This window comes from Dactylosporangium sp. NPDC051484 (genome assembly GCF_040689395.1).
GTDB lineage: Bacteria > Actinomycetota > Actinomycetes > Mycobacteriales > Micromonosporaceae > Dactylosporangium.
This window is the reverse complement of sequence record NZ_JBFAZX010000016.1, coordinates 1-55876: the sequence shown is the minus strand read 5'-3', so window position 1 is coordinate 55876 and position 55876 is coordinate 1. Positions and strand designations below refer to the sequence as shown.

Here is a 55876-nt window from a genome sequence, read left to right as displayed (position 1 = left end):
CGATGCACCCGCGCACCATCCAGGTCCTGCTCGGCGCGTCCACCCGGCGCCGCCCGCTGTTCCTGCAGCTCTACGGGCAGACCGAGACCGGGCCGGTCACGGGCAACGTGTACACCGCACGCTCCGCGCACCACGCCGACGGCCGCTGCGTCGGCTGGCCGTTCCCCCGAGTGATCAACCTGCGGATCGTCGACCAGTTCGGCAAGCGGCTGCCCGCCGGCAAGGTCGGGTTCATCGCGATCAGGAGCCGGACGCTGGCCGTGACGTACCTCGGCGAGGACGCCCGCTTCCAGGGCCAGCTCGTCGACGGCTGGTGGCGCATGGGCGACATGGGCAAGATGGACCGCTGGGGCCGGGTGCACCTGCTGGACCGCGAGATCGACCACGTCGGGGCCATCGACTCCAACCTCGCCGTCGAGGACGAACTGATGTCCGCGCTGCCGGAGCTGCGGGAGATCGTGATCGTGGCCGACGGCGCCGGCCGGCCGCTCCCGGTCGTCTGCACCCGCGACGACGCCGCGCTCGACGGGGCCCGCTGGGCCGCCGCGACCCGCCATCTGCCGGCGCTGGCCACCCCGAGACACGTCCCGTTCGACCGGGTTCCCCGCACCGCCACCTGGAAGGTGCGCCGCCTCGAGCTGGCCCGCGCACTGCGGGAGGGCGCGCTGTGAACGGGCCGGCGCTCACCCCGATCCAGCGCGGGCCGCTGGAGAACCGGATGGGTCTGGTCGTCACCGACGCGAGCCCGCAGCGGGTCAGCGGCTTCCTGCCGGTCGACGGCAACACCCAGCCCTTCGGCGTACTGCACGGCGGCGCCTCGTGCGTGCTCGCCGAGACCCTGGCCTCCGTCGGCGCCTGCCTGCACTTCGCGCCCGGCGGCGGCACCGCGGTCGGCACCGAGATCAACGCCAGCCATCACCGGCCCGCCGGCCAGGGCGTGGTACACGGGGTCGCCACCGCGGTGCACCTGGGCCGCACGCTGGCCACGTACGAGGTCACGATCACCGACGCCGACGGGCGGCGGGTGTGCAGCGCCCGCATGACCTGCGCGCGCGTCGCCGCCTGACAGTCACTCCGGGAGACGCGATGCACCAGCTGTCCCCGTCGGGGCACGCCGACACCTTCGCCCGCGACCAGCTTCCGCCGCTGCCGCAGTGGCCGGTGATGGATCCGGTACCGCACCGGGACCTGCCGGCGCTGCAGTACCCCGAGCGGCTCAACTGCGCCACCGAACTGCTGCGCACCGTGGACGACCGGCCGTGCCTGCGCGGCGGCGACGGCACGGTGTGGTCCTACGCCGAGGTCGCCACGCGGACGGACCGCCTCGCCGCCGCCCTCACCGAGGACTTCGGCCTCGTGCCGGGCAACCGGGTGCTGCTGCGCGGCCCGAACAGCCCCCAGCTGGCCGTGGCGTGGCTCGCGGTGCTCAAGGCCGGCGGCGTGGCGGTGACCACGATGCCGTTGCTGCGCCCGGGCGAGCTGCGCACGACGATCGACACCGCGCGGGTCACGCTGGCGCTGTGCCACCGGGCCCACCTCGACGACCTGCTCGCCGTGGACGCCGCCGGCCTGCGTGTGGTCGCCTACGGCGGCGAGGACGCCGAGCTGGAGTCGCGGGCCGCGGCGCACGCCGGTCCGTTCCCGGCCGCGGACACCGCCGCCGACGACGTGGCGCTGATCGCGTTCACCTCGGGCACGTCGGGCCGGCCCAAGGCCACGATGCACCTGCACCGCGATGTACTGGCGATCGCCGACACATTCGCCGCCCACGTGCTGCGGCCGCGGGCCGGCGACGTATTCGCCGGCAGCCCGCCGCTCGCGTTCACCTTCGGCCTCGGCGGCCTGCTGGTCTTTCCGCTGCGGGCCGGCGCCTCGACGCTGCTGCTGGAGCGGGCCACCCCGGACGAACTGTTCCGGGCCGTAGGCCGGCACGGCGTGACCGTGCTGTTCACCGCGCCGACCGCGTACCGCGCGGCGCTGCCCCGGCTGGCGGAGTACGACCTGCGCACGCTGCGCCGCTGCGTGTCGGCGGGCGAGGCGCTGCCGGCGACGACGTGGCACGCCTTCCACGACGCCACCGGTGTGCGCATCATCGACGGGATCGGCGCCACCGAGATGTTGCACATCTTCATCAGCGCCGCCGACGACGACATCCGGCCCGGCTCCACCGGCCGTCCGGTGCCCGGCTACGAGGCCCGGATCGTCGACGACGAGGGGCGTCCGGTGCCCGACGGGCAGCCCGGCCGGCTCGCGGTGCGCGGCCCGACGGGCTGCCGGTACCTCGACGACCCCCGTCAGGCCAGCTACGTCCAGGACGGCTGGAACCTCACCGGCGACACCTACGTCCGCGACGCCGAGGGCTACTTCTGGTACCAGGCCCGCTCCGACGACATGATCGTCTCGTCCGGGTACAACATCGCCGCGCCCGAGGTCGAGGAGGCGCTGCTGCGCCACCCACTGGTCGCCGAGTGCGCCGTCGTGGGCGCCCCCGACCCGCGGCGCGGCACGATCGTCAAGGCCTACGTGGTGCTGGCGTCGCGGCCTCGGCCCGAGGCCGCGCTCGTCGAGGAACTGCAGAACTTCGTCAAGCAGGAGATCGCGCCGTACAAGTATCCGCGCGCGGTCGAGTTCGTCGCCGCCCTGCCCCGGACCCAGACCGGCAAACTCCAGCGGTCGTTGCTGCCCGAGCGCATGCCGAGCCGGCTGCTCACGACTCTCCAACCCAGCTAGCACCACCAGGAGGTACCTCCAGTGTTGTCCCGAAGGTCCTTGCTCGGGGCCGGGCCGGCCATCGCCGTAGCAGCGACGGTCGCCGCCCCGCCGGTCGCGGCGGCCGCGAGCCGCCCGGGTGGCCGCGTCCCGTGGAGCCGGTTGCAGAACTCGCTCGGCGGCCGGCTGGTCCTGCCCGCCGACGCGGACTACGAGCGGGCGAAGCGCCTCGCGTCCGCCCAGTTCGACGACGTCCGCCCGCAGGCGGTCGCCTACTGCGTATCCGCCGCCGACGTCGCCGCCGCACTGCGCTTCGCCCAGCACTACGCGGTACCGCGCACGGTGCGCAGCGGCGGCCACAACTTCCTCGGCTGGTCGAGCACCGAGGGACTGGTCATCGACGTGTCCCGGATGCATCAGGTCCAGGTCGGCCCGGACCGGGTGCGGCTCGGCCCCGGCGCGCAGGCGGTGGACGTGCTCACCGCGACCGCGCCGCACGGCATCACCGTCCCGAGCGGCTTCTGCCCGACCGTGTGCCCCGGCGGGTTCGTCGCCGGCGGCGGTATGGGGTGGCAGTTCCGCAAGTACGGCCCGGCCAGCGACCGTCTCGTCGCCGCCCGGGTCGTGCTCGCCGACGGCCGCGTGGTCACCGCGTCGGCCGGTGAACACCCTGACCTGTTCTGGGCGCTGCGCGGCGGCGGGGGCGGCAACTTCGGCGTGGTCACCGAGTTCGACCTGAAGCCGACGGTGGAGCCGTCGGTGGTCATGTTCACGCTCAACTGGCCGTGGGACCAGGCGCTCACCGTGTTCAGCCGCTGGCAGCAGTGGGCCGAGCAGACCCCGCCCGACCTCGCCCCCCGGGCCGGGCTGCTGCTCAACGACGCCAAGCCGGGCGCGGTGCCGACGGTCATCGTGACCGGGGTGCATCTGGGCCATCGGGCCGAGGCGGACGCCCTGCTCGACGAACTGGTCGCGCTGGTCGGCTCCGCCCCGAGCAACCGCTCCGTCGCCGAGCTGCCCTACCGGGAGGCGCTGATGCGGCAGTTCGGCTGCGGCACCAGCACGACCGAACAGTGCCACCTCACCGGCACCAACCCGGAAGCGCTCCTGCCGCGGGCCTCATTCGTGCTGCACCGCGGCCGGATGATCGCCGACGCCGTACCCGACGCCGGTCTCGCGGCGATGATCACGGCCTTCGACGCCGACCGGCGGCCCGGGCAGTACCGCTGGCTGGGCTTCACCTCGCTGGGCAAGAACGCGAACCTCGTCCCGCCGGACGCCACCGCGTGGGTGCACCGCGACGCCACCATCTTCGGCCTCTACACCGTCGGCCTGCCGACCCCCGCCCCGGCCGCCGAGGAGCACGCCGCCGCGGTCGCGTGGGCCGGCGGCGGGTTCGCCGCGATGGAGCCGCACAGCTCGCACCGCTCCTACGTCAACTACCCCGACGCGGCGCTCACCGACCCGGCGCTGTCCTACTACGGCCGGAACCTGTCCCGCCTGGCCGCCGTGAAGCGCCGGTACGACCCGCACGACTGCTTCCACCTGCCGCAGGGTGTGCGCGGATGACTCGCGCCGCACCCCGTGTCGAAGGCGACCGCTGGCACACGCCGGCGGGCGTCCTCGTCGCGCGGACCACGCGACCGGCGGGCGGCGCCCTGCGGGCCCAGGCCCGGCTCGAGGCGGCCCTGAACCGGCGGCGGGGGCTGTTGCGGTACCACGGCCACGACCGGGTGATCGGCTACGTCGACCCGCCGGTCGAGCTGGTGGTCCGCGGCGACCGCCTGTCCGTCAACGCCCTCAACCAGCGCGGCCGCGTGCTCCTGCCGGCCCTGCGCCGGCAGCTGTGGGATCTGCTGGACCACCCCCGCGACGGCGACGACGCCTTCCACGGGGTGGCCGCGGCTCGCGTGGAGGGCTTCTGCGAGGAGGAGCGGACCCGCCACGCCGGCGTGTTCCGGGCGATCCGCGGGCTGTGCGGGGCATTGGCCGCACCGCTCGACCCGATCCTGGGACTCTACGGCGCATTCGGCTACGACCTGATCTTCCAGGTCGAGCCGGTCGAGCTGCACCAGCGGCGCCACCCGCAGGACCGCGACCTGGTGCTGCACCTGCCGGACGAGGTGCTGGAGCTGGACCTGCGAGCCGACACGGCCCTCGTGCACAGCTACGAGTTCGCGGTCGACGGCGACTCGACCGGCGGTCTCGCCCGGGACACGCCGGACACCCCGTTCGCCCCGCGGGACCCGGCGGCCGCCCGCGACCACGAGCCCGGGGAGTACGCCGACCTCGTCCGCCGCGCGATGCCGTCGTTCCGGGCCGGGGACCTGTTCGAGGTCGTGCCCGGGCAGGTGCTGCGCCGCCGCTGCCCCGCACCGCCGGCCACCCTGTTCCGCAGCCTCCGCCACGGCAACCCGGCCCCGCACAGCCTGCTGATGAACCTCGGCGAGGGCGAGTACCTCGTCGGCGCATCCCCCGAGATGTTCGTCCACGTGGGCTGGCGCGACGGCCGGCAGCTCGTGCGCTCGTCACCGATCAGCGGCACCATCGCCCGGGGCCGCGACGCGATCGAGGACGCCCGCAACATCCGGGTCCTGCTCGACTCGCGCAAGGACGAGTCGGAGCTGACCATGTGCACGGACGTGGACCGCAACGACAAGGCGCGGGTGTGCGAGGCCGGGACGGTCCGGGTGACCGGACGGCGGCAGATCGAGATGTACTCGGCCCTCATCCACACGGTGGACCGGGTCGAGGGCCTCCTGCGACCCGATCGGGACGCCCTCGACGGGTTCCTGGCCCACCTGTGGGCGGTCACGGTCACCGGCGCGCCGAAGATCGCGGCGGTCGAGTTCTTGGAGCGCCACGAGCGTTCCCCGCGCCGGTGGTACGGCGGGGCGGTCGGCCGGATCGGCTTCGACGGCACCCTGGACACCGTCCTGACGCTGCGCACGATCCAGATCCACGACGGCGTCGCGCACGTGCGGGTCGGCGCCACCCTGCTGCACGACTCCGACCCGGTTGCCGAGGAGCGCGAGACCGAGCTCAAGGCGGCGGCGCTGCTGCGGGTCCTCGACGACCGCGGCGCGCCGGTCCCCTCCGCGGCGCCCCGCCCGCGCGTCGGCGAGGGCCTGCGGGTGCTGCTCGTCGACCACCGCGACTCGTTCGTGCACTGCCTCGCCGACTACGTGCGGCAGACCGGGGCCGAGGTCGTCACCTACCGCAGCGGCCACCACCTGCCCCGGCTGGAGACCGAGCGCCCCGACCTGCTGCTGCTCTCGCCCGGCCCCGGCCGGCCTTCGGACTTCGGCCTCGCCGAGACCCTCGCCGCCGCGGACCGTCTGGGGGTGGGCGTGTTCGGCGTCTGCCTCGGCCTGCAAGGGATCGCCGAATACTTCGGCGGACGCCTGGGCCTGCTCGACGAGCCCGTCCACGGCAAGTCCTCGACCGTCAGGGTGACCGGACCGGACAGCCCGCTGCTGGCCGGGCTGCCGCCCGCCTTCGAGGTCGGGCGCTATCACTCGCTGCACGCCCGCGCCGACACGCTCCCCGCCGACCTGCGAGTCACCGCCACCACAGACGATGGTGTCATCATGGCCCTGGAACATCGCAGCCGGCCGCTCGCGGCCGTCCAGTTCCATCCCGAGTCCATCATGACGGCCGGCGGCGGCGCCGGCCACACCGTGATCGCCAACGCCGTCTCCGCGCTCGCCCGCCGATCGGTCCGCCGATGAACGTCGTGTGCCGGGCCCGGCCGTGCCCCCATGGACCGGCAGCCGGACTGGCCCGACCTCGCCGTGCTGCGTGACGTCACCGACGAGCTGGCGTTGGTGCCTTCGCCGGTGCTCGCCGCCGAGGGCGACCGGTTGCGGGCCCGGCTGGTCGATGCCGCCGCCGGCAACGCCTTCGTCCTGCGGGGCGGCGGCTGCGCCGGAGCCCGTCGACCGGGAAGTGTTCGCTGCGCGAAGCCGTCGTGCGCTACTCCTCAGCGAGCAGCCGGGCGGTCGGCAGCCGGCGCAGCGATCGTACTGGCAGGATCGCCGCCGCCACCGCCAGTAACGCGCCGGCGAGCGCGGCGGTGGCGGCGACCGCGTACGAGACGGCGGTCAGCTCGGAGCTCAGCAGGGCGGCGGTACCGAGCGCGACGCCCACCCCGGTCGTCGCGCCGAGGACGCCGATGGCGAGCGCCTCATAGGCGGCCAGCCGGCCCAGCGGGGCATCCGCCCAGCCGACGGCGCCGAGCAGCGCGAACTCGGCGGCCCGCTCGCGGATGTTGACGTAGAGCACGTCGGCGACCGTGGCCGCGCCGAGCAGGGTGGTGAGGACCGCCGCGATGTAGTCCGTGCTCTGGACCTGCACGGTGATCGCATCGCCGAGGACGGTGCCGGAGACGCTGCCCCGGAAGGTCAGGTTGATGATCACCAGGAGGGTCAGCGAGGCGATGCCGAGGGCGAGGCTCACCGCGCCGAGGATGGTTCGCCCGGGCGCGCGCAGCACGTTGCCCATCGCCAGGCCCGAGACCCGGCGGGGTACTCGGCGGCGGCGGACCAGTACGACCGCCGGACGAACCGCCGCTCCTGGGTCCGCCCGCGTCGCCCGCCAGGCCGGTGGCAGCGCCGCCAGCCCGCTCAGCAGCAGCGCGGCCGGGATCGCGAGCAGGGCGTAGTCGGCGCCGAGGGACACGCCGAGCAGGCGGGACAATGCCAGCGCCAGGATGGTGCCGAGCAGGCCGGCGACCGCGCCGACGGTCACCGACTCGCCGGTGACGAGCGCGAACAGCCGCCAGCGGGCCCAGCCGAGGCAGGCCAGCACGCCGAGCTCGGTGGCCCGGGTCCGCACCGCCGCGCTGGCCGCGTTGCCGACCGCGAGGGCGCACGCGATGAGCACGAGGATCGCCAGCACCAGCGACTTGCGGTCCAGCGCCGACACGATCGTCGTCGCGACCCCCAGCCGGAGCCAGTTCTCCCGGACCGCCAGCGCGGGGCGGCCGAACTGGCCGGCCGGCAGCTGCTCGGCCACGCCGGCCGCCGACGAGCCGCTGACGAGGTCGACCCGCAGGCCGGTGGCCAGGTGGATCTGGTCGGCGATGGCCCGCACCCGCTCCTGGGAGAAGGCGTCGATGCCCACGTCGCCGGCGACCCGGACCCGCACCATCGAGATCGGCGCGTCCTTGTTCACGCCGTGCTCGGCGTCGAGGTTCTCGTACGGGGCGCGCTGGAGCTTGGCCAGGGCCGACAGCGTGGTGAGCAGGTGCGGGCGCTGCCCGAGCGGCCCCGCGAAGTCGGTCGTCGGCTGCAGCGCCCGGTCGCCCAGGACCTTGCGCGCCGCGGCGTCGGCCCCGGTCGCCTCGGCGCCCGCGTAGAGGTCGAAGGGCGGCCGCGACAGCTGCGGCCCGAGCTGGACCTTGGCCGGGTCGTAGACGCCGACACCGCGCAGGAAGGTCCGCGGCTGCTTCGGCTCGTCGACGCCGTGCCGGGCGATGGCCCGGACCGGGTCGTCGGCGAGGCCCATCGGCAGCGGCTTGGCCGCCGGCATGCCGTGGGGGACCTTGCCCCACTCGCTGCCGCTGTAGGGCACCACGTCTGCGGTGCGGCCGGGGCCCGACAGCGTCATCGGGCTGGTCGTCCACCACTCGCCGACGACGGAGGTGCCCTCGTGTGGCACGTACCGGCTGAGGTCGGTGACCGGGTGCGCGATCGCGTCGAGGAGGGCCGGGTACACGTCCTGGGCCGTGTAGGAGCGCGAGGCCAGCGGGGTGGCGGGCATGGTGTCGTAGTAGGGCGCGGCGTTGTCGAGCCGCATCCCGGCGGCGGTCTGCTCGGCCGCGTCGCCGCCGAGGCGCTCGATCTCGATGCGCAGCTGCTGGTCGAGGTCGAGACGGCCGGAGGCGAGGACCGGGATGCCGGCGGACTGGTCGGACTCGGGGAGGTACGCCCCGGAGGTCACCGCCCCGTCGAGCCGGTCGAGCTTCGCCTCCTGCGCGGGGTCGACGGCGGCCAGAAGCAGCGGGATCGGGAAGAGCACCTCGACCTGGGCCCGCTTGACCGTGTTGGCGCTCGACGCCGGGTCGCGCGACCAGCAGTGCGCCTCCGTGCGGTCCTCCGGCGCGAGGGGCTTGACGTTCTCGTAGTAGCCGGTCTGGCCCTCGCACACGGCGGTGATGCCGTTCGGGCCGTGCTCGTGGACCTCGGGCGACTTCGGGATGTCGGCGCCCGTGTACATCTTGCCGTCGACCCATGGTTCGCCGGGCACGTACTCCAGGTTGTTCGGGGTGACGTAGAGGTACTTCGACCCGTCGGGGATGCTGCTCAGCCCGCGGTCGCCGGCGTAGGTCGGCCGCAGCTTCAGCACCTGGCGCCCGCCCTGGTCGGCGTACTCGGTGAGGTCGACCGTGATCACCGCGGTCTGCATCACGTAGCCCGCCATCGCGACCGGCGCCGCCACCGATACGCCCCGGATGTCGAGGATCCGCCGCCACTGTGCCTCGCTGATCCCGCCGTAGGTCGAGCTGACCCGGTCGGTGCTGATCAGCCCGTCCTCGGTGGTGGCGGCGGGCGGGCGGACCAGGATGTCGTACATCGGCCGGAAGTTCTCCTGGACCGTGCCGTTGACCCGCACCTGCGAGCCGCGCGAGGCCGACGCCAGCAGCGTGAAGCTCGCGACGGCTATGGCGACGGCGACGATCGTGGCGACCAGCCGACCGCGCCGGAAGCGCAGCTGCGCGCGGATGAGCGAAATCATCTGACCCTCACCGGGCCGCCAGCCGGCCGTCGAGCAGGTCGACCACCCGCTCGCACTGGGCCGCGATGGCGGCGTCGTGCGTGCTCAGCACGATCGTGACGTGGTGCCGCTCGCGCAGGCCGAGCAGCAGGTCGAGGATCGCGCGGCCGGTGTGCGAGTCGAGGTTGCCGGTCGGCTCGTCGGCCAGCAGCAGGCGCGGGCGGGTGATGAGCGCGCGGGCGATCGCCACCCGCTGCTGCTGCCCGCCTGACAGCCGTGACGGCAGCGCGCTCTCCCGGCCGGCGAGCCCGACCGCGTCGAGCAGGTCGCGGGCCCGTTCGGTGCGGTCGAAGTCCAGGTTGCGGTAGGGCAGCACCGGCACGAGCACATTGTCCAGCGCGGTCAGGGCCGGCAGCAGGTGGAAGCGCTGGAAGACGAAGCCAACCCCCCGCCGGTAGGCGGCCAGCTGGGCACGGCTCGCCGCGGTCAGCTCGCGGCCGTCGACCGCGATCGAGCCCGAGTCGGCCCGCTCGATCGCCCCGATCAGGTGTAGCAGCGTCGACTTGCCGGAGCCCGACGGCCCGGTGAGCGCTGTGAGGCTGCCCGGCTCCAGGGTGAGGCTCACCCCGCCGACGGCGGCGAGGCGCTCCCCGTCGCCGAGGGGGAAGGTCTTCACCACGTCGCGCAGGACGACTCCCGCCCCGTCCGTGCCCGGTGTCACGACGGGTACCCGATCGAGGTGGCCAGGCGGCGCAGGCGGCCGCAGGGCTCGACACCGAGCTCGCGGCTGAGGATCGTTCGGCAGCGCTCGTACGAGGCGATGGCCTCCATCGGCCGCTCCATTCGGATGAGTGCCAGCATGTGCACCGGTACCGCGACGATCCCCGCCGCCAGCCGCTCCTGCCGCCCCGCGAGCTCGGCCGCCTCCTGCGTGCAGGGCCGGCACGTGGTGGAGAAGAAGCCGACGGGGCTACGCCGACCGATGAGGAGCGGCTCCGCCAGCGGCACCTCGGCCCTGACCACCGTTCCTACCCCGACCGCCGCCACCAGCCCGCACAGCGCCGTCTCGGCCATGCCGACCCCATGTACGGGCCCGAACCCGATCGCCCCGACGGCGGCGGCGAGCAGGACGACAGTTCGCCCGACATGCCGGGGCGCCACGCATCGGCGTCGGATCCGAAGCAGTGACAGGTCAGTCCGGGCCGCTTCCGCAGTCCGCGAATCAGCACGAGGGTGAACGCCACCAGCAGCCCGGCCGCCAACGCCGTCCCGATCCAGGTGGGCGCCATCTGCAGCCCGGCGGCGAGGATCTCCAGCCCGATGGTCCCGACCGCGACGACCACCCGGAAGCGGACGGGCACCCCCGCCGAGGTCATGCACCGCGGCGACAAGTCCGGCGAACGCCTCCCGGCACCACACCTTCGCGCCCGCGGAGATCACGAATACCCCGGCGGTGAACATGTGCAGGCAGAGCGCCACGTAACCCACCCGGTCGCCTCCGTCCCGCGCCATGCGCAGGCCACTGCCGATCTCCCGGGCCCCCGCTCCGTGTCTCGACCCTTCATTGATTTCCGTCTTATGTCAAGACTATCGCCGGCGTGGCGACCGCCGCGGCTGTTGCGACGGGCTCGGCCAGTTCCGAGAGAGCGTCGCGCCACGCGCGCTCGGCGCCGGCGCAATCCTGGGCGGCGAGCCAGGACAGGTAGCCGCCGATCGTGTCGGTCGGCGGGCCGTGTAGCCAGGCAGCCGACCGGCAATAGATGTTGCTGGTTCGCTGCTGTCGGCCTCCCGCCGCAACCTCTCGATCGCGCTCGACGTCGCCGTCGTCGCGGTCGGTGCGGTGATGGGCGTGATCTACGGGTTCATCGTCAAGGTGTGGCGCGACGCCGAGGACAACGTGTGGTCCAAGGCCACCCCGGTGGCGATCGCCGTCTGGCTCGCCGTGTTCGTCGCCCGCGCCGCGGTCTACTCGGCCGGTCACGCCGCGGGCGTGCACACCGGCGAGGGACCGCTGCTCTTCTCCTTCGGCGCCGTCCTGCTCACCCGCACGGCCGTGGTGACCTGGCGGGCGAGCCGCCTACGCCCCGGGGCCGCCGTCGCGAGCTGACGATGGCCGCCGAGCACACGTGGACCTCCCGGCCCACCGCCGAAGCGGTGCACCGCTTCGGCGGTGGGCCGCTTCGGCGGAGCACGCGCCCGGAGGCTGGTCCGCCGGCTGCGGATCGGCCTACTAGGTTGGAGTCGTCGCCGCCGTACGTGGCAACGCATGCGCCCCAGGCGACAATGAGACTCATGACCGAGTTCGATGTTGTACTGCGGGGGTACGACCGGCTCGCCGTCGACAGCCTTGTGCAGGCGGTCGACGCGGCTGGGGATGACCAGGACCAGATCGACGCCGCGATCCGGAAGACCGGCCGGCTGCCCGTCGTGTTGCGTGGCTACCACTCGGCGCAGGTCGATGCCTGGCTGGCGCGCCGCCGGGCGGGGGATTCCAGTGTCGGCCCGGAACCGGGCACCCCGGCGGTGGAGTTGTCGGTTGTACTGCGCGGCTATCGCCCCACGGAGACCGACGCGCTGCTCGCCACCGTCGCCGCCGCGCTCGAGGGCAGTGACCCCATTCGCCGGGCCGAGGCGCTGCGAGCGATCACTGAGGTGCAGCTGCCGGTCGGGTTCCGTGGGTACGACCGCAGCCAGATCGACGCCTATCTGAGGCAGGCGGCGCAGGCGTTGCGCGCATCGTAAGCCGCGCCGTGATGGCTCCGTCGAGGCGTGGGCGGCGCTGGACCGGCCACGGCCGCTACGGTCGCCGGTGACGCGCAGGGGTCGCCGCGGGGTTCACCAGGCCGGCGTCGTACGCGGCGATCACCAGCTGCACCCGGTCGCGGGCCGCGAGCTTGCTCAGCAGGTGCGAGACGTGGGTCTTGACGGTCTTGACGGCGATGGTGAGGTGTTCCGCGATCTCGTCGTTCGACAGCCCTTGCCCGATGAGGCCGAGCACCTCGACCTCCCGGGCGGTGAGGCCGTCGAGCCGCGAGGGCCCGGCGGAACCGCCGCCAGCGGTGTGCCGCTTGTAGACGAAGTGCTCGACGAGGCGGGCCAGGATCGACGGGGCGAAGAGCCACTCGCCGCCGTGCGTGCGCCGGATGGCGTCGAGCAGGTCGTCGGGCCGGCTGTCCTTGAGCAGGAAGCCGCTGGCCCCGGCGCGCAGCGCGTGGAAGACGTACTCGTCGAGGTCGAACATGCTCAGGACCAGCACCCGGGTGTGCGCGAGCTCTGGCAGCCGGCAGATGGTCCGGGTCGCCTCGATGCCGTCGACCCGCGGCATGCGGACGTCCATGAGCACCACGTCGGGCGCGGTCCTCCGGGCGACGGTCACCGCCTCGACCCCGTCGCCGGCCTCACCCACCACGGCGAGACCCAGCTCCGCATCGATGATCATGGCCAGACTTCGCCGGAGCAGCGGCTCATCGTCGACGAGGACGACCCGCACGGGCCGGTCGGCTCTGGTCACGCCGCTCCCTCCGGGATGGTGACCTCGAGGCAGAACCCCGCCCGGCCTTCGTGTTCCTCCGCCCGCGGCCCCGCCGTCAGGGTCCCGCCCAGGCTGGCCACCCGTTCCCGCAGCCCGATGAGGCCGTGCCCGGCGCCGGGCCGGACGGCCCAGCCGCGGCTGGGCCCATCGTCGTTGATGATCACGCTGACGGCGGCCCGGGTCCGCGCCAGGCGGACGTCGACGTTGGTCGACCCGGCGTACCGTACGGTGTTGGCCAGCCCTTCGCGGACGATGCGGCAGATCGCCACCTGGGCGCCCTGGGACACCGGCCCGAGCTCCTCGTGGTGCAACTCGACGGCCAGCCCGGCCCGGCGGGCGCCGTCGATGATCTCCGGTAGGGCAGCCAAGGTGTCCGCAGGGTGGCGGGCCGGTTCGTCGTCGGCCTCCCGCAGCGCGTCCAGCATGCGCCGCAACTCGACCGTCGCCGTTCGGCTGATGGCCTCCACGTCCTCGATGGCGGCCAGGAGGGCCCCTTCGTCCGGCTTGCGGGCGTGCAGGTGCGCGGCGCCCGCCGCCCGCACGGTGATCAGGCCGAGGCCGTGGGACACGAGGTCGTGCAGGTCGCGGGCGATGCGCAGCCGCTCGGCGAGCACCGCCTCCGCGGCGTCCCTGCGGGCCATCGCCACCTCGTGCTCGACCCGCTCGACCCGCAGCCGGACGATTGCCCAGACCGAGAGCGCCCCGGAGCCGACCAACAGGATGGTGATGAAGGGCCAGGTCAACCCGAGCGCGAAGACCGCGGTCACCACGACGAGCAGCGCACCGGCGGGCACCAGCCACAACCATGATGAACGGGAGCGACGCCGACTCTCGTTCATGCGCCGAGCCTACCGCTTCTGCTGGCTGCCGCATCGGACCACGGTCTGATGGACCCAGGGCCGACTCGGGCCCCGGGTGCCGACTCCGGACCGATGTCTCGTCGCGATCCGTGTGGTTGCTTGGAGTACGGCGGGCGGCATCCACCTCCCGCCGGTGTCCGGCAGTCGCCAGGGAGGGTCGTTGTACAGGCGTGTGGTAATGGTGGTCGCCGGGGCGTTGTTCGCCCTTCTGGCGCTGGTGGCGGCGATCGTCACCGACCTGCATGACCGGGACTTTCCGCAGGCGATCGGCGCGCAGAGCCGACTGGGCCTGGACTTCGGCGAGTCGCGGCTCAGCGACCAAGAGGCGTTCGCGATGCTGACGCAGGCGGATGCCGACTGGCACCTGGGCCTGGTGAAGATCGCCCCCGACCTGGCCGGCGGTGGCCACGAGCGGGTCTTCGTCGCCCTCAACGACACCGGCCTGCCCGCGACGTTCCGCTGGTTCAGCGGCGCCAGCGCGGGCAGGGTCGTCGGCCGGGACCGGCTGGCCAATTCCCCGCCCGGCGGGTCTTACCTCGTGACCGGCGACGGCGGCCGGCTCAGCGAGCTCGAGACCCGGCTCAGCGGCGCGGGCGTCCGCGTGACCCGCACCGATGCGTCCGTCATCGACAGTCTCCGGTTCACCATGAGGGAGGGCGGCTTCGGCACGGCGGTATTGGCCGCGTTCGCCCTCATCGCAGCGCTCGCCCTGTTCTGGCTGTCGATGAAGGCGCGCAGCCGCGCGCTGCGGGTGCTCGGCGGCTGCCCGGCGCTGCGGATCCAGGCGCAAGACCTGGGCGGGTTCGCCGGCGCGTTGCTGCTCCCGGCGGGCGCCGTCACGCTCGCGGCCGCCGCCTACGTCTGGGTGTCCCACGGCCGGCTATTCGTCGGCCCCCTCCTCAAGGCGCTGTCCGGCCTGGAGTTCGGGGTCATCGCGGTGTCGCTGCTCGTCGCCCTCGCCATGTCGGCGTCCGCGTGGCCGAGCGCCGCCATCCTCGCCACCCGGCAGCCCGCGGTGAAGAGCCTGCGTTCGGCGGCCGCGGTCATCCAGGCGCTGACGTTCCTGCTGGTGGTGGCCACGGCCGGGCCGGCCTGGTCGGCGTATCGAAGCTCGGCGGCCACCGCGGCCGAGATGGCACAGTGGGAGAACCTCGCGGACCAGGTCTCCGTCCAGTTCGGGATGAGCGACGCGGAGATGACCGCTGTCGAGCCCCAGATCGGCGACTTGGTCGAGGACGCCGAGTCGGTCGGTGCGGTCGCGTACTCGTACACCTTCTCGCGGGACGTCTGGAGGGGCGACCTTGGCGACTATTCGGCGGTGACCTTCGTGAACCAGCGCTGGCTCGACCTGATGACGGCGAGGGCTCCCGCGAACGCGCTCGCGCCGGTGCCGTACGACCGCGTCAAAGCTCTGGTCAACCGGGAGTTCGGCGAGACGTTCGCGCTGCTCGCACGGAACCAGGGCCGCCCCAGCGAGGAGACCTTCTCGGGATTCGCCTTCCGGCAGCCGGTCGGCGGATTCCGGCTGCCGGTCGGTGAAGGGGGCGACGGCGGGAGCCTCCGCTTCCTCGGTGACGTCCTCGTCGCCGTCGTGCCCTCCCTGCACCTGACGATCAACGATCGGAACCTGACGTCGATGGTCTCGACCAGGAACCTTGTGTTCACCGGTGTGGCGGCCACGCAGGCGCTGCTCGAACGCCACGGCCTGTCCGCCGGCGCCCTGAGCGGTCCGGGGATCAAGGGCGGGCTGAGCGTCGTCTACGTCGCGGAGGAAGGGCTGCTGCGCGCGCAGTTCATGGCCTACGTCGTCTGGCTGATGAACCTTGCGCTGGCCGCGCTGGTCGTCGCCTTCACGGTCGCGGCTGCGATCAGCGCGCTGATCACCGCCCTGCTGCATGCGAAGCGCGACTTCCCGCTCAGGCTGTCCGGCCGGTCCTGGCCGCAGATCCTGCAGCGTCGGGTGACCAGGGAACTGCTGGCCGGCGCGGTGCTCGTGACCCTCGTCGCGCTGCTGCAGAGACCCGACGCGACAGGCGCCCTGCTGGTCGCCGCGGTGTTCGGGGTTCTCGTTGTACCGCTGAGTCATCTGTGTGCCGCGAACTGGTGTTTCGCCGGCGTGAGCCGGCGCCGAATCTGATGGGAGTTCCAGATGCTGATTGAGGCCGAGGGCGTCGCCGTGGCGATCGGCGGGCGGCCGGTGCTCGACGGCGAGTTCGTGCACTGCGAGCCCGGCACGATGACCGCCCTGGTCGGCCCGAGCGGGTCCGGGAAGACCACGTTGCTGCACTGTCTCGGGCTGCTGCTCCCGGTCGATCGCGGCCGCATCCTGATCGACGGGAAGGATGTCACGAAGTACGGCTCGGCGGCGCGGCGCCGGTTCTGGCGTGACCACGCGGCGTTCGTACTGCAGGACTACGGCATCATGGACGACGAGTCGGTCGCCTTCAACGTCACCATGCAGTCGAGCCCCCTGGGCCGGCGGGCCACCGGTGACAGGAAGCGGCTGGCCCAGGTCCTCGAACAGACCGGGCTGGCGGGACGCCAGGACGAGGCGGCCAGCCACCTCAGCGGCGGTGAGAAGCAGCGGCTCGCCCTGGCCCGGGCCATCTACAAGCGAGCCGCGGTCGTCTTCGTCGACGAGCCCACCGCGTCGCTCGACGCCGCCAACCGGATGAAGGTCATCGACCTGTTCACGGAGTTCGCCGCGAACGGCTGCACGGTCATCGTGTCCACGCACGACTTCCAAATGATCGAGGCCTGCGGCGTCCGGCACGAGATCGGCAGCGGACGAATCAGCAACCCCACCAGAGCGGAGAACTCCCGATGAGGCTGATTTCCAAGATCGTGATTGGTGCCGTCGCGGTGGCCGTCATTGGTACGGGCGCGGCTGCGGCCCTCGGCGGCGTGTTCCCGATGTCGAGCGACACGCACCCGCCCTGCGAGCAGCTGCCGACCGCGGCCGAGGCCAACGCGGCGCTGGCCCGCAACCAGGCCCTCGCCCAGGACATCGAGGCGCTGGGTGGCGGTATCTCCGTGGGGGTGGGCTCGCCGTGCCCCAAGGGGCAGGACCGCGCACTGATCCAGGTGACGTACGAATCGAAGTCCGAGCGCGACGCCATCGGCGGCCTGCTCACGCGCCGCGACGGGTTCGGCGTTCCGGTGTACCTCGTCGAGCGGTAGGCGGCTGACGCACCTGTGGCTCGGCGACCGACGTCGCCGAGCCACAGGGGTCAGACCGCGGTCAGCAGGTGCGGTAGTAGTAGCTGGCCTCGAGACCAGGCGAGTTGATGGTCGAGATCTCGGCGATCGACTTCTGGCCGGAGGCGGTGTCGATGCTCCGCGACCGGCTGGTCTCAGACCCGTCGATGTACCGGATCACCGTCGAACCGTGGCACCGGTTGACCGTGTAGTGGGAACGGACCTTCACGTCCCAGAAACCGTACTGCCAGGTTCCGCCCTCCGACGGGTACTGCGTGTGCGTCCCCACGCTCACCCACGCCTGCGCTGGCTCCGCGACGACGCCCGTCACGGCGGCGGAAAGTGCCACCCCGGCGAGCGCGAGCTTGACCGTTCGTTTCACTGGGATCCCCAATCGTGAAACGACTCGAGGCCGTTCCCCGAGTCCGCAACCAATCCCCGGTGCGAACCGGTGCTGGTTGCCGAACTCAGGAAATCGTATTGACGTCTGACTGTCCCGATCCATTCAGACTGTTTCTGATCTGGCCGTTCCGTCAACCAATCGGGAGTTCTCCTGCCTGAACGGCCAGGTACACCAGGTGGGCGCGGTTGCTCGCCTGGTATCTTGCGCTCATGTTAGAAAGGTGATATTTTACGGCGCTTTCGCTGCGGTGAAGACGTTTGGCGATCTGGCCTACCGTCAGGCCGTCGGCAACGAGCGCCAGAACTCTGCGCTCCTGCTGTGTCAGGCTCGTCTCCGTGTCGCTGGCCTCGGCGGACGGGAGACCCGCACTGGGCCGGGCGAGGAGGTTGAGGAGATGACCGCCGAGCGCTGGACTGAGCCAGCGCCGCCCGCGGTGCACCGCCTTGATGGCGCCACTGAGCTGCGGGGCTTGGTCGTTCGCAGTCACGATCCCATCGACGCCGCGCTGGACGAGATCCCGCAGGACGTCGACGTCAGACAGGTCGTCGGGCGCTAGGGCCACCACCGCGATGTCCGCGAGCGAGTCCTCGGCGCGAGGGCCGAAGAAATCGCGCAGGCTTCCCGCTATCGCAATGTCCACCAGAAGTACGTCCGGCCGCCGAGCCTGCACCTCGCCCACCAAGGCGACCGTACCGACGGAAGTCTCCGACACCGCAAAGCCGGGAAACGGCTTGATCAGCGCGGCGATGCCAGCCCGGAGCACCTCGTTGCAAGCGGCGATGAGGACATATACTAGCCCCGCTTCCCGTTCGAACCTGGTGGGATCTCCTGCGTCAGCGGACATCACCACGCGCGACCCCCTCCGCCGCACCTTCCGGGAGACGGCTGCGGGACATGAGGGGCCAGAGTGGACCTCCGCTTCCACCCGGTCGCCCGACGGCACAATTGACGCCCCGGCGGCCAGGGTCTGCCCACCCGGGCGGCTGGACATGCACGGGAATCGACCACGGTGTCCCTCCTGATCTTTCATATTATTTGCTCCTCTCAATATTATATCGCAACGTAAGGGTAACAATCGGTTCTCCAGGGGATTGCGGACCCGTCGTTGTTTCGATTTGTTCGGTTACGTGATGGAATCGCCGACAAGGCCGGCGATGCAAGGCTGTACCTGCCGATAACGCCATCCGGGCAGCTCAGGCGGCGTGCTCGTATTGGTGAAGGACACCACCGGGGTGGTCACGCCGGTGGATGCCTAGCCGGCGGCTCGGGCGTCGCCGCCGACGGTGGCGGTGTTGGCCTCGAAGCGACCCCGTGGGCCGTCAGTCCTCGCGGTGGCGCAGGTAGTGGCGGGCGGCGCGGGCGCGGTTGCCGCAGGCGGTCGAGCAGAACTCGCGGCGTGGATGGTCCTTGACGAAGATCTGCACGCAGCCGGGCGCCCGGCAGGCGCGCAGGTCGCCGACGACCGCGCCGCCGAGCATCGCGATCGCGTCCTGGGCCAGCGTGGTCAGGGCCGCCGGCTGCGCGGTGCGCTCGGTGTGCCAGACCACCCGGAGTCCGCGGCCGGACCGCACCAGGGCCGGCCAGCTCGGGCCGCCGGCGGAGAGCTGGTTGAGCAGGGCGACGGCGTCCGCGCCGCCCCCGCCGGCCGCCGCGCGCTCGTCGCCGGGGTCCGACATGGCGTCGGCGACGAGCTCACGGATGGCGTCCCGGAGCTCGACGAAGGGGACGACGTCGGCGTCGGCGTCCACGGCCGGCGGCCCGGAGAGGCCGAGCTCCCCGGCGTGCCGGGTGAGCCAGTCCCGCAGGAGCTCGGGTGTGCCGATGCCGTCGCGGGCCTGGCCGCGCACCGCGTAGCGGGTGTTGGCGAACCGTAGCGAGAGGGGCGCGGTCCTGGCCGGGTGCGCGGCCGGGACGATCCCCGGGTCCTCGGCGTCGGCGCTCATGGCGACATCCTATCGGTTTCTCACGGGAGTTGGCGCTTGCAAGCGTTGGAACGCCGTGACATTCTCTAACGGATAGATAGCCAATACAGCGTTAGAACAAACGTGTCGGAGCTGGCAGCCCGGACGGAAAGGGCAGAGATGACCACGGCGAGCACCACGGACTCACCAGTCGCCGAGCCCGAGGACGCCGTCCCCGCCACTCCCGACTCGCTGTGGCACAACGTCGACTTCCTGAAGTTCTGGTTCGGCGAGACCCTGTCGTTGTTCGGCAGCCACGTCACCGTGCTGGCGCTGCCGCTGACCGCCGTCATCGTCTTCAACGCCAGCGACGAGCAGGTCGGCCTGCTGCGCTTCCTGCAGCTGGTGCCGTATCTCGGCCTCGCGCTGCTCCTCGGCCTGTGGGTGGACCGCGTCCGGCGCCGGCCGGTGATGATCGCGGCCAACGTCGTGCGGCTCGTGCTCATCGCGTCGGTGCCGGTGTTGTACTGGCTGGACCTGCTCAACATGGTGACGCTGCTCGTCATCGCATGTCTCGTCGGCGTGGCCTCGGTGGCGTTCGACGTGAGCTGGATGTCGTACGTGCCGGCGCTGGTCAAGGACCCCAAGCACTACGTCGAGGCCAACTCCAAGCTGGGCACGACCTCGTCCGCCGCGGACGTGGCCGGCCCCGGCATCGCGGGCCTGCTGGTCTCCGCGCTCACCGCGCCGGTGGCCATGATCGTCGACGCGTTCTCGTTCCTCGCTTCGGTGGTCTCACTGCTGCTGATCCGCACGCCGGAGGCGCCGCCGAAGCCGGCGACGGAGCGGCGACATCTGCTCCGGGAGCTGCGCGACGGCCTGGTCTGGGTCTTCGGCAACCGGATCCTGCGGCCGCTGGCCCTGGTCGCGCCGTTCTGCAACTTCTCCCTCGTCACCGTGTGGACGATGTTCCTGCTCTTCGCGGTCCGCGATGTCGGGCTCAACCCGGCGACGGTCGGCCTGGTCCTCTCCGCCGCCTCCGTCGGCGGCCTCGCGGGCGCGGCCGCCTCCCGCAAGCTCATCAAGCGGTTCCCGATCGGCCTGGTCTATGCCGTCTCGATGTCCGCGATCTTCGTCAGCCCCCTGCTGATCCCGCTGGCCGCGGGGCCGGCGCCGGTCCAGGTGGGCGTGTTCATCGTCTCGTTCTTCCTGAGCTACGGGGGCCTCGGCGTCGCGGGTGTCGTCATGATCTCCCTGCGGCAGACCTGCACGCCCCCGTCGCTGATGGGCCGGATGAACGCCGCGTTCCGCACCGTCCTGTTCGGCGGCGGCTCGCTGGGCGGCCTCTTCGCCGGCATCCTGGCCGGGGCGTTCGGCCCCCGGGACGCGATCACCGGCGCCGCGATCGGCTCGGCGCTCGTGGTCATCGGGCTGGTCATCTCGCCGGTGAGCCGGCTGAAGGAGATGCCGCCGGCGGCGACCGAGGCCGACCGGACGGGCGCGCCGCCCGAGCCCACTCCGGATGAGCCGGCTCCGGCCGGGACCGCCGCGGCGGAGGCCGGGGCGGCGGGGAGCGGGGCTGACGATGCGCGTTGAGCAACTGTGGCGCTTCCCGGTCAAGTCGATGCGGGGCGAGCAGCTCAGGTCGGCCACCGTGACCAAGGACGGGATCGCCGGCGACCGCCTGATCCACGTGCGCAACCACCACGGCGTGGTGACCGCCCGCACCCGCTCGGGGCTGCTGGGCCTGGCCGCGACGACCGACGAGGACGGCGAGGTCCTGGTCGACGGGCTGCCGTGGAAGGACCCGGCGGTCTCCGCGGCGATCGAGCGGGTGACCGGACCGGGCGTCGAGGCGGTCCAGTATGCCGGCCGCGAGCGCTTCGACGTCATGCCCCTGCTGGTCGCCACCGACGGCGGCATCACCGCGTTCGCCAACAGTGGGCGGCGGCTGCGGCCCAACATCGTCGTGGGGGGCGTGGACGGGCTGGCCGAGCGGGACTGGCCGGGCCGGACGCTGCGCATCGGCGAGGTCGTGATCGGCATGCTGAAGCTGCGGCAGCGCTGCGTCGTCACCACATTCGACCCCGACACCGGCGAGCAGGACCTCGACGTGCTGCGGCGGATCAATCGGGAGTTCGACGGGCGGGTCGCGCTGGACTGCTGGGTGGAGCGGCCCGGCACCATCAGCGTCGGCGACCCGGTCGAGGTCGTCGACGAGCATCTTGAGCCCCCGCCCCGGGGCGGCTGGATCGTCGGCGCCCCGTACACCGTGCCGTGACCGGCGTCCATCCGGCCGATGTCGATGCGTCACCTGTCGCGTCCTGGCAATGGGTGGGTTCCAGTTCATGTTTCGTTTCTGTTTCGGTCCGCCGGGTTGGAATGGAGTGATCGCCGTATCGCCGTAGTGCTCTAAATTGTCGCCGTCACCTGCGACAGGCGCGTCTACCTGCAATTGACCGGACGCGTGTCAAATTGACTCGGCGGACATTACGAAGCTGCTGTTACAAGGTTCGGGCGAAAGTCCAGAGCCTTGGTAACTTGTGCGAAAAATACCTGCCCAAGCACGGTTTGGCCGCCATGCATTGTGAACGGAGATTGTCAACCAGGAGACACGTGTTAAGTGCTCCTGTGTATTGACGATCGGCTACGTCCGGTGCGATATTGATTACGCCGCGGAGTTGTAGATCAGGCAACCGTGCCGGGCTCGTGGATCCGAGCGCTCGGCCGGTGTCCCTTTCTGGGAGAACCCGTGACCATTATCGACAGTCCCTCTCTGGTTACCGCCGGGCGCTACGACGAATTGAACATCGTAGACGAGATCTCGTCGTTTCTCGCATTGCCGGCGGAGCGCGTCGACCAGCTCCTCGCCGCCGATCGGGAACCGATCAAGGCGGCCGTGCGCGCGCTCAACGACAGCGTGCGGTCCGGCGACGCCGGGGCGCTCTACCGCCAGCAACTGCTCCTGAGCCGTATCTACGCGACCATCATGAAGATCCCCGACTCGGCCACCTCGGAGGGGTCGATCATCATCCACGAGGTCACCCGCCTGCTGGAGATCGCGACCATCGCGGCGGAGGATCGATGGATCGAGCCGGGCACGATCGAGGCCGCCCCCGACGGAGGTCCGGCCTACCTGTCCTGGCTCAAGGGCCTCGCCCGGACGCACCCCGTGTTCAAGCACCCGTACTACGCCGAGTTCATCAACCGTCAGGCGAGCCGGGACGACCTGCGCACGTACGTGATCCAGGAGTCGCTGGTCGACGGCCGGTTCGACGACTTCCTCGCCATGATGCAGGTCGGCACTGTCGGCGCGGCGAAGATGGAGATCGCGAACAACTTCTGGGACGAGATGGGCAACGGCGAGCCCGAAGAGGTTCACACCACCCTCTTCAACCAGATATACCAGGTCTTCGACATCGTGGAAGAGGAGCTCGAGGCGGCGATGACCGCCAACGACCTGCTCTCCGGCAACCTGGCCGTGCTGCTGTGCCGCTACCGGCACCTCTACCCGGAGGCCGTCGGCTACCTCGGCATGACGGAGTGGCTCGCCCCGGACCGGTTCCGCAACGTCGTGCGGGCCTGGGAGCGGCTCGGCCTGCCGGATGTGGGCATCGTCTACCACCGGCTGCACGTGACCATCGACTCCCGGCACGCCGCCGGCTGGTTCCACAACGTGGTCGTGCCCGCCAGCACGTCCGAGTACATGCGTCGCGGCATCGCCCGCGGCTCGCTCTGGCGGCTCAACTCCTCCGCCCGGCACCTGGACGAGCGGCTGGCCCAGGCCGTCGCCGGGACCTGATCGAGATCGATGTCGCAACGACCCCGCAGCACGTGCGGAAGAGGAAGGACGCTGTCATGCCATTGAATCCGCAGGGTTACGTGATCATCGATCTACCGCCCATCACGCCGGAGATCCTGGAGAGCTACGAGCGGCTCCCGCTGGACGAGTACATGGGCAACCTCACCCGGTACAAGCGGTTCTCGCAGTACCGCCTGTCCTGGACCGCGGACGACGACTGGCACTTCGAGAAGCTGGCGCATCGCGACTACACCGCCTTCAAGCAGTTCAACCCGGTCGGCGGCGGTATCAAGCGCAAGTACGAGCCGCTCGAGGCCGACTTCACCCCGTTCATCCGGGCCGGCATCGAGGCGCTGCAGCTCGACAACTCGGAGGACTGGCAGATCAACGTCCACCAGAACCGGACGATCGCCACCCCGCAGAAGCCGGGCCAGCTCACCCCGGAGGGCGTGCACCACGACGGCCACGAGTTCGTGCTCATCGGCATCCTGCGCCGGCACAGCGTGTCCGGCGGCGTGACCCGGCTGTGGAACCCGGGCGAGGACAAGCCGTTCTGGGACGGCGTGCTCGAGCCGGGGCAGGCGGTCGTCATCGACGACCGCGCGATCGCCCACGACGTCACCGACGTGCTGCCCGAGAACGGCAACCCGGGCAACCGCGACATCTTCATCACCGCCTTCTCCCGCTGGAAGGAGAAGTGGTACGGCGACGAGCACGACCGGGCGGTGCTCGAGGGGGCCGGCGACAGCCCGTCCTCCATGTGACAACGGAGTTGGAGCAGCAGTGCCGGAATTCTGGAAGTACCACGCGCTCGGCAACGACTACCTCGTGATCGACTCCCGCCAGGTGGCGTGGGAGCCGGCCGGGGACGTCGTCCGGCGGCTCTGCGACCGGCATCTCGGCGTCGGCGCCGACGGGGTCCTCTTCGGCCCCGTCGGCCCGGCCCGGCCCGGCGCGGAGACCGGCCTGCGCATCTTCAACTCCGACGGCAGCGCCTGCGAGCGCAGCGCGAACGGCATACGCATGTTCGCGCTCCACCTCGCCCGCCACCACCTGCCCGGCGAGCGCGCGTTCGTCATCCGCACGGACGCCGGGGTGACCCGCGCCGACATCCCCGACTTCGCGGCCGGCGTGGTCCGGGTGGCCATGGACCCCGCCTCCTTCCGGGCCGCCGACCTGCCGGTGACCGGCCTCACCGGCGCCGCGGTCAACTGGCCGCTGGACGTCGACGGCGAGACCCTGACGGTGACGTCACTGCACAACGGCAACCCGCACACCGTGCTCTTCCTCGAGGCGGACGAGCCCGGGCTCGCCCACCGGCTGGGCCCGCGGATCGCCGGTCACCCCCGCTTCCCGGCCCGGACCAACGTCGAGTTCGTCCGGGTCGCCGACCGCGCCACGCTCGACGTGGAGATCTGGGAGCGGGGCGCCGGCTACACGCTCGCCTCAGGCAGCGGTAGCTGGGCGGCGGCCAGTGCCGCCCGTGTGCTCGGCCTGGTCGACGAGCACGTCACCTGCCGCATGCCCGGCGGCTCCCTCGACCTGGCCTTCAACCCGGATTCGTCCGGCACCATGACCGGGGTCATCGAGGAGGTGGCGAGCGGCGCCTTCTCGGCGGAGCTGCGCGCCCGGCTGCGCCTCGACGAGCCGGTCGCCCTCACCCGGATAGGAGTACAGGCATGACCGCCACCTCGATCTCCTGGACCGGTCCGGGCGGGGCCGGACCCGCGATGTACCCGATGCGCCGGTGGGTCTTCGAGGACTCGCTGGGCCGGTACGACATCGATCTCGGCGACAGCCACGTCAAGTGCGGCACGCTCGACCAGCTGACCAGCGTCGGCGCGCTCGAGCTCAACTACGGCGTCGACCGCGGCAGCGCCCCGCTGGCCGAGCTGATCGCCGCGCGCTACGGCGGGTCGGCCGAGCACGTGCTGGTCACGCACGGCTCGCAGGAGGCGCTCTACCTGCTCTACGCCACGCTGCTGCGCCCCGGCGACCGGGTGATCGCCTTCCGGCCCGGCTGGCAGCAGGCCTGGGACGTGCCCGAGCGCCTCGGCGGTCAGGTCGAGCTGCTCGACCTGACCGAGGACTTCGACCTCGACCTCGACCGGCTCGCCGCGGCCGGCGGCGACGACCTCCGCCTGATCACGGTCAACACCCCGAGCAACCCGACCGGGCGGCGGCTCCGGCCGCACGAGTTCGACGCGCTGCTCGCGCTGGCCGAGCGGTCCGGCGCCTACCTCGTCCTCGACGAGGAGTATGTGCTCGACCTGTCCGAGTCCCGGGCGCTCGGCGCGGACCGGGTCATCTCGGTCTCCAGCGTTTCCAAGGTCTACGGCTTCCCCGGGCTGCGGGTCGGGTGGATGTACGGGCCGCTGGACGTGATCCGGGAGTGCATCGAGTACAAGCACTTCACCTCGATCTCCAACTCGGTGCTGTGCGAGGCCCTCGCCGCCGACGTGCTGGCCCGCCAGGAGCGCTGGGCCCGGGAGTACCATCGGCTCGTCGGCGGCGGCCTCAGCATCCTGACCGGGTGGGCCGCGTCGCACGCGGAACAGGTCCGGCTCGTCCCGCCGGAGGGGACCCCCTTCGCCTGGCTGCACCTGCGTACCGCGGAGTCGTCGCTGAGCTTCGTCCGCCGGGTGCTCGGGCACGGCGTGCTGGTCATGCCGGCCGAGACGTTCGGCACCGTCCGCGGGCTGAGAATCAGTTTTGCCCGGGAGCCGGAGCAGCTGCTGGATGGGCTGCGCCGGGTCAGTCAGTCATTCGCCGAGTCAGAGGACCGAGCCACGTGAACACGAGTGTGCCCCAGGGCGAGCCGGGGGAGTCGCCCGCCGACGTGGAGGCCCTGGGCCTGCCGCTGTCGTTCGGACAGGAACAGCTGTGGTTCCTCGACCAGCTGGCCCCGGGTGAGACGACGTACAACATCCTGCTCGCGTGGCGCCTGCGCGGACCGCTCGACGCCGAGGTGCTGCGGCACAGCGTGAGCTTCGTGATCGGCCGGCACGCCGCCCTGCGCACGACGATCGGCAGCCGCGACGGGCAGCCATTCCAGCGGATCGCCGAACCGTCCGATGTGGACATCACGCTGGTCGACCTGACGGCGCTGCCGGCCGACGGACACGACGCGGCCGTGGACGCCGAGATCGCCGAGCAGACCCGGACGGCGTTCGACCTCGAGGCCGGCCCGCTCTACCGCTTCCGGCTGCTGCGGCTGGCCGGCGACCACCATGTGCTGCTGCAGGCCTACCACCACATCGTGACCGACGGCTGGTCCTCGGGGATCCTCAACGCCGACCTGTCCGCCGCGTACCAGGCATTCCTGGCCGGCGAGCAGCCGACACTGCCCGAGCCCGAGCTGACCTACGCCGAGTTCGCCGGCGGCCAGCGGGAGCGCCTGCAGGGCGACGCGCTGAACGAGGAGCTGACCTTCTGGGCCGACCGGCTCAAGGATCTGCCGGTGCTGGAGCTGCCCACCGACCGGCCGCGCCCGGTCTCGACGTCGCACCACGGCGGCTCGGTGATCCGCGCGCTGCCCCCGCACCTGCTCACGGCGGCCCGGCAGCTCTCCGCCGACAACGGGACCTCGCTGTTCGTGACACTGGCGACCGCGGTCAACGTCGTGCTCAGCCGGTACACCGGCGCCGAGGACATTCCGGTGGGTGTACCGCTCCTCGGCCGCCCCGAGCCGGAGTTGGAGGACATCGTCGGCCTGTTCGTCAACATGGTCGTGCTGCGCTGCGACCTCAGCGGCGACCCGACCTTCACCGAGCTGCTCGAGCGCTCCGCCGACGCCAACCTGGACCTCTACGAGCACCAGGAGGTCCCGTTCCACCAGATCGTCGACCGCATCCAGCCCGAGCGCGACCCGAGCCGCAACCCGCTGTTCCAGGTCTCGATCCAGCTGCTCGGCGGCGCGACCTCCGGCGACAACGTCCACCTGCCCGGCATCTCGGCCGAGTACGTGCTGCTGCCGTCGGTGCGCTCCCGCTTCGACCTCACGCTCAACTTCGTCGAGACCGCCACCACGCTGAGCGCGTCGATCGAGTACTCGGCCGACCTGTTCGACCGGTGGCGGATCGAGGCGCTGCTCGATCACGTCGAGACCGTTCTGGCGGCGGTGAGCGAGGATCCCGGGCTGCGGCTGTCGGAGGTACCGCTGCTGCCGGCCGCGGAGCGCGAGGAGATCCTGGCCTGGGGCCGAGGCGAGGTCGTGCCCTACGCCGAGGGCCCGCTGCACGAGGGCGTCGCCGCGATCGCCCGCGCGACCCCCGATGCGGTCGCGGTGCTCTGCAACGACGTCGAGCTGACCTACGCCGAGCTCGACCGCCGCGCCGACCGGCTCGCCCGGCACCTGCGCGCGCTCGGCCTGCGGGCCGGTCAGGTCGTGGCGGTCGTCATCGACCGCGACCTCGACGCCTACGTCACCATGCTCGGCATCCTCAAGGCCGGCGGCGCGTTCGCGATGCTCGACCCGAAGAACCCGGTCAGCCGGATCGAGTACATGATCCGCGACACGAAGGCGCCAGTCGTCGTCACCCGGTCCGAGTTCGCCGGGCAGGTGCCCGCGTCGGACGATTGGGCCACCGTGCGCATCGACACGGACTGGCCCGCGATCGAGGCGATCCCGGCCGACGAGCCGCTGGCCGAGTGGGCGACCCGGGAGTCGCTGGCCTACATCCTCTACACCTCCGGGTCGACGGGCGCGCCGAAGGGCGTGATGATCGCGCACCGGGCGGTGTCGTACTTCGCGGAGGCGTACCGCCGCAGCTTCGGCTTCGGCCCCCACGACCGCCTGCTGCAGCTGCCCGCGCTCACCTTCGACATGTCGCAGGGCGAGATCTGGACCGCGTTCCTGGTCGGCGCGACGGTCGTCGCGGTGTCGCCGGAGGACGCCCAGTCGCCGGACTCGCTGACCAGCCTCATGCGCAACCAGCGGGTGACCTACGCGGGCCTGCCGCCGGCGATGCAGTCCGTGCTCGACGCCGACTCGTACCCTGACCTGCGGTACGTGATGGGCGGCGCCGAGAAGCTGCCGCCCGAGCTGGTCAACAAGTGGAACCTGCCCGGCCGCACCTACCTCAACCTGTACGGCCCGACCGAGGCGGCCATCGCCTGCACCGAATACGTCTGCGAGCACATCACCTGGACGACGTCGCCGCCGATCGGCCGGCCCCACATCAACCGCCAGGTCTACATCGTCGACCACCACCGCAACCTGCTGCCGAAGGGCATCGCGGGCGAGCTGCTGATCGGCGGGGAGGAGGGCGGACTCGCCCGCGGCTACCTCAACCAGCCGGAGCTGACCGCCGAGAAGTTCGTCCCGGACCCGCTCGACCCCCAGCGCACGGTGTACCGCAGCGGCGACCTGGTCCAGTGGAACCAGGCCGGGCAGCTCGAGATCCTCGGCCGGATCGACAACCAGGTCAAGCTGCGCGGGCTGCGCATCGAGCTCGGCGAGATCGAGGCCGCGTTGCAGGCCCACCCCGCGGTCGACCGGGCGGTGGTGCTGCTGCGCCCCGACCGGCAGGGCGAGGACCGGCTGGTGGGCTACTGGACCACGCCCGCCGGCCAGGCCTCGGCGAGCCCGGCCGACCTCCGCACCCACCTCGGCACCACGCTGCCCGACTACATGGTGCCGGCGGCGTGGGTCGCGCTGCAGGAGTTCCCGCTCAGCGGCGGCTGGAAGATCAACCGCAAGGCGCTCCCGGAGCCGGCCGAGGCCGACGACGCCGGCGAGGAGTTCGTCGGACCGCGCACCCCGACCGAGGAGGCGGTGGCGAAGATATTCGCCGAGGTCCTGTCGGTCCCCCGGATCGGCGCCGACGAGAGCTTCTTCGGCATCGGCGGCAACTCGCTGCAGGCGATGCGGGTCGTCGGCCGGATCAACAAGACGTTCAAGGTGAAGATCAGTATCAGGCTGCTGTACGGCAACGCGACCGTCGCCGCCATCTCGGCGGCCGTCGATGAGAAGCTGTCGTCCAAGCCCGCCGTGGAGGCCTGATGTCCGCCGACCTGGACCGCATCATCCCGCTCGCCGACGAGGGCGAGGGGACCCCGCTTTTCTGCGTGCACGCCGTCTCCGGGTCGGCGTACTCCTACGCCGGCCTGGCCAACCTGCTCAGCGCCGAGCGGCCGGTCCTCGGCTTCGAGGCGCCCGGCTTCGACGACGAGCGCACGCCGCTGCGGTCGCTGCCCGCGCTCTGCGAGGAGTACGCCGACACGCTGCGGGAGTTCCGGCCCGCCGGCGAGATCCTGTTACTGGGCTGGTCGATGGGGGGCGTGATCGCCTTCGACATGGCGCAGCGGCTCACCGCCGCCGGCGTCCGCGTGGCGCGGCTCGTGCTGGTCGACGTCGGCCTGCCCTGGGTCGCGGACCTGCCGCCGGAGAAGGAGATCCAGCGCCGGTTCATGGGCGACATGATGGGCATCGCCGGTGCGCCGCCGGCCGCCCTCGACGCGGTCTTCGCCGGGCTGCCGGACGACGTCGAACCGGAGGTCACCTTCGCCGCCGTCGAGGCCGCGGCCATCCTGCCCGAGGAGATCGACGCTGACATGCTCGGCGACCGGTTCGTGGTCTTCCGTGCCCACATCGAGGCGCTGTTCGCCTTCGAGGTGACGGAGAAGTACCACGGCCCGGTGGTCCACATCATGTCCGCGGACTCGAAGCCCGAGTACATGCGGTGGGACCGGGTCGCGACCGACCTGACCGAGCACATCGTGCCGGGCGACCACCACTCCATCTGGTCCGCGGACAAGCTCCCGGCGCTGGCCGAGCTCGTCCGGGCCGCCCTGGCTGGAGTCTGACCGGGAGGGCTCCGGCCGCGGGTGCGGCCGGAGCCCCCCTGCGCGGACCGGCGGGCGGCGGGATAGCGTGCGAGTCGGGATCGACGGCCGCCAGCACCGCGCGACGGTGGTGTGCTGAAGGGGGCGACCGCTCTCGTTTGCCGGCGCCCGCGATACGACCGTCACGGAGCTGATCTTCGAGCTCCCCGCAGCGCCGTGCTGACCCGCTCGGCGTCGGGCAGGCCCAGATCGGTGTAGACGGTCAGGGCGTGCCGCCACGCGCGCCGGGCGCCGGCCCGGTCGCCAGCCGCAGCGTAGAGGCCTGCCAGGCCCTCGTGGGCGACGGCCTCTTGGAGCCGCTCGCCGGTCTCCGCGGCGAGGGCGAGGGCCTCGGTGTAGCGGTCCCGCGCCGCGTCCGGCTCGCCCGCGGCGGCCAGTGCGGCGCCCAGCCCGTTGAGCGTGTCGATCTCGCCGGCGCGCGCCCCGATCTCGCGGAACAGGCTCAGGGCGCGATGGTGGTGCACGATCGCCTCCCCGGACCGGCCGAGGACGAGCAGCGCGCGGGCCAGGTTGTGCAGCGCGTCGGCCTGTCCGGCGGGGTAGCCGATGTCGGCACAGATCGCGTAGGCCTGCTCGTGACACTCGACGGCCCAGGCGGCGGCGCCGGACTCCTGGCGGAGCAGGCCCAGCGTGTCCAGCGCGTAGGCCTCGCCGTGCCGGGCGCCGAGCTCGCGCAGCAGTATGAGGGCCCGGTCGAGGCCGTCGGCCGCGGCCTCGAGGTCGCCGAACTGCCGGTTGCCGGTGCTGATGTGGACGAGCTGGATCGCCTCGCCGAGCCGGTGGCCGGCCGCCCGGAACGTGTCGAGGGCGGCGTAGTGGTACTTGCGGGCGCTCTCGTAGTCGCCGAGGCGCCATGCGGCGTTGCCGATCAGCTCCTGGCTGCGCCCCTCGCCGGCGGCGTCACCGGCCGCCCGGAACCGTTCCAGCGCCTGGTGGTGCAGCTCGACGGCGTCGGCGAAGCGGCCGAGCCGCAGGTAGGTGACGCCGAGATGGTTCAGCGCCGTGGCCTCGGCGGTGGGGTCGCCGTGCTCCCGGGCGGCCTCGCGGGCCCGGGAGTGCAGGTCCTGCGCCTCGGTGTAGTAGCCCAGGTCGAGGTACCGCTGCAGGGTCCGGGCGATGGCGATCGTCTCGGCGGGCCGGCCGAGCCCGGCGAGCGCGACGGCGTTGGCGCGTTCGCGGTCCAGCCAGGCCCGGGCGGCGGCCACCTGGTCGAACAAGCCGGTCGGGGCGGCGTCCGACTCGCCGGGCAGGACGGTCGCGATGGCGGCCGTGGCCGTGTCCACGTAGTACTCGATGAGGCGGCCGAGGGCCGCGATCCGCACGGGGTCGGGGTCCTCCTCGCGGCCGCGCTCGGCGGCGTACGCGTGCAGCACGTCGTGCATCGTGAAGCGGCCGGTTTCCGGCTCGGCGAGCAGGTGCGCGCCCGTGAGCTCGGCCAGCAGCGGCGCGACCTCGGCCTGGCTGTGCCCCGCGAGCCGGGCCGCGCCAGCCGCCCCGAGGTCGGGGCCGGGATGCTGGCCGAGGAGGCGCAGCAGCCGGGCGGCGGCCGGTGTCAGCTGCCGGTAGGAGCAGTCGAGGACGGCGCGCACGTCGGTGCCGGGCTCGTCGCCGTGCAGCGCGTCGAGGCGGTCGGCCAGCTCGGCCGCGAGACTCGCGAGCGGCAGGCCCGGCCTGGTCGCCGCCCGGGCGGCGACGACGGCGAGGGCGAGCGGCAGCCGGGCGCACCGCTCGACGATCGCGTCGACCGCTTCGGCCTCCTCCCGGATCCGCTCCGCGCCCAACCGGCGGGTCAGCAGCGCGCGGGCCTCGTTGGCGGGGAGCAGATCCAGCAGTACCGGTTGCGCGCCCTCGGTCGCGACCAGCCCGGTGAGGCGGTGGCGGCTGGTGACGAGGGCCACGCAGCCGGGCGCGGCCGGCAGCAGCGGGCGGACCTGGTCCGCGTCACGGGCATTGTCGAGCAGCACGAGCATCCGCCGGCCGGAGAGCAGCGTCCGGTACTGCGCGGCGCGCGCCTCGAGATCGCCCGGCACCCGCCCCGGCGGCAGCCCCAGAGCGGTCAGGAAGCCGTGCAGCGCCCCGGCGGCGGTGACCGCGTCGCCGGTGGGGTGGAAGCCGCGGAGGTTGACGTAGAGCTGCCCGTCTGGGAACCGGGCCCGCACCCGGTGCCCCCAGTGCACGGCGAGCGTCGTCTTGCCCACGCCGGCGGTACCCGACACGACGATGACGGCCGCCGACCCGAGCCGGTCGAGCGCCGCGACGGCGGCCCCGCGCCCGGCGAACGCCTGCAGGTCGGCCGGCAGCTGGGCCGGTGCCGGCCGGGCGGGCGCGGCGACCGGCGCGGGTGCCTGCGGTACCACCGCGGGCTCCTGCCGCAGCACCCGCCGGTGCGCGGCCATCAGTTCGGGGCCCGGCTCGACGCCGAGCTCGCCGACGAGCCGCTGCCGGATGCGCCCGTAGACCGCGAGCGCGTCGGCCTGGCGCCCCTCGGCCGCCAGCACCGCGATGAGCTGCGCGTGCAGCAGCTCGTGGAGCGGGTGCGCGGCGGCGAGGTCGCGCAGGGCGGGCAGGCAGCGGTGAGCCTGCCCGGCGGCGAGGGCGAACTCGGCGTGGCGCAGCGCCATCCGCACCCGCTCCTCCACGATGGTGGTGACGAGCGGGTGGTCGCGTAGCTGCGGCACATCCTCCAGCGGCGCGCCCCGCCACTGCCGGGCGGCCCGCTCCAGCAGATCGAGCGCCTGCTCGGGCGGAGCCGCGCCGGCCGCCAGGACATCCCGCCGGAACGCGCCGAGGTCGAGCCGGTCGTCGGCGAGCTCGAGCCGGTACCCGCCCGGCGTCCGGTGGATGACCGGGTCCCCGTCGCGCCCGCCCGGGCGCAGTGCCGAGCGCAGCCGTGACAGGTGCGTGTAGAGCGCGCCTGCGGCGTCCGCCGGCCGGCCGCCGTCGTGCAGCAGCTCGAGCAGGTCCGCCAGCGGTACCGCCGCATTGGCCGACAGCGCGAGCCGCCCGAACACCGCCCGCCGGGCCCCGCGTCCGACCGGCACCGCCTCGCCGCCGCGCTGCACGACCAGCGGCCCGAGCACCCCGATCCGCACCGGCGCGTCGCCGTCGACGCCCGGCTCCTCAACGCCCAGCCCCAGCACCTCTGCGAGTGCCTCGGCCGACCCGCGGTGCGGCCGGCGGGTGCGCCCCTGCTCGAGGTCGCGGATCGCCGCCACGCTGAGCCCTACCCGCTCGGCCAGCTCCCGCTGACTGAGGCCGGCAGCCACGCGGTGCCGCCGCAGCAGCGCACCGAACTCCTCGTCACCCATACGAGCAGGGTACGGGTTTTACATGCAAGATCACGGAAAGGTTCACCCGTAATGATCGATCCGCGCCATTTTGGACGGGTGCCGCGGCCGATCACGGGGCGGCCGCGGCACTCGCCTGCTCGATGTCGCTGGCGGTGATCGTGTCGAGCGGTCGGCCTCGCCACTGCGTCGAATCGGACCGGGTGGCCAGGGTGCCGGCCGAGCTGGTGCAGCAGGGCGCGGGCGGAGATGCGGCCGGACGGGTCGAGCCGGGCTATGTCGAGCTCCGGCTCGGTGACCTGCCGCAACGTGAACCCGGACTCACCGGGCTGCTTGCCCGGCACCCGACCCGAGGACTGCCGCCGCGACCGCGGCGGCGGCTTGACCGGACCGTCCGACGACGGCGGCTTCGACGACGTCCGCGAATCCTTGCGCAGCAACGCCTCCAACTCGGCCACTCGCCGCGTCAACACCTCGATCCGCGCGTCCCGCTCAGCCAGCGCCGACTCCAGCCGGGCCAACCGTTCCAGCAACTCGGCAACCGGCGGGGAATCGGACACGCCGCCCAGGATGGGCAGACCACCCACCAAGATCAAGTCCCGCCCGCAAGAACCTGCTGAATGGTTACGTCTTGTCGATCGGTAACGCTCGAGGGGCCGGAAAGGTTCGTGTCGAATTCCTAACGGCATCTGATCGTCGCTGATCGCTATAGTCATCGAGAACAGACGCTCTGACGGGGAGGGCGAGTCTGGTGGATCCGCTTGTTCAGCAACGGTTTTCGACATCGACGCTCGCGCTTCTCGCGGCAGTCACGGCCGGTGTGGTCGCGCAGGGCGGGTTCTATCTCCCGGGCCGAATCGTGGCCAGCGTATTGGCGGCTGCGAGTCTCGTGCTCGCCGTGCGCGAGGGGGCCCGGTTCGACCGGGGGCTGCGGTGGATCGCCGTCACGGGGGCGGCGATCGTGCTGTGGGCCGGGGCCCGGGCCGCGATGACCGGCGGGTGGGGGACCGCCGGGGGCATCGCGCTGTCGCTGCTGGTGCTGCTGGCCGGGGTGGTCGTGGCCCGGCGGGCGGCGGCGGCCGACCTGGCCACCGGGCTGACCGGGATCGGGGCGCTGGTCGCGGTCACCGGGTGGGCCGGGGTGGCCTGGCGGATCGAGCGGTGGTCGGTGCTCGTCGAGTCGACGATCTGGCGGGCCGCCTCGACCCTGACCTACCCGAACGCGGCCGCCGCGGTCCTCGCCGTGGCGGGGCTGCTGGCGCTCGCGCTGCTGCTGGCCGGGCCGGGATCGATCGGGCGGGCCTGGGTGCTCTACCTGATCCTGGCCGGGCTCGGGGCGACGCTGAGCCGGGCCGGCGGGCTGGCCTTCGCCGCGGGAGTCCTGCTGTTCCTCATCTTCGCTCCGGTACGTCAAGTGCTCCGCCACCTCGCCCCGGCCCTGCTGGGCGCGGCGATCGCCGTGGCCGCCCTCGTGCCCTCGTTCCCGGTCGCGGCCGAGCCCGATCCGCTCCTGGCGCTGGCGGGGCTCGCGGTCGGCGGGCTGGTGGCCGTACACCTGCCGCGGCTGCCCGGCAGATGGCTCGCGGCGGCGTGGGGGCTGGTGCTCGCCGCGGCCGCCGGCGGACTGGCGTTGCTGCTCACGCGGCCGCTGCCGGCCCGGCTCGAGGCGGTGTCGCAGCGGCGGTTCAACGTCGACTCGCGCGGCCGCAGCGGGGCGCTGCACTCGGCGCTGGACCAGGCCGCCGCCCATCCGCTGCTGGGCTCCGGGCCGGGGCAGGCGCGCTACTTCTGGCGGGACTACAGCGGCCAGCTCGTGGCGAGCCGGTGGGCGCACAACGAGTACCTGCAGTGGCTCGTCGACCTCGGCGCCGTCGGCCTCGTGCCGCTGGCCGCCCTCGGCGTCGCCATCGTCGTGCTGCTGCGGCGCGGGCGCGCCGGCGGGACGACACCACCGCTGTGGACCGGCGCGGTGGCGGCACTGGCCGCCCTCGCCGTGCACAGCGCCTTCGACTTCCTGTGGGAACTGGCGGTCGTGCCGCTGCTGATCGGCGTGCTGATCGGCCTGGCCGTCCCCTCCCACGGCGAAGAGCAGTCCGCACCATCCATCAACGGGGAGGTCCCTGCATGAAGCTCCAGAAGAAGCACCTCGGCGTGGGCGCGGTCGCGCTCGGCGCGGTGCTCGCGTTCGCCGTCCCGGCGGGCGCAGCCGTCAGCCTGCAGTCCGAGTCCAACGGCAGCGCGGCCGTCAAGATTGCCCAGAACGCCCAGCTGAAGGCGAAGGGCGCGGTGACCATCGTGACCCTGAACCTCACCTGCCCGGTGGGCAACCACTTCTGGGCGTCCACGGACGTCAGCCAGACGGTGAGCCCCAGCGCGACCACGCACGGGTCCGGCGCTCTCTACAACCAGTCCTGCACCGGCACCACCCAGAAGGTCAAGGTCACGGCGGCGGCCAGCCCGGCTCCCTTCATCCCCGGTGTCGCGTACGCCACCGCGCACGTGGAGGTCTACGGGAACACCAACGCCACCCTCGACACCGGTCGAGTGATCGTCAACGTCGACAACGGCTGAGCAACCCCCTTCGGTGCCGGGCGCCCTGGTGCGCCCGGCACCACCGGCGTTCAGATGTCGCCGTCGCCGTCCAGCGCCGCCACGCGGCCCAGGCCGAGCGTGACGGGCGGCGACGTCGCTCGGGCGGTGCGACGCGGCCAGCCGGGCGTTCTCCGCCCGTCCAGGCCGTTGGCCAGTGCCCGCCAGGGCTCCTCGGCGTCGCGGAACTCCCGGATGAGCGGCAGTCCGTCGGCGATGTCGGCGGTCACGCCGCAGAGCGCGCGAGTTCGGCTTCCGCGACCTTCGCCGGCGGATGGCGCTCGCCGGCGTGATATCCAGCCGCGGACCGTCATCGCCGTCCGCGGCTTGGTCGCGGACGGAACGGGATATCGTTGACGACCGTGATGGCGCTAGCGTTCGCGGTGGCCGGCGCGCTCGGCTACGGGATCGGCTCGATCGCCCAAGCCGCCGGAGCCCGGCGCGCCACCGGCACCGTGCGGGCGCTGGGCCATCCCCTGTACCTGGCCGGTCTCGGCTGCGACCTGCTGGCCTGGCTCGCCTCACTCATCGCGCTAAGGACGCTGCCCGTCTACCAGGTTCAGGCCGTCCTCGCTGGCTCCCTCGCGGTCACCGTCGTCGCCGCCCGGATCGTCCTGTCCGCCCGCATCCGGCCCCGTGACATGGCGGCAGTCGCGGTCACGGTCCTCGCGCTCGGCGTCCTGGCCGCAGCCTCCGGACCGCAGGACGACGTCAGGCCGTCCATGGCACTGAGGTACGCACTGGTCACCTCGGCGGTCCTGCTCGCGTGCGCCGGATGGCTCGCCACCCGAGGCGGGTCCGTCACGTCGGCCCGGCGGGCGGCGGTCTGTGCTGCACTGGCCGGTCTCGCGTACGGCGGCGCCGCGCTGTGCGCTCGAGCCCTGGCCCTGCCGGCACCCGGCACGGGACTTCGGGGCGTCCCCACCATCGTCGGCTCGCTCGCCACCGAGCCGCTCACGTGGGCGCTGGCCGTGTTCGGCGTCACCGGAACGCTGCTGTATGCCTTCGCTCTGCAGCACGGTCAGGTCGGGCCGGTGACCGCGGTGCTGTGGATCGCTGAGGTCCTCGCACCCTCCGCCGTGGGCGTCGCGGTCTTACACGACACGGTCCGGCCCGGCTGGGCGCCGTACGCCGCCCTCGCCGTCCTGGCCACCACCGCCGCGGCGGCCGTGCTGGCTACCGCACCGGCTACGGCGACCGCCACCGCGGAAGAGTCCGAATCCTGATCGCCGCCCGCGTCATCCGAACCACCGCTGCGCGAAGTCGATGCCACCGCGCTCGGCCGCGTCGAGGAACGGCCGGGTTGATCGCGAGCGCCAGCACGCCCGGCGAGCGGCCCACGGCGGGATCAGCGAGCAGCGCGGCGATGTCGTCGAGGGTGTCGGCCTGGCGCACCGCCGGCCGGTGCCGTTCCTCCAGCGATCCGCGGGCCGCAGTCGGCCCCTCTGCCTGGTTGGCGGCGCCCGGCCCCGGACCGTGCAGCGGCCGCGACGACTTTGCGGCGCGGCGCCCGCGCGGCCGTGGTCCGGCATCGCGGTACAGCAGCAGCGCCGGCTCCGCGAGGATGACGACGGCCGCGATGGCCGTGACGGTCACGACCACCGAGCGCGTCGCGGCGTACAGGCCGCCGACCCGGCGAACATCGCATTGATCAACAGGACCGCGACGCCCGCGTCCCGTCTCGAATGAACCTGCCCCACCATTGCCGCCCTCCGTCTCGTCGTCCGCTCCACTCGTGATGGCGGCGATCGACGGCGGAGCGTGCAGCTCTGCTCCCGGCGGCCAGGACGACACCGAGGTCGGAGGTCGAGTGCGTCAGCTGCAGCACGCCGAGCGACAATGCGACGGGGGGCAGCGTGTTGCCGATCATGGCGATCGCCTGCGCGGCGAACAGCTTCCGGAAGGCGCCGGAGCGCAACGGGGCGAACGCCTCACGCATCCCGTGGCCCCGCAGCGGTGCCCAGCTCAGCGCTCGGCGGGAGCCGTGTGCGCCAACGCGGCGATGAAGGGTTCCCGGACGCGGGGATCGCAGTGGGCCAGCTCCAGCGCGCGTTTCTCCCCGTCGGGGTCGCCGCCCGCGGTGTGGTCGGTGCCCCGGCCGCATGCGACCGGCATCGAACCGGCGCCGTCCCAGCCGGGACGCGACGGGAAGGTGACGTCGATGACAATCAGCGCTCCGTTCAACTCGATCGTCAGGTACCGGTGGACGTCCCACAGTCCTTCCTCAGGTACTGCGGCGGCCACCGCCGGGCCGAACGTGTGGGCCGTGTCCTGCGGCGTGCACAGGTAGACGCGGTGGACCAGCTGCGGTTTCGTCTGCGGCCAGCGTTCCGCCAGGACGATCGCCAGCAGGGCGTGTTTCGTCGAGCAGGTGCCCCGCCAGGCGGCGAGCGCCCCCTGCGGGCTCCGCTCGGCGGGACGCCCGTACGGTATCGAGTGCACCGCGTCGACGACCTCCGCCAATGTGGGGTCGTCCGGCAGGCCAGCTTTCGCGATCAACGATGTCAGCACCGTGACATTGTCGTCCCGCCGGTCGTGTCCGGCGGCGGACGCTGCGCGGCGCGGCGCGCTCAGCCATCCCGGCCCTCCAGGATCAGGCACAGCCCGACGTCGCGCAGGTACGCCTCCAGGTCGACGGCGCCGCCGCAGAGGGCCGCGGACAGTTCCCGGCCGGGGTTGGCCTTGACCTGTTCCACGAGCCCGCCGATGTCGGTCGGTTTCACGTCGTCCATGCGCCGGTCGCCCCACTGCTGCTCGATGCGGTTCCAGTAGCTGCTGTACGCGCGCAGCGTCCCCGGCCCGACGGCGGTACGGACGACCGGCAGGTACTCGCTGCGGTACACGGCATGGCCGAAATCTTCACATCGATCACGGTACGGTGTCCTCATGACGAGACTCCACTCGCGGACGTCACATCGGGGCGGCGCGGCGACGCGCTCGAGACGACATGGACGGGTTGACGCGTGAGTCACCACGAAGCGCAGCGCTACGCGACGGCGCCCGGCCCGGCCGGCTCGCCCCACCCGCCGCCGCGGCTCGAGGCGGCCGGCATCTGCAAGCGTTACCGGCGCAGTGCCGTGCTGCAGGACGTCAACCTGACCGTGTATGGCGGCCAGGTGGCGGCGGTGATCGGCGCCAACGGCACCGGCAAGTCGACGTTCCTGAAGATCTGCGCGGGCATGATCAGCCCGGACCGCGGTACGGTCTCGATCCGCGGCTCGGTCGGCTATTGCCCCCAGCAGCCTAGCCTGCTGCAGTTCCTGCGGCCCGACGAGCACTTCGAGCTGTTCGGCGCCGCTGCCGGCGCCGGCCGCGACCCGTCCCGCCGCGCCGGCCGGTCGCTGGCCGGCGCGCTGTCCTGGGATCCGGCCGTGCGCACGCAGGCCCGGCACCTGTCCGGCGGGACCCAGCAGAAGCTCAACCTCGTGCTTTCGGCGATCGGCGACCCCGACCTCATCCTGCTCGACGAGCCGTATCAGGGCTTCGACCACGGGTCCTACGTCGACTTCTGGGAATGGGTGTTCCGCTGGCGATCGCAGGGCAGGGCGGTCGTGGTCGTGACGCACATGCTCAACTCGCTCGACCGGGTCGACACCGTGCTCGACCTCACGCACGCGCAGACGGGAGCAGGCATCCGATGAGGAAGGCGTTCATCGTCGCCGAGATGGTGGCCCGCGACCTGCTGCGCCGCCGGGCCGTGCTGGCGCTGCTCGCACTGGTGCCGCTGGCGTTCTACCTCGCCCGGCACGACGACAAGGTCGGCCAGGCGATCCGCTTCGCCAGCCTCGGCCTCGCGTGGGCCGTGAGCACCCTTGGCCTGTTCTCCGGCACGGCCGGCAAGTCCGTCGAGCCGAGGCTGCGGCTCAGCGGATACCGGTCCTGGCAGCTGTATACCGGTCGGCTCTGCGCACTGCTCGGCATCGGCCTGTTGCTGGCGGGCGCCTACTGGTGCATCATCGTGCTCGACCAGGACCTGCAGCGGCCCTTCGCGGTCGGGCTCCAGCTGGCCGTCACTGTCGTCGTCGCGGCGCCGCTGGGACTGCTGATCGGGGCGTCGGTGCCGCGCGACCTCGAGGGGACGCTGATCCTCATCACGCTCATCGGCCTGCAGTTCCTCATGGACCCGGAGAAGAGCAGCGCGAAGGTGCTGCCGCTGTGGTCCAACCGGGAGCTCGGCACCTACGCGGTCGACAACACTGACAGCGGCTACCTGCAGCGGGGCCTCGCGCACGGCATCGCCTACGCGGTCGGGCTCACCGCGTTGACCGCGATCCTGGCCGCGGTCCGCCTACGGCCACGGCGCCACATGAGTGTCGCCCCGCGGGCCGCCCACGAGCGCGGCTGAGCCACGTCCGACGCGGATCAGCGGGCCCCGAACACCTCCCGTCCCAGCGGTCCCTGGTGCCCTTCACCGTCGTTGCTGGTCGAGGCGCTGGTGGGTGCGGGTTCTCCGTGTTGCCGACCAGCCGGGTCACCCCGTCCGGGCCATGGTCGATGCGGAACGCCTTGGCCCGGTACAGCAGCCGTGACGGGCGTCGTGGCCGGTCGAGTGCGGGCCCAGCACCTTTCCTCCGGGTGGGTGCGGAGCTGTACCTGCGCGGCCTGGCCGGGCGCCCCCTGCGACAGGTGAACCGGGTGCCACGTCGCGACCGCCGCCGCGGCAATGGCGGCGCTGCGGCCCGCCGACGGCACGCTCAAACACCAGCCGGAGCTGGTCCTCGTCTACGAGGAGCCGGCCGACGCCTGGACCGCGGTGCCGTTGCCGGTGCCGTCGGTCAACGTGGTGCTGAGCCCGGAGGATCTGGAGACGAAGCTGGCCGCCCTCGCGCTCTACCGCAGCCAGACCCGGCCCCATCCGAGCTCCCGTTCCGAGACCACTCTGCGGGCCCTGGCGCAGCTGCGCGGCGGCCAGTGCGGGCTGCCGCTGGCGGAGGCCTTCCGCTGTCTGCGGTGGCGGATCTGACATCCGGGCATCAATTGGAGAAATTGACAGGCATGATCGAGGCACGTGGGCTCACCAAGCGGTACGGCCGTGTCGTCGCCGTCGACGACGCGAGTTTTACCGTCCATCCCGGTCGCGTCACCGGCTTTCTCGGCATCAATGGCTCGGGCAAGACCACCACGCTGCGGGCGCTGGTTGGGCTGATCCGGCCCACCTCCGGCGAGGTGCTGATCGACGGCCGGCCGTATCGCGCGCTGCGCCACCCGGTGCGGCACATCGGCGCGGTGCTGGAGCAGGGGGTGTCGCAACCAGGCCAGAGTGGACGGGCCCACCTGACGACGTTCGCGTTGCTGGCCGGGGCGAGCGAGGACCGGGTCGAGGAGCTGCTGGAGCTGGTCGGGTTGACTGCGGCGGCGGACCGCCGGACCGGGGGATACTCCCTCGGCATGCGGCAGCGCCTGGCCGTCGCGACGGCGTTGCTGGGCAACCCGCGGGTGCTCGTGCTCGACGAGCCGGCCAACGGGCTGGACCCGGAGGGCATCGTCTGGCTGCGCCGGCTGCTGGACGGGCACGCCCGCCGCGGCGGCACCGTGTTCATCTCCAGCCATCAGCTCACCGAGATGACACACCTCGTCGACGACGTCGTGATCATCGCCGCCGGCCGGATCCTGCGGCACGCGCCCGTCGCCCAGCTTGCCGGCGCGGAGTCGCCGCCGCTGCTCGTGCGCAGCAGCGACCAGGACCGGCTGTGGCATGCGTTGCGCGCCAGCGGGCTGCGGGTCACCGCCGGCGGTACGGCGCTGTCGGTGCTCGGCTCCGACGGTTCGACCGTGGGCCGGATCGCGTTCGAGGCGGGTGTGATCATCCATGAGCTGACGCCGCAACCGGTCGAGCTCGAGCAGGTCTTCTTCAACCTGGTGGGGCGGTCGTGATGCGGGTCGTGCAGGCGGAGCTGTACCGGCTGGGGACCATCCGGTCGTGGTGGGTCTCGCTGTTGGCGGGCTGGATGCTGATGCTCCTGATCGGTGTCCTGGGCGCCGGCGAATGGATCTTCGTGGTCGGCCTCGTGGCGTTCGTCATCGGCGTGGTGGGTGGCGCACAGCACTACCAGCACCGCACGGCCGTGCTGGTGTTTCTGGCCCGCCCGCATCGCGTCGTCGTGCTGGCCGCGCAGGCACTCGCCTACGGGCTGGTCGCCGCGGTGGTCACCGCCCTGGGCGGTCTGACCCGACTGGTCTTCGGCGACTGGCGCACCTGCCTGTGGGCCGTTCTCGCGGCGGCGCTGCTGGCGGTCTTCGGGCTAGCGAACGCGGTCGTCCTGCGGAGGGCGATCTGGATCATCGTTGGATACGGCGTGTGGTTTCTCGTCGTCGAGGCGTTCCTCGGCCTGCTGGCCCGGCCGTTGCCGTTCAGCAGCTACCTCGGCGCGGCCTCGGGCCGAACGGGGGCGCTCGCGGTTCTGGCCGGTTGGGTCCTGGCGAGCCTGGCTGCGGCCGGCGCTCTGACCCGACGCGACGTAAACGGCTCGTGAACGCGGCTGATCCGCAGTTTGAGTAGTGTGACGGGCGCAGTGATGCGCAGCTGCGCCCGTCACCTGATCCAAATCGGCGTATTGATTGTGGAAAGGGTGTGTTCAGTGTCGGTTCTTCTCACCAATTGTTCCTTCAGCTACGGCAAGGAAATCAGCGTTCTTCGGGGGCTGAGCGTCGAGTTCGGCCAGGGGGCCACGGTCCTGCTCGGGCCCAACGGCGCGGGCAAGTCGACGCTGCTGGCCCTCGTCGTCGGGCTGCTGATGCCGGACGCCGGCACGGTCGTCGTCAACGGGATGGGCAGTCACGTCCGCCGCGAGCGGGCCCGCTACCGGCGCGCCGTCGGCTGGTTGCCGCAGCAGGTCGCCGCGGTGCCGGGGCTCACGGTCCGCCAGCAGGTGGCCTACGCCGGCTGGCTCAAGGGACTGTCCAAAGGGGACGCCTGGGGGCGCACCGTCGACGCGCTGCGCCGGGTCGGGCTCGCCGACCTCGCCGATCGGCCGAGCACGGCGCTGTCCGGCGGTCAGCTGCGCCGGGTCGGCATCGCCCAGACGCTGGTCCACGACGCCCAGCTGATCGTCATGGACGAGCCGTCCGCCGGGCTCGACCCGATCCAGCGGCGCGGGCTGCGCTCGGCGCTCAACGCCGTCGCCGGTGACGTCGACGTGATCGTGTCGACCCATCAGACCGAGGACATCAGCGAGATCTACCAGCACGTCGTGGTGCTCAACGCCGGCACGGTGCGTTACCACGGCTCGGTGACCGGCTTCCTGGGGTTCGCCGAGTCCGGTGCCGACGTGTCCCGGCGCGCGGAAGACGCCTACACCCAGCTCATCGGGGCCGAGGACTAGACGATGCGGACCTTCAGCGCCTGGCGCGGCCGAGCCGATACCTACCTCGTCGTGCCCCTCGTCGTCCTCGTCCTGCTGCTGGCCGGCCCGGCGAAGGAGTTCATCACCTACGGCTACTGGCCGGCGGCGGTCGCCAAGGCCGACATGCTGCTGTACGTCGTCGCACCGCTCTGCGCGATCGCCGGCGCCTGGGAGGGCGGACGGTTCCGCCGCGGCGGTATCCGGTGCTGGGCCGTCGTGCGGCCGATGTGGCGCATCGTGCTCAACTCGCTCGGCCCCACCCTGGTCATGGCCGCGGTCGGCGTCGCGCTGGCGGTCGGCGTCATGGCCCCGGCCGCGGCCAGCGCGCCCGGCCTGCCCGACGTGCGGCTGATCGGGGTGTATCTGCTGGTCGTCACCGCGCACATCCTGGTGGGCTACGGCCTGGGAGTCTGGCTTGCCCCGGCGCTCGCGCTGCCGATCAGCCTTGGCCTGTCCTACGTCTGGCTGGCCTACCCGGCCGCCATCGAGCCGTTCTGGGTGCGCCACCTCAACGGGTTCTCATTCGAGTCGTGCTGCAACATCGCCGACGTGCCCGCCACCCGGGCGTTGATCGGCTCCACGCTCGTCGCGCTGGGCGTGGTCGCCGCGGTGCTGCTCGCGCTGAGCGGAGGGCGGCGGCTGTTGGCCGGCGCGGCGGCGACGTTCGTGCTCGCGTTCGGGGCGGCCGTCACCGTCGTGTGGCCGCTCGGCCCGGAGGCCAACCAGCCCCGGGCCGGATCGCCGCGGTGCGCGGGTGACCGCCCGGCGCTGTGCCTGTGGCCGGAGCAGGAGGCGGCGCGAGGCCGGATCGACGCCGCGGCGCGGGTCTCGCGCTGCCCGGCACCATCACCACGCGCAGAGGCGTGCCGGACGCAATCTACCTCGGCATCGCGGCCGATCCGGCGCCGAAGGACGTGACCGCGAGCCTGGCGACGAGCATCCTGCCGCGCGCGACGCCACCGTGCGCGACGCGGGGGGAGTGGCCCGGCGTGCAGGCGTACAGCCCGCTGGCCGCCTGGCTGCTGCTGACCGCCGGAATGCCCGAGACGGACCTGCGCGGCAGAGGGTCGCCGGACGACCTCGCGCTCGCCGTACGGGCCCGGGCGCTGCCGCAGCAACAGCAGCTGGTGTGGTTCCAGGCGAACCTCGCCACGCTCGACAATTGCACCACGCGTCCCCGGCTCGACCCGGACACCTTCGTGAAGGAGACCCGATGAGCTGGTGGTGGCGGGCCAGGGCGCTGACCGCGGTCGCCGTCACGCTGGTGGCGAGCATCGCGGTCAGCATCGCCGTGCACGGTGCGGCGCTGCCCATGCCGAACATCGTCGGCGGCGTCCTGGTTCCGGTTGTCTTCGCCTACCTGTTGCCGCTCGCGCCGATCGTCACCGTCTGGTACGGCGTGGACCGCAGCCGCGGCCATCTCGACCGCATCGGCGTGCGCGACACGTCGCTGCTGGACCTGGCGGTCCTGGCGGTCGCGCTCGCGGTGACGGCGGTGGTCGTCGCCGCAACGTGGAGCACCGACCTGTGGCCGCTCGGGATCGGGTTCCTGCGCAACCTCATCGGCTGCGCCGGCCTGGCCCTGCTGGTCGCGCCGTTCATCGGCACCCGTCTCGCGACGGTCGTGCCGGTGTCGGCGGTGATCATCAGCGCCCTGCTCGGGACGGGCCTGGGCGGCCGGGCGCAGTGGTGGGCGTGGCCGACCGCGGAGGCCCGCTCGTGGGCGCACTTCGCCGAGGCCGTGGCGGTGCTGCTCGCCGGGGTGGTCGTCGCCCGTTGGCATCGATCGCACGTCCCGCGCCGCATCGGCTGGTGGTTGCCCGTCCGGTCCTGACCGGTGTGACCTACGGCACGCGCCCCTAACGTGATCGTCCGGACCATCTCCTCGAGTACCGCTGGGGGTGAACAACCACCGTTGGCCGGGTCGGCGGCCAGGAGCAGTCGGTCGCCCGCACACAGCCCGCACCAGTGCCGGGCCGTGGCGGGTAGCCGCAGGTAGCCAGGCGGACCGAGCCGGAAGACCCCCACGCCGGTCAGCGAGGACCACGATCAGGTCGGCGCACGTCTGGATCCGTAGCCGGTGGTTGCCGTCCAGCCGAGGGCCCGGATCAGCGCGGAGTTCGCGACCCTCCCGTTCGTCTCGATACTGGCGAGCCCGAATCGCAGGCTTCCCCATCGGGCGTTGCGTCAGTTCGGCGAGCGGCAGTGACCCCCGCAGCCGCACGGCGGCGGCCGCGATTGAGGGACGTGTGTGCGGCTGAGCGGACGGGATGACGGCCGGGACCGGGTTCGTGGTCATCGAGACCACCTGACCGCGGTCGAATTGTCACGAATGCGCGGCGCAGACGCCGTGACCGCGTGCCCGATTGCGTCAGTGGGCGGCGCTGGTTGCGGCGAGGTCGTTCATCAGCGGTCGGCCACAGCGCACTCGCGGCGGCCTGGCTGCGCGTGGTCGTGTGACCGTGCCTCGCGATCGCCCGCGACACCGGCGATCGTGAAGGAGCTTCGCCGGCAGGCCCTGGGCGGGGGACGTCGTCGAGATCGCGCCCGACGCTGCGGCTGACACCCGCTCGGTCGGTGCAACGCGCTCGACGGCCATGACCGAAACCTCCAGCAAGACGACGCAGTCTGACGGTCATCAGGTGCGTCTCCTTGATCAGGAGTTACACCGTTGTTTACAGTCCCTCCCGAGGCGCCACAGCGTCGAAAGCGTTGGCGTTGTCTTGGACCTGTCGCATGTTCTGCTCGGCCCATTCGCGCAGAGCCAACAACGGCGGGACGAGTGATGTGCCCAGGTCTGTGAGGCGGTAGTGCACGCGTGGAGGCGTGGTTGTCGCAACGCGGCGTGCGACGAGTCCGTCTCGCTCCAAGGATTTGAGCGTCTGGGCCAGCATCTTCTGGGATATTCCGGCCATCTGGCGTTTCAGTTCCGTGAACCGCAGTTCGCCCTGGACGCTCGCCAGTGACAGTACGGCCATCGTGGTCCATTTCGAGCCCACCCGGTCGAGCAGCAGTCTCGTCGGACATGCGGGGTTGAAGAGGTCTCCTGAGCGGGAGGGCGTTACCTGGGGGTGACGTGGTGCGTGCAAGGTGCCTTCTTGCTGCATCGGGGTCGGTCTCCTACGGTAACCAGGTCGCTAAGTGTAAGTGAGGAGATCACTGTGCGCCAGGATGCACTCACCTCCCACATCCCCGCAGCCACCACGCGCCGGATTCCGGTCGACGGCGTAGAACTTGCCGTGGAGATCACGGGCCACGGACCTGCCGTGCTGTTGCTCCACGGATTCCCACACACCCGCGCGATCTGGCGGGACGTCGTACCGCATCTGGTCGCGGCAGGGTTCCGAGTTGTCGTACCCGACTTGCACGGGCTGGGCGACAGCGGGCCTGCCGTGCGCGGCTACGAGGCGCCGGTACTCGCCGCGGATCTGATCGGTCTCCTGGACGTCCTCGACGTCCGCCAGGCACATGTCGCCGGTATCGACCTGGGTGTGGCGTCGGCATTCGCGCTCGCAGCGGCATTTCCGCAACGGGTGGTCACTCTGACGTTGTCCGAGGGTCTGATCGGCTCGCTGCCTGGTGCCGAGGCATTCCTGCAGAACGGGCCGCCATGGTGGTTCGGCTTCCATCGCGCCCCCGGCGGCCTGGCCGAAGCTGTCGTCGAACACGCCGAGGAGCGGTACGTCCGCTACTTCCTCGAGTCGGGAAGCCGCCGAGGCGTGCCGGAGGACCTTACGCGGATTCTCGTCGAGGCGTACCGGGGCAGGGAGTCGCTCACGAGTGCTTTCGACCACTACCGCGCCATGCCGGCGAATGCCGAATGGATCTCGAACTGGGCGCGGGAGCACACGTTGCAGATGCCGGTTCTGGCTATCGGTGGCAACGCCATCGGTGAGGCCACCGCATTGCAGCTCCGACCGATCTCCGGAACGCTCGCACAGCACAACCTCCCGGACAGCGGTCACATAACTCCGATCGACCAGCCGGGCAAGTTCGCCGAACTCCTGGTCGATCACGCCAGAAGAACCTGAACGCGCACGCCGTTCGAGCACCTGCCGTTGCGCTGGGCAGGTGATCGCGGTGGTAACAATCGACGGTGTGGCATCAGGCCTGCTCGATTGGCCGGTCGGCATCGGCTGTCCATCCCGACCACGAGGCGACGTAGACCGGGACGGTGCCGGCCGAGGGTGGTGTAGGCGAACGCGACGGTGGTGGCCGGACAGTTCACGTGCCCGGCGCTGCAACACGTTGGCCGGCAGTCCCACGGCGTCGGCCAGCTCACCGATGCGTGCCTGTCGCTGCCGCCGGTCCCCGGCGCGGTAGCGGACCAAGGGCTCGCCGATGATGCGTGACATCGTGTACCGAGGATCGAGTGAGCCGTACGGGTTCTGGTGCACGATCCGCAGGTGCGCGGACTCCGCGTCGCCGCGGCGTTCACCGAACTCGCCACCGCCATCTGAAGATCTGCCGCACCCACCCAAACGCGCCCCCCAGCCCACGAACGCAACAGCGCCGCAGTGTGGACGATCCACTTCGTTCGAGTCCGCAGGGGTCGGAGGTAGGAGCCACGCCGAGAGCCAATGTGGGTGGCTTCGGTGCGGGAGGACGGCAGACGCCGATGGCTGATGGGCGTCCTAGCTCACCCTCAGCGTCCTCCGGACGTCGGCTCCGAGCAGCGACCGCGTCGCCAGCTCCCGCCCGGCAGCGTCCTCCGGCGACCGCCCACGGCCGCCGGAGGACGCCTTCGGTCACACGCAGGCCGTGGCGCCCCCGCCCGGGCCGCCGTTCCAGATCGCCCGTACCGACTTGGTCGGGGAGTAGATCATGCGACTCCACGACCATGTCGAGTTGGAGGCCGAGACGCCGACCTGCTGGTAGCCGGTCGGGCACTGGTAGGCCACGAGCGCCTGCGGCTGGCTTGTGCCCCACACGGCGGGAAGCCGCGCCCAGTTCGTCTTGCACGTCGGTGACCAGCGCAGCTCCACGTAGGTGTTGAAGGTGCCCCACATCGGTCCCGAGGCCACGGTCACCCCGTCGGCGCTGCAGCCGGTTTCCTCCGGGTCGCGGCCCGAGCAGTAGTCGCCCCAGCAGCCGACCGTCAGCGCCTGGGCAGGGGTTCCAGCGGCGACGACGCCGGACAGGGCGAGTAGCGCCGCACCGAACAGCCCGATGATCCGAGTACGTGTATGCATGCCGGTCCCTCTCACGCGCACGCGGTGCTGGTGTAGCCCGGGGCGCCAGTCCAGCGAGCGCTGACGCCGAGCTTCGGGGAGTAGATCATCCGGCTCCAGGAGTACGTCGCGTTCGAGGCCGAGACGCCGGACTGGTTGTAGCCGGTGGTGCACTGGTACGCCTGCACCTGCGACGGATACGAGGTACCCCACGAGGCGGGCACCCGGGCCCAGTTTGTCTTGCACGTCGGCGACCAGCGCAGCTCGACGTAGGAGAAGGTGCCCCAGATCTGGGCCGACGCCTCAGCGGTCCGGCGTCGGAGACGTGCCGGTGCTTGCCACCGTCGACGTCGTGGCCACCCACTCCGTCCGGCGGGGCGCGCCGATGCGGGCCGTCGACGGGGTATCTCTTGACCTGACCGCGGGCGAGATCGTCACCGTCGTCGGCGAATCCGGGTGCGGCAAGACGACGCTCGCCCGGACGCTGGTCGGCATGCACCCGCCGGCCGCCGGCGAGATCCGCGTCGACGGCGTGCCACTCGGCCGCGGAAATGCGGCGTTGCGCGCACTTCGCCGGCAGGTACAAATTGTGCCCCAGGACCCCGGCGGCGCGCTCGACCCGCGGCGCACGGTGTATGACGCTGTCGCGGAAGGGTTGCGGATCCACCGGGTCCGGCCGGACGGCGGTGAGCCGGCCGCCGTCGTCTGCGCACTGGCCCGTGCTGGGTTACCGGAGCCCGAAACCCTTCTCGGCCGCTACCCGCACGAGCTGTCCGGCGGCCAACGGCAGCGGGTCCTGATCGCCGGTGCGTTGATCATGGGCCCTCGGGTACTCATCGCCGACGAACCGGTGTCCTCGCTGGACGCGGCGGCCCGCGCCGAGGTGCTGACAACGCTGCTCGACCTGCGCGACCGATCGGGCCTGACCGCGCTGGTGATCTCCCACGACCTCGAGGTCGCCCGGTGTATCGCTGACCGCGTTGCCGTGATGTACCTCGGCCGCATCGTCGAGCTCGGGCCGGCGCGGGAGGTCCTCAGCAGTCCGACCCACCCCTACACTGCCGCGTTGCTTGCGGCGACGCCTCGGCGGTTCGTCCCCGTGCGCGCCACCCTGAAAGGTGAGCCGTCCCCGCTCTCATCGTTGCCCGGCGGCTGCCGTTTCCATTCGAGGTGTCCCGTGCTCGCCGCGGGAATGGCTGATGCCGCCGGTGTCGGCAGTGCCTGCCGCACGGTCGAGCCGGCGCCGTTGCCCGCACGGGGATCTGCCGTGGCATGCCATTTCGCGGCAGCCGCCGCGCGTCGGCCATAGCCGGTCGGTCGGCACCGCCGGCCTCCACTCAACCGCGTGGTGGAAGTGGCCACTCGGCCGGTCGTGTCCCGGTGCACCGCCGGCGCCGCTACAACCTCGCGCTGGTGGCCACCACCGCGGGCAGTCGGTCCCACCATGAGGCAGTCGCACGCACCGACCAGGGCTGTCCGGTGTCGGCTGCGACGCCGGACAGCAGGCGCCGGTGGGCGGACATGCCCAAGGCGTAGACGAGACCGCGAACGGTGTAGTCCGAGCCTTGCCGGCCGTCGGCCGATGCCGGTGGATGGCTCGGGAGAAGGACGTCTCGGTACTACCGCCCAGATGGCCGACATTCCATGCGGCGGCGTCGACCACCGCGGGCGGCAGCCCATCGGTGAACAGGAGGTGCTCAACGACGGGACGGTGGCGCTCGTCGCCGATGAAGGGCAGCGCCCCCGACCAGTTGTGCTGCACGCAGTCGCACATCCGAATTGGGGCTGTGCAGGATGTCGCCGACGAGCGCGTGCAGCAGCGCGTCCGGTGCGCTAGTGCTTGGCTTCCCTGGCCGGGTCGATGGACTCCTTCCAGGTCCTGGTCCGCTGGAACGTCAGGACCGCTCAGCCGCCGGTGCGGCGCGGGCGGCCAGTAGAGCCGGGACGGTGAAGCCGAACCGGATCGCGCCGCGGATGAAGTCGTCCATGATGTCGCGTAGCCGCAGCACCGAAGGCACGGGCAGGAAGCGTTGGAACATACCGGGTACCAGGGTGCGCATCCCCTCGATCACCATCGGGTCGCTCATCCGCTCGGTGAGGGTGGCCAGGTCGGGCAGCACCTCGGCGGCGGCCACCCCGTACGCGAGATGGTTGACCCAGCTCTGGAACACCACCGAGTCGCCGACCAGGGTGCGGACCTCGCCGTCCGTGAACAGGTCGGCGGTCGCCTCGCCGTACCAGGCCAGCAGGTCCGGCACCGTGACGCCCCGCTCGGCCAGGTAGAGAAAGGTCGGAATGGCCGACCAGTGGGTGCGTGTCGGGTCGACGCGGGCGTCGCGCACCAGGGCGAGGGAGAACCCGTCCCATGGCAACATCTGGGGCACCAGTGTCTGCTGCGAGACGGTCGAGTCGAGTGTCGGCACGGCCTCCAGCCGGCCGGCGTAGAGTGCCGCGTGCCGTGGCCCCCAGAACGTGTCGTTGCCGACGAGGCTTCTCGAGCCTATGTGTTCGGCCAGGTTGGGTACCGACGCGTAGGCCACGAGATCGTGCTCGCGCACGTATTCGAGCAGTACGAGGTCGTCCGGCGCCGAATCGTCGGCCGGGAACTTCGCCAGATCCAGCGCCACCTGCGCCGGGACCAGCAAAGCAGCCGTCGGGATGTAGGGGTCGATCACCGGTACCCAGGAGACGCCCTCGATGGCGCCCAGCCGCACGGCGTGCGCGGTGCGCGAACCCCACTCGCTGAACACGCTGAGGATCTGGTCCGGCATCGCCGCGGCAGCCTGTCGCGCCAGCCCCGCGATTCCTTCGACGAGCTCCATGTCGTCCTGGATCACCAGGTGGTGTGTCGCGTCCGGGGCGACCGCACCCCAGGCCAGCCGCGCGGTGCGGAGCGCGCTGGGCGGGCCATCCGGCTCGGGGTCCTCGACGATGGTCAGGTCGAGATCCGGATGCCTGTCCCGCAATTCCTCGGCTGCCCGGCGGCGGCTCGGATGGGTCATCACGACAGACGAGATTCGGACCTCGGCAGATGCATCCACAAGCACCATTGCAAATCCTACGGGTAGGGGACCGTCTGACGCGCCGCATCGCCGGGGCGGAGCCGTTCTACTGGCCCGTTTCGGAAACGACGATGTTCACTGTATCGATGGAACGATCAAGGCTACCTCGATACGCGTTCGGCTCACTCGCCCGGACAGCTACCGCCGCACCGCCCCGTTGGCGATCACCCCTCCACCGAGCGTTGGAGTTGGAGCCCAGTCATTGACGCTGCCGCAAACGGCGGCGCAGGGCCCGGATGCGGGCAGAATCATCACTGTCCGTAGTCATTTTGAGTGTGAGGGTGATCGCGAATGCTTCCTCATCTGGCACCCCTCTGTGTCAAGAGGCCGCCAGAGACGGTGTTTCTAGAGTGGGTTGTGGCGGGTCCGGGAAGTGGCTTGTCCGAAGTGCTGGCTGTCGGGATTGAGCTGGCCGCGCTGGATTGCAGAGTCGCTCCCGTCTGCCCTCCCGGGCCTGTCCGGATGCGTTCGGCGTCGGTGATCATGCGTTGGTCGACGACGTTGGACAGGCGGCGTTTGAGGGCTCGTATGGCTTCCATCGGGCTCTTGCCCGCGGCGAGTTTGCGGCGATAGTAGGCGCGGCCTTCGGTGTCGTTGCGCAGCTGTACGAGGGTGATGTCGCGCGGAGTGGGCGTCGTTCTGATCAACCACATCAAGCGCCGAGCCCGGGACGCCGGCGCGCGGCTGCTCGCGGACTTCGTGCCGACCGATCGCAATCGGATGATGTACGTCTCCTTCAAGTTCAACGGGTTCGCCGAGATCTCCCGCGACGAAGGACTTGTGCGCTTCGCCGCCGACCTGTCGTCCATCCCGGCAGACCCGCCCTATCTCGACGTTCTCGTAGCCGGCTGAGAACCCCGGCCGGCGGACGCTTCGTACAGAGAGGAAACATGGTGCACCTCATACAGAAGAAGGCACTGGTCACCGGAGGATCTCGCGGCATCGGCCGCGGAGTCGTCGAACGGCTCGCCGCCGACGGCGCAGACATCGCCTTCACCTACCGCGAGCGAGAGGCGGACGCGAAGGAGGTCGTCGCCGCGGTGGAGGCGGCGGGACGTGTCGCGCATGCCATCCGCGTGGACCTCACCGAGGTCGCCGAGGTGCGTCGAGCGCTACGGGAAGCACACCGTCTCCTGGGCGGCCTGGACATTCTGGTGAACAACGCTGCGGCGGCGGCCACGGCGACACGCATCGACGCCGGGACGGAGGAGGAGTTCGACCGGGCGATGGCGGTGAACGCCCGTGCTGTCTTCTTCTCGCTCCAAGAGGCATCGAGCCTGATGAGCAACGGCGGTCGCATCATCAACCTCTCCACGGCCAACACCGCGTTGCCGGTGCCGGGCGTCTCGCTGCACGCCGGCAGCAAGGCAGCCGTCGAGCAGTACACGCGCGTGGCGGCCCAGGAACTCGGTCCCCAAGGCATCACGGTCAACACCATCTCGCCCGGGGCCACCGACACGGAGTTGCTTCGGGCCAACATCACGGAGGAGGGCTTGGCGCTCGCCGTCAAGATGACGCCGCTGGGCCGGATCGGCGAGCCGTCGGACATCGCCGGCGTAGTGGCCTTCCTCTGCGGTCCGGACGGTGCCTTCGTCAGCGGCCAGAACCTTCGCGTGACCGGTGGCATGGTCTGAGCTTGTCGTTTGACTGAGCCACGAGCGCGGAGAGGTGCCGATGTAGGTAGACCTCTCGATCCCGGCGGCACGCGGTCTCGGTGTGCAGGCGCGCGTCCGTGATCCTCCCCGGGGTGTACTGGGCGTTCACGGGCCCGCTGCCCCGGGGCGCGCTGCTGTGGGCGGCCCTGCTCCGCGCTGGACGGGGCCGCGGTGCTGAGCCATCGCGCCGCCGTGGAGTTGTTGGGGCTCACCGGTACGAGGGATCGGCGGATCCACGTCTCACCCTGGCCGGCGATCTCGAGACCGCGGTCGGCTGGATCACCGCGGCGTGCGGGCGCCCATCGCCTCGACGAGCCGCCGCGGGGTGGTGAGCGGCATCCGGACGATGGCCTCCTCGGCGAGCCTGCCGTTGCAGTCGATCGTCGGCAGCGCATACACCGTTCGGCGGGTCCGCCGAACGGTGAAGGTCGGCAGCGGCATCACGATGTGCTGTATCTGGACGTCGGTCGCCATGGCATCTGACGAGGGTGGCCGCCGGTTCGACTTCCTTCCGTGCAGCCGCCGGTTCTCCTCCGTCATGTCCATGCGCGGCCGGTCGTTCCGCCCGCCGCGGTCGGCTTCGTCCTGGCGGATCCAGTTGCGTAACGCCTCGTGATGCACGCCGAGCTGCTCAGTCAACAGGATCGGTGGAGGGGGCGATTCCTTCACCCGTGGTCGATGTCGGCGGGGGAGCCGGGCCGCGACCGGCGGGTCTTCACCGTGTGGGCTGATACGCTGCGGCCGGCGGGTGCTGAGCCCGCTGGTCGTACAGGACGTCGGCGTGCGGCGGCGCGTTGACGACCCGCAGGTGCTCGGGCACCGCCCACCACTGGTCCGGCCGGTCCACGACCGCGGCGGTCGCCGGGCCGTCCTCGACGTACCGAGCCAGGCGCAGCAGGTAGGCGGCGATCCCGGCGGCGCCCTGCATCCACGGGGTCCGCGGGGCCAGCAGTGGCGGGTCCTGCCGGTGCTCGATGAACCGCCAGCGCGCGCCGTCGCCGTCGACGACGGCCCGCTCGAGGAGGGCGTCGCCCATGACGAGCGCGTGCCGGGCGTACTCGGTACTGTCGCGTTCATCGGCGAAGCCGGACTGCGCCGCGTCGAGCAGGATGTCGCCGACGCCGGCCGTGCCGCAGCAGCGCCCGTCGTTGTCCCAGAACCCCGGCCGCAGCCGCTGCGGCACCCCGGAGTCCAGCACCGAGCGCAGGCACCGTCGGCGCAGCTCGCCGACCGGCAGCCCGCCCACCTCCGCCACGCCCGCGAACGCCAGCGCGGCGAACAGCTGCGACGTGCCGGCCGGGCCGTGGCACCAGTTGTAGGTCACCGGCTCGACGTCGCGCTGCGACCGCGGGTGCGTGTGCTCGACGATGAAGCTGCCGTCGTCCAGCGAGCCGACCGCGAGCAGATGCCGCGCACCCTGGATCGCGGCGGCGACGAAGTCCTGCCGCCCCAGCAGCCGTCCGGATACGGCCAGCGCGCTGGCCACCCCGGCGGTGCCGTGCGAGAAGTTCGGCATGCTGGACCGGTGGCCCGGCCACATCCGCCAGTCCAGGCCGCCCGCGGTCGGCTCGGCGACCCGCAGCAGGGCCTCCCCGCCGCCGGCCATGATGCTGGCGCTGTCGTCGCCCCCGGCCCACGCCGCCGAGTTCGTGGTAGTCGTGCTCGACTCGCCAGCGGATCTTCGCCAGCCGGACCAGGGTTTTGAGCGAGGTGCGGGTGTCCATGTTGGACAGCCAGTACTTCACCGGCTCATCCGCGCTGGGCGGCCATTCGACGATCAGCCAGCATTCGGGCAGGCTGCCGTCCCCGCCGCGGGGGATGTCACGGTTCGCGGGCCGGATACGCAGCCGCAGGAAGGAGCGTGTTGCCGCGGTCGGGTTCGTCTTGCCGCGTCGGCTGCCGCGGCGTCAGGTGACCCGTCGTGCGGCAGCGCGGCCCGGTCACGGCCAGGTCCTTGAACGTGACCGCCGGGCCGGGGTAGGCCGGGCGGGGCGGCCGGCCACCGGCCCTCGTAGGGCGGGGTGATCGGCACGCACCCGGCCTCGCCTGAGGTCGACGATCGGCGCCGGGGATGCGCTGCTCTTCTTGCTGGCACTTCAGTCCGGTTGGCCGATCCTCGCCGTGGCGTCCTCCGACAACAACACACTCGGCTGTGGGACCTCACCGGCCCAGACTGGCCCCGGCCGTGCAGGAGTCTGGAGGTGTGCACGGTTAATGCGTACAGCCCCCAAGATCTGCGATCGGCCGACGCTGGGCCTGCCAGCGCAATTTGCCCCTTTACTGGTGATCATTAACTTATGCGCCTCAAGGCAATAATCTTGAACATATAAAAATAGAAAGATAGCGTTGTCGCAGGCATTTGTCCGGCCGGACATCAACCTCGGCGCCGCCGGCGGCCAACTGATCAACACCGTCGCCGCCGGCACAACCGGCGCCGCGACCGCCGCAAACCTGCCCAACGTCCTGGCGGCTAACGCAAGCGATGCGGACAGCCCAAACCCGCTGCTGATACCTTCAACAGCAAACGTGATGGTCAACTGGTACGCCCAGCAGGCGATCGACGACCTGACGGGGGGCAAGGATCCGCAATGCAACGACGACGAGAGCCACGCCTTCCTGCAAGGTATCGTCGAATGGGCCGCCGAATTGGTTACCACCAGCTACGGCCTCTCCGGTATCAATAGCGAGTCAGCAGCGAACAATGAAGTGATCTCAGCAAGGAATGAGTCGTCTCCACGGACGACACGGATATAACGCCCGAATCGGGCGATGCTGGAGATGGGCGTGGAGCCATCGATAGA

General features: G+C 71.7%; 55 protein-coding genes and 3 pseudogenes (1 of these 58 cut by a window edge). 36 read left to right on the top strand and 22 right to left on the bottom strand.

The window, feature by feature from the left end; all coding sequences use genetic code 11:
* From AB0367_RS24385 to AB0367_RS24360, 6 genes and pseudogenes are all read left to right on the top strand, one after another.
* Positions 1 to 671, top strand: the end of a protein-coding gene (locus AB0367_RS24385; protein ID WP_366228710.1) for a class I adenylate-forming enzyme family protein. The gene continues 874 nt to the left of window position 1, outside the view; only the last 671 of its 1545 coding nucleotides appear in the window; its start codon lies off the left edge, out of view; it ends in the stop codon at positions 669 to 671.
* Positions 668 to 1066 carry a hotdog fold thioesterase gene (locus tag AB0367_RS24380; RefSeq protein ID WP_366228709.1) on the top strand — a complete coding sequence of 133 codons (399 nt, stop codon included), beginning with the start codon at positions 668 to 670 and terminating at the stop codon, positions 1064 to 1066. Before AB0367_RS24385 ends, AB0367_RS24380 begins: the two co-directional genes overlap by 4 nt.
* A gap of 20 nt (positions 1067 to 1086) precedes the next feature.
* Positions 1087 to 2730 carry an AMP-binding protein gene (locus tag AB0367_RS24375; RefSeq protein ID WP_366228708.1) on the top strand — a complete coding sequence of 548 codons (1644 nt, stop codon included), beginning with the start codon at positions 1087 to 1089 and terminating at the stop codon, positions 2728 to 2730.
* Between the two features lie 24 nt (positions 2731 to 2754).
* On the top strand, positions 2755 to 4278 hold the full coding sequence (locus tag AB0367_RS24370) for an FAD-dependent oxidoreductase (protein ID WP_366228707.1): 1524 nt from the start codon (positions 2755 to 2757) through the stop codon (positions 4276 to 4278).
* Positions 4275 to 6440: an anthranilate synthase component I gene (locus AB0367_RS24365; RefSeq protein WP_366228706.1), complete on the top strand. Its 2166-nt coding sequence runs from the start codon at positions 4275 to 4277 to the stop codon at positions 6438 to 6440. Before AB0367_RS24370 ends, AB0367_RS24365 begins: the two co-directional genes overlap by 4 nt.
* A gap of 30 nt (positions 6441 to 6470) precedes the next feature.
* A pseudogene (locus AB0367_RS24360) lies at positions 6471 to 6626 on the top strand (3-deoxy-7-phosphoheptulonate synthase); the annotation flags it as partial.
* Positions 6627 to 6684: 58 nt separating this feature from the next.
* On the opposite strand, the gene AB0367_RS24355 reads toward AB0367_RS24360, so the two are convergent.
* From AB0367_RS24355 to AB0367_RS24340, 4 genes are all read right to left on the bottom strand, one after another.
* A complete protein-coding gene (locus tag AB0367_RS24355; RefSeq protein WP_366228705.1) occupies positions 6685 to 9447 on the bottom strand; it encodes an FtsX-like permease family protein in 2763 nt (920 codons plus the stop codon).
* 7 nt (positions 9448 to 9454) lie between these two features.
* A complete protein-coding gene (locus AB0367_RS24350) occupies positions 9455 to 10051 on the bottom strand; it encodes an ABC transporter ATP-binding protein (protein ID WP_366228774.1) in 597 nt (198 codons plus the stop codon).
* Positions 10052 to 10143: 92 nt separating this feature from the next.
* Positions 10144 to 10500 (bottom strand): BTAD domain-containing putative transcriptional regulator, encoded by a 357-nt coding sequence (locus AB0367_RS24345; RefSeq protein WP_366228704.1) that lies wholly within the window; start codon positions 10498 to 10500, stop codon positions 10144 to 10146.
* On the bottom strand, positions 10455 to 10802 hold the full coding sequence (locus tag AB0367_RS24340; protein ID WP_366228703.1) for a MauE/DoxX family redox-associated membrane protein: 348 nt from the start codon (positions 10800 to 10802) through the stop codon (positions 10455 to 10457). The genes AB0367_RS24345 and AB0367_RS24340 overlap by 46 nt, the downstream gene beginning before the upstream one ends.
* Before the next feature lie 467 nt (positions 10803 to 11269).
* On the opposite strand from AB0367_RS24340, the gene AB0367_RS24335 reads away from it, so the two are divergent.
* Entirely contained in the window at positions 11270 to 11533 is a 264-nt protein-coding gene (locus AB0367_RS24335; RefSeq protein ID WP_366228702.1) for a hypothetical protein, read from the top strand.
* A 185-nt stretch (positions 11534 to 11718) separates the two neighbouring features.
* Complete coding sequence (locus tag AB0367_RS24330) at positions 11719 to 12168, top strand: hypothetical protein (protein WP_366228701.1); 450 nt, start codon at positions 11719 to 11721, stop codon at positions 12166 to 12168.
* A 55-nt stretch (positions 12169 to 12223) separates the two neighbouring features.
* Here the strand turns inward: AB0367_RS24330 and AB0367_RS24325 are convergent, their stop codons facing one another.
* Both AB0367_RS24325 and AB0367_RS24320 read right to left on the bottom strand, forming a co-directional pair.
* Positions 12224 to 12916: a response regulator transcription factor gene (locus tag AB0367_RS24325; RefSeq protein WP_366228773.1), complete on the bottom strand. Its 693-nt coding sequence runs from the start codon at positions 12914 to 12916 to the stop codon at positions 12224 to 12226.
* 17 nt (positions 12917 to 12933) lie between these two features.
* Entirely contained in the window at positions 12934 to 13797 is an 864-nt protein-coding gene (locus AB0367_RS24320; RefSeq protein WP_366228700.1) for a histidine kinase, read from the bottom strand.
* Positions 13798 to 13996: 199 nt separating this feature from the next.
* Here AB0367_RS24320 and AB0367_RS24315 point away from each other — a divergent pair, with 199 nt between their 5' ends.
* The 3 genes from AB0367_RS24315 to AB0367_RS24305 are packed head-to-tail and all read left to right on the top strand — an operon-like array spanning position 13997 to position 16998.
* Positions 13997 to 15955 carry a hypothetical protein gene (locus AB0367_RS24315; RefSeq protein ID WP_366228772.1) on the top strand — a complete coding sequence of 653 codons (1959 nt, stop codon included), beginning with the start codon at positions 13997 to 13999 and terminating at the stop codon, positions 15953 to 15955.
* Between the two features lie 12 nt (positions 15956 to 15967).
* Entirely contained in the window at positions 15968 to 16645 is a 678-nt protein-coding gene (locus AB0367_RS24310) for an ATP-binding cassette domain-containing protein (RefSeq protein ID WP_366228699.1), read from the top strand.
* Complete coding sequence (locus tag AB0367_RS24305) at positions 16642 to 16998, top strand: hypothetical protein (RefSeq protein ID WP_366228698.1); 357 nt, start codon at positions 16642 to 16644, stop codon at positions 16996 to 16998. The genes AB0367_RS24310 and AB0367_RS24305 overlap by 4 nt, the downstream gene beginning before the upstream one ends.
* Positions 16999 to 17059: 61 nt before the next feature.
* Here the strand turns inward: AB0367_RS24305 and AB0367_RS24300 are convergent, their stop codons facing one another.
* From AB0367_RS24300 to AB0367_RS24290, 3 genes are all read right to left on the bottom strand, one after another.
* Positions 17060 to 17398, bottom strand: coding sequence for a lactococcin 972 family bacteriocin (locus tag AB0367_RS24300; protein WP_366228697.1), 339 nt, complete (start codon positions 17396 to 17398; stop codon positions 17060 to 17062).
* Positions 17399 to 17549: 151 nt separating this feature from the next.
* Entirely contained in the window at positions 17550 to 18263 is a 714-nt protein-coding gene (locus tag AB0367_RS24295) for a response regulator transcription factor (RefSeq protein ID WP_366228771.1), read from the bottom strand.
* Positions 18264 to 18738: 475 nt separating this feature from the next.
* Positions 18739 to 19362: a CGNR zinc finger domain-containing protein gene (locus tag AB0367_RS24290; RefSeq protein ID WP_366228696.1), complete on the bottom strand. Its 624-nt coding sequence runs from the start codon at positions 19360 to 19362 to the stop codon at positions 18739 to 18741.
* A gap of 138 nt (positions 19363 to 19500) precedes the next feature.
* Here AB0367_RS24290 and AB0367_RS24285 point away from each other — a divergent pair, with 138 nt between their 5' ends.
* The 8 genes from AB0367_RS24285 (at position 19501) to AB0367_RS24250 (ending at position 29929) form a co-directional block, all read left to right on the top strand.
* Positions 19501 to 20916 carry an MFS transporter gene (locus tag AB0367_RS24285; RefSeq protein WP_366228695.1) on the top strand — a complete coding sequence of 472 codons (1416 nt, stop codon included), beginning with the start codon at positions 19501 to 19503 and terminating at the stop codon, positions 20914 to 20916.
* Complete coding sequence (locus AB0367_RS24280) at positions 20906 to 21601, top strand: MOSC N-terminal beta barrel domain-containing protein (RefSeq protein WP_366228694.1); 696 nt, start codon at positions 20906 to 20908, stop codon at positions 21599 to 21601. The genes AB0367_RS24285 and AB0367_RS24280 overlap by 11 nt, the downstream gene beginning before the upstream one ends.
* Positions 21602 to 22072: 471 nt before the next feature.
* Positions 22073 to 23122, top strand: coding sequence for an iron-containing redox enzyme family protein (locus tag AB0367_RS24275; protein ID WP_366228693.1), 1050 nt, complete (start codon positions 22073 to 22075; stop codon positions 23120 to 23122).
* A gap of 56 nt (positions 23123 to 23178) precedes the next feature.
* Positions 23179 to 23886: a 2OG-Fe dioxygenase family protein gene (locus AB0367_RS24270; protein WP_366228692.1), complete on the top strand. Its 708-nt coding sequence runs from the start codon at positions 23179 to 23181 to the stop codon at positions 23884 to 23886.
* Between the two features lie 19 nt (positions 23887 to 23905).
* Positions 23906 to 24805: a diaminopimelate epimerase gene (dapF, locus tag AB0367_RS24265; protein WP_366228691.1), complete on the top strand. Its 900-nt coding sequence runs from the start codon at positions 23906 to 23908 to the stop codon at positions 24803 to 24805.
* On the top strand, positions 24802 to 25917 hold the full coding sequence (locus tag AB0367_RS24260; RefSeq protein ID WP_366228690.1) for a pyridoxal phosphate-dependent aminotransferase: 1116 nt from the start codon (positions 24802 to 24804) through the stop codon (positions 25915 to 25917). The genes dapF and AB0367_RS24260 overlap by 4 nt, the downstream gene beginning before the upstream one ends.
* Positions 25914 to 29126 carry an amino acid adenylation domain-containing protein gene (locus AB0367_RS24255; RefSeq protein WP_366228689.1) on the top strand — a complete coding sequence of 1071 codons (3213 nt, stop codon included), beginning with the start codon at positions 25914 to 25916 and terminating at the stop codon, positions 29124 to 29126. Before AB0367_RS24260 ends, AB0367_RS24255 begins: the two co-directional genes overlap by 4 nt.
* The gene (locus AB0367_RS24250; protein ID WP_366228688.1) at positions 29126 to 29929 is read left to right on the top strand and encodes an alpha/beta fold hydrolase; all 804 of its coding nucleotides are present in this window, start codon (positions 29126 to 29128) and stop codon (positions 29927 to 29929) included. The genes AB0367_RS24255 and AB0367_RS24250 overlap by 1 nt, the downstream gene beginning before the upstream one ends.
* Positions 29930 to 30090: 161 nt before the next feature.
* On the opposite strand, the gene AB0367_RS24245 is transcribed toward AB0367_RS24250, so the two are convergent.
* On the bottom strand, positions 30091 to 33276 hold the full coding sequence (locus AB0367_RS24245) for a tetratricopeptide repeat protein (protein ID WP_366228687.1): 3186 nt from the start codon (positions 33274 to 33276) through the stop codon (positions 30091 to 30093).
* 302 nt (positions 33277 to 33578) lie between these two features.
* Positions 33579 to 33944: pseudogene (locus tag AB0367_RS24240) on the bottom strand (DUF6444 domain-containing protein); the annotation flags it as partial.
* A gap of 182 nt (positions 33945 to 34126) precedes the next feature.
* Here AB0367_RS24240 and AB0367_RS24235 point away from each other — a divergent pair.
* Positions 34127 to 35383 (top strand): O-antigen ligase family protein, encoded by a 1257-nt coding sequence (locus tag AB0367_RS24235; protein WP_366228686.1) that lies wholly within the window; start codon positions 34127 to 34129, stop codon positions 35381 to 35383.
* A complete protein-coding gene (locus tag AB0367_RS24230) occupies positions 35380 to 35826 on the top strand; it encodes a hypothetical protein (RefSeq protein WP_366228685.1) in 447 nt (148 codons plus the stop codon). The genes AB0367_RS24235 and AB0367_RS24230 overlap by 4 nt, the downstream gene beginning before the upstream one ends.
* 50 nt (positions 35827 to 35876) lie before the next feature.
* Here AB0367_RS24230 and AB0367_RS24225 read toward each other — a convergent pair whose 3' ends face one another.
* Positions 35877 to 36074: a hypothetical protein gene (locus AB0367_RS24225; protein ID WP_366228684.1), complete on the bottom strand. Its 198-nt coding sequence runs from the start codon at positions 36072 to 36074 to the stop codon at positions 35877 to 35879.
* 132 nt (positions 36075 to 36206) lie between these two features.
* Between AB0367_RS24225 and AB0367_RS24220 the strand changes: the two genes are divergently transcribed.
* Complete coding sequence (locus AB0367_RS24220; RefSeq protein WP_366228683.1) at positions 36207 to 37070, top strand: hypothetical protein; 864 nt, start codon at positions 36207 to 36209, stop codon at positions 37068 to 37070.
* On the opposite strand, the gene AB0367_RS24215 is transcribed toward AB0367_RS24220, so the two are convergent.
* The 3 genes from AB0367_RS24215 to AB0367_RS24205 all read right to left on the bottom strand — a co-directional run bounded on the left by AB0367_RS24215 (position 37033) and on the right by AB0367_RS24205 (position 38732).
* A complete protein-coding gene (locus tag AB0367_RS24215) occupies positions 37033 to 37440 on the bottom strand; it encodes a hypothetical protein (protein WP_366228682.1) in 408 nt (135 codons plus the stop codon). The two genes, AB0367_RS24220 and AB0367_RS24215, sit on opposite strands and share 38 nt — an antisense overlap.
* Positions 37441 to 37809: 369 nt before the next feature.
* Positions 37810 to 38355 carry a hypothetical protein gene (locus AB0367_RS24210; protein WP_366228681.1) on the bottom strand — a complete coding sequence of 182 codons (546 nt, stop codon included), beginning with the start codon at positions 38353 to 38355 and terminating at the stop codon, positions 37810 to 37812.
* Between the two features lie 59 nt (positions 38356 to 38414).
* The gene (locus AB0367_RS24205) at positions 38415 to 38732 is read right to left on the bottom strand and encodes a hypothetical protein (protein WP_366228680.1); all 318 of its coding nucleotides are present in this window, start codon (positions 38730 to 38732) and stop codon (positions 38415 to 38417) included.
* Positions 38733 to 38807: 75 nt separating this feature from the next.
* Between AB0367_RS24205 and AB0367_RS24200 the strand changes: the two genes are divergently transcribed.
* From AB0367_RS24200 to AB0367_RS24160, 9 genes are all read left to right on the top strand, one after another.
* Positions 38808 to 39485: an ABC transporter ATP-binding protein gene (locus tag AB0367_RS24200; RefSeq protein ID WP_366228679.1), complete on the top strand. Its 678-nt coding sequence runs from the start codon at positions 38808 to 38810 to the stop codon at positions 39483 to 39485.
* Positions 39482 to 40189, top strand: a complete 708-nt coding sequence (locus AB0367_RS24195; protein WP_366228678.1) for a hypothetical protein — start codon at positions 39482 to 39484, stop codon at positions 40187 to 40189. Before AB0367_RS24200 ends, AB0367_RS24195 begins: the two co-directional genes overlap by 4 nt.
* A 318-nt stretch (positions 40190 to 40507) precedes the next feature.
* Entirely contained in the window at positions 40508 to 40807 is a 300-nt protein-coding gene (locus AB0367_RS24190) for a hypothetical protein (protein ID WP_366228677.1), read from the top strand.
* A 32-nt stretch (positions 40808 to 40839) separates the two neighbouring features.
* Positions 40840 to 41718, top strand: a complete 879-nt coding sequence (locus AB0367_RS24185; RefSeq protein WP_366228676.1) for an ATP-binding cassette domain-containing protein — start codon at positions 40840 to 40842, stop codon at positions 41716 to 41718.
* Positions 41718 to 42317 carry a hypothetical protein gene (locus AB0367_RS24180; protein ID WP_366228675.1) on the top strand — a complete coding sequence of 200 codons (600 nt, stop codon included), beginning with the start codon at positions 41718 to 41720 and terminating at the stop codon, positions 42315 to 42317. Before AB0367_RS24185 ends, AB0367_RS24180 begins: the two co-directional genes overlap by 1 nt.
* A 105-nt stretch (positions 42318 to 42422) precedes the next feature.
* Positions 42423 to 43166, top strand: a complete 744-nt coding sequence (locus tag AB0367_RS24175; RefSeq protein WP_366228674.1) for an ATP-binding cassette domain-containing protein — start codon at positions 42423 to 42425, stop codon at positions 43164 to 43166.
* A gap of 3 nt (positions 43167 to 43169) precedes the next feature.
* Positions 43170 to 44105 carry a hypothetical protein gene (locus AB0367_RS24170; protein WP_366228673.1) on the top strand — a complete coding sequence of 312 codons (936 nt, stop codon included), beginning with the start codon at positions 43170 to 43172 and terminating at the stop codon, positions 44103 to 44105.
* Positions 44051 to 44404, top strand: coding sequence for a hypothetical protein (locus AB0367_RS24165; RefSeq protein ID WP_366228672.1), 354 nt, complete (start codon positions 44051 to 44053; stop codon positions 44402 to 44404). Before AB0367_RS24170 ends, AB0367_RS24165 begins: the two co-directional genes overlap by 55 nt.
* Positions 44401 to 45021 carry a hypothetical protein gene (locus AB0367_RS24160; protein WP_366228671.1) on the top strand — a complete coding sequence of 207 codons (621 nt, stop codon included), beginning with the start codon at positions 44401 to 44403 and terminating at the stop codon, positions 45019 to 45021. The genes AB0367_RS24165 and AB0367_RS24160 overlap by 4 nt, the downstream gene beginning before the upstream one ends.
* An 841-nt stretch (positions 45022 to 45862) precedes the next feature.
* Here the strand turns inward: AB0367_RS24160 and AB0367_RS24155 are convergent.
* Entirely contained in the window at positions 45863 to 46294 is a 432-nt protein-coding gene (locus AB0367_RS24155) for a helix-turn-helix domain-containing protein (RefSeq protein ID WP_366228670.1), read from the bottom strand.
* Positions 46295 to 46348: 54 nt separating this feature from the next.
* Here AB0367_RS24155 and AB0367_RS24150 point away from each other — a divergent pair, with 54 nt between their 5' ends.
* The gene (locus tag AB0367_RS24150) at positions 46349 to 47218 is read left to right on the top strand and encodes an alpha/beta hydrolase (protein ID WP_366228669.1); all 870 of its coding nucleotides are present in this window, start codon (positions 46349 to 46351) and stop codon (positions 47216 to 47218) included.
* 717 nt (positions 47219 to 47935) lie between these two features.
* Here AB0367_RS24150 and AB0367_RS24145 read toward each other — a convergent pair.
* Positions 47936 to 48379, bottom strand: coding sequence for a DUF2690 domain-containing protein (locus AB0367_RS24145; RefSeq protein ID WP_366228668.1), 444 nt, complete (start codon positions 48377 to 48379; stop codon positions 47936 to 47938).
* Between the two features lie 11 nt (positions 48380 to 48390).
* Complete coding sequence (locus tag AB0367_RS24140; protein ID WP_366228667.1) at positions 48391 to 48582, bottom strand: hypothetical protein; 192 nt, start codon at positions 48580 to 48582, stop codon at positions 48391 to 48393.
* Between the two features lie 161 nt (positions 48583 to 48743).
* Here AB0367_RS24140 and AB0367_RS24135 point away from each other — a divergent pair, with 161 nt between their 5' ends.
* Positions 48744 to 49667 (top strand): ABC transporter ATP-binding protein, encoded by a 924-nt coding sequence (locus tag AB0367_RS24135; protein ID WP_366228666.1) that lies wholly within the window; start codon positions 48744 to 48746, stop codon positions 49665 to 49667.
* A 586-nt stretch (positions 49668 to 50253) separates the two neighbouring features.
* Here AB0367_RS24135 and AB0367_RS24130 read toward each other — a convergent pair.
* Positions 50254 to 51360 (bottom strand): hypothetical protein, encoded by a 1107-nt coding sequence (locus tag AB0367_RS24130; RefSeq protein WP_366228665.1) that lies wholly within the window; start codon positions 51358 to 51360, stop codon positions 50254 to 50256.
* A 687-nt stretch (positions 51361 to 52047) separates the two neighbouring features.
* Between AB0367_RS24130 and AB0367_RS24125 the strand changes: the two genes are divergently transcribed.
* Both AB0367_RS24125 and AB0367_RS24120 read left to right on the top strand, forming a co-directional pair.
* Entirely contained in the window at positions 52048 to 52272 is a 225-nt protein-coding gene (locus AB0367_RS24125; protein WP_366228664.1) for a hypothetical protein, read from the top strand.
* A gap of 38 nt (positions 52273 to 52310) precedes the next feature.
* Complete coding sequence (locus tag AB0367_RS24120; protein WP_366228663.1) at positions 52311 to 53054, top strand: SDR family oxidoreductase; 744 nt, start codon at positions 52311 to 52313, stop codon at positions 53052 to 53054.
* Positions 53055 to 53354: 300 nt separating this feature from the next.
* Here AB0367_RS24120 and AB0367_RS24115 read toward each other — a convergent pair whose 3' ends face one another.
* The 3 genes and pseudogenes from AB0367_RS24115 to AB0367_RS24105 form a co-directional block, all read right to left on the bottom strand.
* Entirely contained in the window at positions 53355 to 53714 is a 360-nt protein-coding gene (locus AB0367_RS24115) for a transposase (RefSeq protein WP_366228662.1), read from the bottom strand.
* Positions 53715 to 53790: 76 nt separating this feature from the next.
* A complete protein-coding gene (locus tag AB0367_RS24110) occupies positions 53791 to 54681 on the bottom strand; it encodes a lanthionine synthetase LanC family protein (protein WP_366228661.1) in 891 nt (296 codons plus the stop codon).
* Between the two features lie 25 nt (positions 54682 to 54706).
* Positions 54707 to 54880: pseudogene (locus AB0367_RS24105) on the bottom strand (IS701 family transposase); the annotation flags it as partial.
* 541 nt (positions 54881 to 55421) lie between these two features.
* On the opposite strand from AB0367_RS24105, the gene AB0367_RS24100 reads away from it, so the two are divergent.
* Positions 55422 to 55829: a hypothetical protein gene (locus AB0367_RS24100; protein ID WP_366228660.1), complete on the top strand. Its 408-nt coding sequence runs from the start codon at positions 55422 to 55424 to the stop codon at positions 55827 to 55829.
* The last annotated feature ends 47 nt before the right edge of the window (positions 55830 to 55876 follow it).

Coding starts and splice junctions, on each gene's coding strand:
- AB0367_RS24375 (WP_366228708.1), top strand. CDS start 1,087: ATGCACCAGCTGTCCCCGTCGGGGCACGCCGACACCTTCGCCCGCGAC.
- AB0367_RS24365 (WP_366228706.1), top strand. CDS start 4,275: ATGACTCGCGCCGCACCCCGTGTCGAAGGCGACCGCTGGCACACGCCG.
- AB0367_RS24355 (WP_366228705.1), bottom strand. CDS start 9,447: ATGATTTCGCTCATCCGCGCGCAGCTGCGCTTCCGGCGCGGTCGGCTG.
- AB0367_RS24345 (WP_366228704.1), bottom strand. CDS start 10,500: ATGGCCGAGACGGCGCTGTGCGGGCTGGTGGCGGCGGTCGGGGTAGGA.
- AB0367_RS24340 (WP_366228703.1), bottom strand. CDS start 10,802: ATGACCTCGGCGGGGGTGCCCGTCCGCTTCCGGGTGGTCGTCGCGGTC.
- AB0367_RS24335 (WP_366228702.1), top strand. CDS start 11,270: ATGGGCGTGATCTACGGGTTCATCGTCAAGGTGTGGCGCGACGCCGAG.
- AB0367_RS24330 (WP_366228701.1), top strand. CDS start 11,719: ATGACCGAGTTCGATGTTGTACTGCGGGGGTACGACCGGCTCGCCGTC.
- AB0367_RS24320 (WP_366228700.1), bottom strand. CDS start 13,797: ATGAACGAGAGTCGGCGTCGCTCCCGTTCATCATGGTTGTGGCTGGTG.
- AB0367_RS24315 (WP_366228772.1), top strand. CDS start 13,997: ATGGTGGTCGCCGGGGCGTTGTTCGCCCTTCTGGCGCTGGTGGCGGCG.
- AB0367_RS24310 (WP_366228699.1), top strand. CDS start 15,968: ATGCTGATTGAGGCCGAGGGCGTCGCCGTGGCGATCGGCGGGCGGCCG.
- AB0367_RS24305 (WP_366228698.1), top strand. CDS start 16,642: ATGAGGCTGATTTCCAAGATCGTGATTGGTGCCGTCGCGGTGGCCGTC.
- AB0367_RS24295 (WP_366228771.1), bottom strand. CDS start 18,263: ATGTCCGCTGACGCAGGAGATCCCACCAGGTTCGAACGGGAAGCGGGG.
- AB0367_RS24290 (WP_366228696.1), bottom strand. CDS start 19,362: ATGAGCGCCGACGCCGAGGACCCGGGGATCGTCCCGGCCGCGCACCCG.
- AB0367_RS24285 (WP_366228695.1), top strand. CDS start 19,501: ATGACCACGGCGAGCACCACGGACTCACCAGTCGCCGAGCCCGAGGAC.
- AB0367_RS24280 (WP_366228694.1), top strand. CDS start 20,906: ATGCGCGTTGAGCAACTGTGGCGCTTCCCGGTCAAGTCGATGCGGGGC.
- AB0367_RS24270 (WP_366228692.1), top strand. CDS start 23,179: ATGCCATTGAATCCGCAGGGTTACGTGATCATCGATCTACCGCCCATC.
- AB0367_RS24260 (WP_366228690.1), top strand. CDS start 24,802: ATGACCGCCACCTCGATCTCCTGGACCGGTCCGGGCGGGGCCGGACCC.
- AB0367_RS24250 (WP_366228688.1), top strand. CDS start 29,126: ATGTCCGCCGACCTGGACCGCATCATCCCGCTCGCCGACGAGGGCGAG.
- AB0367_RS24245 (WP_366228687.1), bottom strand. CDS start 33,276: ATGGGTGACGAGGAGTTCGGTGCGCTGCTGCGGCGGCACCGCGTGGCT.
- AB0367_RS24230 (WP_366228685.1), top strand. CDS start 35,380: ATGAAGCTCCAGAAGAAGCACCTCGGCGTGGGCGCGGTCGCGCTCGGC.
- AB0367_RS24205 (WP_366228680.1), bottom strand. CDS start 38,732: ATGAGGACACCGTACCGTGATCGATGTGAAGATTTCGGCCATGCCGTG.
- AB0367_RS24195 (WP_366228678.1), top strand. CDS start 39,482: ATGAGGAAGGCGTTCATCGTCGCCGAGATGGTGGCCCGCGACCTGCTG.
- AB0367_RS24190 (WP_366228677.1), top strand. CDS start 40,508: ATGGCGGCGCTGCGGCCCGCCGACGGCACGCTCAAACACCAGCCGGAG.
- AB0367_RS24185 (WP_366228676.1), top strand. CDS start 40,840: ATGATCGAGGCACGTGGGCTCACCAAGCGGTACGGCCGTGTCGTCGCC.
- AB0367_RS24180 (WP_366228675.1), top strand. CDS start 41,718: ATGCGGGTCGTGCAGGCGGAGCTGTACCGGCTGGGGACCATCCGGTCG.
- AB0367_RS24170 (WP_366228673.1), top strand. CDS start 43,170: ATGCGGACCTTCAGCGCCTGGCGCGGCCGAGCCGATACCTACCTCGTC.
- AB0367_RS24160 (WP_366228671.1), top strand. CDS start 44,401: ATGAGCTGGTGGTGGCGGGCCAGGGCGCTGACCGCGGTCGCCGTCACG.
- AB0367_RS24155 (WP_366228670.1), bottom strand. CDS start 46,294: ATGCAGCAAGAAGGCACCTTGCACGCACCACGTCACCCCCAGGTAACG.
- AB0367_RS24145 (WP_366228668.1), bottom strand. CDS start 48,379: ATGCATACACGTACTCGGATCATCGGGCTGTTCGGTGCGGCGCTACTC.
- AB0367_RS24135 (WP_366228666.1), top strand. CDS start 48,744: ATGCGGGCCGTCGACGGGGTATCTCTTGACCTGACCGCGGGCGAGATC.
- AB0367_RS24130 (WP_366228665.1), bottom strand. CDS start 51,360: ATGACCCATCCGAGCCGCCGCCGGGCAGCCGAGGAATTGCGGGACAGG.
- AB0367_RS24120 (WP_366228663.1), top strand. CDS start 52,311: ATGGTGCACCTCATACAGAAGAAGGCACTGGTCACCGGAGGATCTCGC.
- AB0367_RS24110 (WP_366228661.1), bottom strand. CDS start 54,681: ATGGCCGGCGGCGGGGAGGCCCTGCTGCGGGTCGCCGAGCCGACCGCG.